The organism is Brevibacterium sp. (assembly GCF_052105255.1).
In the GTDB taxonomy this organism is placed as follows: domain Bacteria; phylum Actinomycetota; class Actinomycetes; order Actinomycetales; family Brevibacteriaceae; genus Brevibacterium; species Brevibacterium linens_B.
This window is the reverse complement of sequence record NZ_JBQDYQ010000023.1, coordinates 1-48,363: the sequence shown is the minus strand read 5'-3', so window position 1 is coordinate 48,363 and position 48,363 is coordinate 1. Positions and strand designations below refer to the sequence as shown.

General features: G+C 65.4%; 36 protein-coding genes and 1 pseudogene. 14 read left to right on the top strand and 23 right to left on the bottom strand.

The annotated features are described in order from the left end of the window. Nucleotides 1-306: 306 nt before the first annotated feature. The gene (locus tag ACTIIH_RS08510; protein WP_441451424.1) at nt 307-1,668 is read left to right on the top strand and encodes an MFS transporter; all 1,362 of its coding nucleotides are present in this window, start codon (nt 307-309) and stop codon (nt 1,666-1,668) included. A gap of 74 nt (nt 1,669-1,742) precedes the next feature. Next, nucleotides 1,743-3,179, top strand: a complete 1,437-nt coding sequence (locus tag ACTIIH_RS08505; protein WP_441451423.1) for an FAD-binding oxidoreductase — start codon at nt 1,743-1,745, stop codon at nt 3,177-3,179. Between the two features lie 54 nt (nt 3,180-3,233). Here ACTIIH_RS08505 and ACTIIH_RS08500 read toward each other — a convergent pair whose 3' ends face one another. Further along, a complete protein-coding gene (locus tag ACTIIH_RS08500; protein WP_441451422.1) occupies nt 3,234-4,247 on the bottom strand; it encodes a siderophore-interacting protein in 1,014 nt (337 codons plus the stop codon). Between the two features lie 249 nt (nt 4,248-4,496). Between ACTIIH_RS08500 and ACTIIH_RS08495 the strand changes: the two genes are divergently transcribed. Beyond that, nucleotides 4,497-5,852, top strand: coding sequence for a D-serine ammonia-lyase (locus ACTIIH_RS08495; protein ID WP_441451421.1), 1,356 nt, complete (start codon nt 4,497-4,499; stop codon nt 5,850-5,852). Nucleotides 5,853-5,886: 34 nt separating this feature from the next. On the opposite strand, the gene ACTIIH_RS08490 is transcribed toward ACTIIH_RS08495, so the two are convergent. After that, a complete protein-coding gene (locus ACTIIH_RS08490) occupies nt 5,887-8,976 on the bottom strand; it encodes a hypothetical protein (protein ID WP_441451420.1) in 3,090 nt (1,029 codons plus the stop codon). Between the two features lie 173 nt (nt 8,977-9,149). On the opposite strand from ACTIIH_RS08490, the gene ACTIIH_RS08485 reads away from it, so the two are divergent. Beyond that, entirely contained in the window at nt 9,150-10,157 is a 1,008-nt protein-coding gene (locus tag ACTIIH_RS08485) for a hypothetical protein (RefSeq protein ID WP_441451419.1), read from the top strand. Between the two features lie 89 nt (nt 10,158-10,246). Here ACTIIH_RS08485 and ACTIIH_RS08480 read toward each other — a convergent pair whose 3' ends face one another. Beyond that, a complete protein-coding gene (locus ACTIIH_RS08480; protein WP_441451418.1) occupies nt 10,247-11,656 on the bottom strand; it encodes an APC family permease in 1,410 nt (469 codons plus the stop codon). A 109-nt stretch (nt 11,657-11,765) separates the two neighbouring features. On the opposite strand from ACTIIH_RS08480, the gene ACTIIH_RS08475 reads away from it, so the two are divergent. Then, nucleotides 11,766-12,158, top strand: coding sequence for a hypothetical protein (locus ACTIIH_RS08475; protein ID WP_441451417.1), 393 nt, complete (start codon nt 11,766-11,768; stop codon nt 12,156-12,158). On the opposite strand, the gene ACTIIH_RS08470 is transcribed toward ACTIIH_RS08475, so the two are convergent. Next, the gene (locus ACTIIH_RS08470; RefSeq protein ID WP_441451416.1) at nt 12,094-13,020 is read right to left on the bottom strand and encodes a LysR family transcriptional regulator; all 927 of its coding nucleotides are present in this window, start codon (nt 13,018-13,020) and stop codon (nt 12,094-12,096) included. The two genes, ACTIIH_RS08475 and ACTIIH_RS08470, sit on opposite strands and share 65 nt — an antisense overlap. 140 nt (nt 13,021-13,160) lie before the next feature. On the opposite strand from ACTIIH_RS08470, the gene ACTIIH_RS08465 reads away from it, so the two are divergent. Both ACTIIH_RS08465 and ACTIIH_RS08460 read left to right on the top strand, forming a co-directional pair. Beyond that, nucleotides 13,161-14,549: an aromatic ring-hydroxylating oxygenase subunit alpha gene (locus ACTIIH_RS08465; RefSeq protein ID WP_441451415.1), complete on the top strand. Its 1,389-nt coding sequence runs from the start codon at nt 13,161-13,163 to the stop codon at nt 14,547-14,549. A gap of 113 nt (nt 14,550-14,662) precedes the next feature. Next, on the top strand, nt 14,663-15,892 hold the full coding sequence (locus ACTIIH_RS08460) for an FAD-binding oxidoreductase (protein WP_441451414.1): 1,230 nt from the start codon (nt 14,663-14,665) through the stop codon (nt 15,890-15,892). Between the two features lie 22 nt (nt 15,893-15,914). Here ACTIIH_RS08460 and ACTIIH_RS08455 read toward each other — a convergent pair whose 3' ends face one another. After that, nucleotides 15,915-16,988, bottom strand: coding sequence for a proline racemase family protein (locus tag ACTIIH_RS08455; protein WP_441451413.1), 1,074 nt, complete (start codon nt 16,986-16,988; stop codon nt 15,915-15,917). Next, on the bottom strand, nt 16,985-19,105 hold the full coding sequence (locus ACTIIH_RS08450; protein ID WP_441451412.1) for an oxidoreductase: 2,121 nt from the start codon (nt 19,103-19,105) through the stop codon (nt 16,985-16,987). The genes ACTIIH_RS08455 and ACTIIH_RS08450 overlap by 4 nt, the downstream gene beginning before the upstream one ends. Nucleotides 19,106-19,257: 152 nt before the next feature. Here ACTIIH_RS08450 and ACTIIH_RS08445 point away from each other — a divergent pair, with 152 nt between their 5' ends. Further along, nucleotides 19,258-19,998 (top strand): GntR family transcriptional regulator, encoded by a 741-nt coding sequence (locus ACTIIH_RS08445; protein ID WP_441451411.1) that lies wholly within the window; start codon nt 19,258-19,260, stop codon nt 19,996-19,998. Between the two features lie 120 nt (nt 19,999-20,118). Here ACTIIH_RS08445 and ACTIIH_RS08440 read toward each other — a convergent pair whose 3' ends face one another. After that, on the bottom strand, nt 20,119-21,663 hold the full coding sequence (locus ACTIIH_RS08440; protein WP_441451410.1) for an aminotransferase class I/II-fold pyridoxal phosphate-dependent enzyme: 1,545 nt from the start codon (nt 21,661-21,663) through the stop codon (nt 20,119-20,121). A gap of 91 nt (nt 21,664-21,754) precedes the next feature. Here ACTIIH_RS08440 and ACTIIH_RS08435 point away from each other — a divergent pair, with 91 nt between their 5' ends. After that, the gene (locus tag ACTIIH_RS08435; RefSeq protein WP_441451409.1) at nt 21,755-22,759 is read left to right on the top strand and encodes a LysR family transcriptional regulator; all 1,005 of its coding nucleotides are present in this window, start codon (nt 21,755-21,757) and stop codon (nt 22,757-22,759) included. A gap of 9 nt (nt 22,760-22,768) precedes the next feature. On the opposite strand, the gene ACTIIH_RS08430 is transcribed toward ACTIIH_RS08435, so the two are convergent. The 6 genes from ACTIIH_RS08430 to ACTIIH_RS08405 form a co-directional block, all read right to left on the bottom strand. Beyond that, on the bottom strand, nt 22,769-24,154 hold the full coding sequence (locus ACTIIH_RS08430) for a tripartite tricarboxylate transporter permease (RefSeq protein WP_441451408.1): 1,386 nt from the start codon (nt 24,152-24,154) through the stop codon (nt 22,769-22,771). Beyond that, on the bottom strand, nt 24,151-24,573 hold the full coding sequence (locus ACTIIH_RS08425; protein WP_145997949.1) for a CTL/SLC44 family protein: 423 nt from the start codon (nt 24,571-24,573) through the stop codon (nt 24,151-24,153). Before ACTIIH_RS08425 ends, ACTIIH_RS08430 begins: the two co-directional genes overlap by 4 nt. 48 nt (nt 24,574-24,621) lie before the next feature. After that, nucleotides 24,622-25,557, bottom strand: a complete 936-nt coding sequence (locus ACTIIH_RS08420; RefSeq protein ID WP_101594017.1) for a hydroxymethylglutaryl-CoA lyase — start codon at nt 25,555-25,557, stop codon at nt 24,622-24,624. Continuing rightward, nucleotides 25,554-26,828: a hydroxymethylglutaryl-CoA reductase, degradative gene (locus ACTIIH_RS08415; RefSeq protein WP_441451407.1), complete on the bottom strand. Its 1,275-nt coding sequence runs from the start codon at nt 26,826-26,828 to the stop codon at nt 25,554-25,556. The genes ACTIIH_RS08420 and ACTIIH_RS08415 overlap by 4 nt, the downstream gene beginning before the upstream one ends. 150 nt (nt 26,829-26,978) lie before the next feature. Next, nucleotides 26,979-28,877: a helix-turn-helix domain-containing protein gene (locus ACTIIH_RS08410; RefSeq protein ID WP_441451406.1), complete on the bottom strand. Its 1,899-nt coding sequence runs from the start codon at nt 28,875-28,877 to the stop codon at nt 26,979-26,981. Nucleotides 28,878-28,955: 78 nt separating this feature from the next. After that, nucleotides 28,956-30,236 carry a pyridoxal phosphate-dependent aminotransferase gene (locus ACTIIH_RS08405; RefSeq protein WP_441451405.1) on the bottom strand — a complete coding sequence of 427 codons (1,281 nt, stop codon included), beginning with the start codon at nt 30,234-30,236 and terminating at the stop codon, nt 28,956-28,958. Nucleotides 30,237-30,455: 219 nt separating this feature from the next. Between ACTIIH_RS08405 and ACTIIH_RS08400 the strand changes: the two genes are divergently transcribed. Together ACTIIH_RS08400 and ACTIIH_RS08395 are read left to right on the top strand one after the other, a co-directional pair. After that, nucleotides 30,456-30,755, top strand: coding sequence for a TetR/AcrR family transcriptional regulator (locus tag ACTIIH_RS08400; protein WP_441451404.1), 300 nt, complete (start codon nt 30,456-30,458; stop codon nt 30,753-30,755). A gap of 103 nt (nt 30,756-30,858) precedes the next feature. After that, nucleotides 30,859-31,089 carry a hypothetical protein gene (locus ACTIIH_RS08395; protein ID WP_441451403.1) on the top strand — a complete coding sequence of 77 codons (231 nt, stop codon included), beginning with the start codon at nt 30,859-30,861 and terminating at the stop codon, nt 31,087-31,089. 69 nt (nt 31,090-31,158) lie between these two features. Here ACTIIH_RS08395 and ACTIIH_RS08390 read toward each other — a convergent pair whose 3' ends face one another. The 6 genes and pseudogenes from ACTIIH_RS08390 to ACTIIH_RS08365 form a co-directional block, all read right to left on the bottom strand. Then, nucleotides 31,159-32,631: an amino acid permease gene (locus ACTIIH_RS08390; protein WP_441451402.1), complete on the bottom strand. Its 1,473-nt coding sequence runs from the start codon at nt 32,629-32,631 to the stop codon at nt 31,159-31,161. A 294-nt stretch (nt 32,632-32,925) separates the two neighbouring features. Next, nucleotides 32,926-33,501, bottom strand: a complete 576-nt coding sequence (locus tag ACTIIH_RS08385; protein WP_441451401.1) for a GNAT family N-acetyltransferase — start codon at nt 33,499-33,501, stop codon at nt 32,926-32,928. Nucleotides 33,502-33,594: 93 nt separating this feature from the next. Beyond that, on the bottom strand, nt 33,595-34,857 hold the full coding sequence (locus tag ACTIIH_RS08380) for an alkaline phosphatase (protein ID WP_441451425.1): 1,263 nt from the start codon (nt 34,855-34,857) through the stop codon (nt 33,595-33,597). A 36-nt stretch (nt 34,858-34,893) separates the two neighbouring features. Continuing rightward, nucleotides 34,894-35,020, bottom strand: a pseudogene (locus ACTIIH_RS08375) (alkaline phosphatase); the annotation flags it as partial. 226 nt (nt 35,021-35,246) lie between these two features. Beyond that, complete coding sequence (locus ACTIIH_RS08370; RefSeq protein ID WP_441451400.1) at nt 35,247-36,389, bottom strand: ABC transporter permease; 1,143 nt, start codon at nt 36,387-36,389, stop codon at nt 35,247-35,249. Then, nucleotides 36,386-37,273 carry an ABC transporter ATP-binding protein gene (locus tag ACTIIH_RS08365; protein WP_441451399.1) on the bottom strand — a complete coding sequence of 296 codons (888 nt, stop codon included), beginning with the start codon at nt 37,271-37,273 and terminating at the stop codon, nt 36,386-36,388. The genes ACTIIH_RS08370 and ACTIIH_RS08365 overlap by 4 nt, the downstream gene beginning before the upstream one ends. Nucleotides 37,274-38,052: 779 nt before the next feature. Between ACTIIH_RS08365 and ACTIIH_RS08360 the strand changes: the two genes are divergently transcribed. From ACTIIH_RS08360 to ACTIIH_RS08350, 3 genes are read left to right on the top strand one after another with little or no spacing between them, the layout of a single operon-like run. Further along, nucleotides 38,053-40,008, top strand: coding sequence for a SpaA isopeptide-forming pilin-related protein (locus tag ACTIIH_RS08360; protein ID WP_441451398.1), 1,956 nt, complete (start codon nt 38,053-38,055; stop codon nt 40,006-40,008). A 9-nt stretch (nt 40,009-40,017) separates the two neighbouring features. Beyond that, the gene (locus tag ACTIIH_RS08355) at nt 40,018-41,409 is read left to right on the top strand and encodes a SpaH/EbpB family LPXTG-anchored major pilin (RefSeq protein WP_441451397.1); all 1,392 of its coding nucleotides are present in this window, start codon (nt 40,018-40,020) and stop codon (nt 41,407-41,409) included. Beyond that, nucleotides 41,406-42,425 carry a class C sortase gene (locus ACTIIH_RS08350; RefSeq protein ID WP_441451396.1) on the top strand — a complete coding sequence of 340 codons (1,020 nt, stop codon included), beginning with the start codon at nt 41,406-41,408 and terminating at the stop codon, nt 42,423-42,425. Before ACTIIH_RS08355 ends, ACTIIH_RS08350 begins: the two co-directional genes overlap by 4 nt. Here the strand turns inward: ACTIIH_RS08350 and ACTIIH_RS08345 are convergent. From ACTIIH_RS08345 to ACTIIH_RS08330, 4 genes are all read right to left on the bottom strand, one after another. Next, nucleotides 42,397-45,075: a helix-turn-helix transcriptional regulator gene (locus ACTIIH_RS08345; protein ID WP_441451395.1), complete on the bottom strand. Its 2,679-nt coding sequence runs from the start codon at nt 45,073-45,075 to the stop codon at nt 42,397-42,399. The two genes, ACTIIH_RS08350 and ACTIIH_RS08345, sit on opposite strands and share 29 nt — an antisense overlap. Before the next feature lie 263 nt (nt 45,076-45,338). Then, nucleotides 45,339-45,995: a response regulator gene (locus ACTIIH_RS08340; RefSeq protein ID WP_441451394.1), complete on the bottom strand. Its 657-nt coding sequence runs from the start codon at nt 45,993-45,995 to the stop codon at nt 45,339-45,341. Next, entirely contained in the window at nt 45,992-47,380 is a 1,389-nt protein-coding gene (locus ACTIIH_RS08335; protein WP_441451393.1) for a histidine kinase, read from the bottom strand. Before ACTIIH_RS08335 ends, ACTIIH_RS08340 begins: the two co-directional genes overlap by 4 nt. 132 nt (nt 47,381-47,512) lie before the next feature. Beyond that, nucleotides 47,513-48,363 (bottom strand): anti-sigma factor domain-containing protein (locus ACTIIH_RS08330; protein ID WP_441451392.1); only part of this gene is annotated, 851 nt, incomplete at its 5' end.

Here is a 48,363-nt window from a genome sequence, read left to right as displayed (position 1 = left end):
AGTGTTCCTCTCAGTGTCAGACTGAGTGACTCACAACCAGCCTGACAGAGAGGGGCGCCTGCACGTTGAACCAGCTGGCGTGCACGTGGGCGCTGATTTGGCGCGGCGTCCCGCTATTCGGCACTTCGTGTCCGATTGCTAGGCGAAGCAGGAGCGCTGTCGTAATGTGTTTCCGTAATGCACTGGCTGCCGCGCCCGTGCACCCGCAGCGAACCGCTGTCGCACGTCCGCGGCACGAGTCCGCTGTCGCCGACGCGGCACGAGTCCGCGCCACCACCGTGGCCCGACCTGATCGAAGGAGATCCCATGTCATCCGAGGTGAGCCCGTCCGTGAGCGCACAGACCCCCGCCGATTCGGCACTGGAGAAGAGGACCCTGCGCAAGGTCCTCATCCGTCTCATCCCGTTCGTCATCGCGATGTACTTCATCAACTACCTCGATCGGACGAACATCGGCATCGCCGGACCGGGTGGAATGAACGAAGACCTCGCGATGAACGCGACCCAGTTCGGGTTCGCCGCCGGCATCTTCTTCTTCGGCTACCTCATCCTCGAAGTGCCCTCGAACCTCGCACTGCACAGGTTCGGCGCCCGCATCTGGCTCGCCCGTATCCTCATCAGCTGGGGCATCGTCGCCGCGGCCATGGCATTCGTGCCCAACCACGGCTGGCTCTACGTGCTGCGGTTCCTCCTCGGCGTCGCCGAGGCCGGATTCTTCCCGGGCATCATCCTCTATCTCACGTACTGGTTCCCGACCTCGATGCGCGCGCGGGCCACGGCCCTGTTCATGCTCGCCATCCCACTCTCCAGCGTCGTCGGCTCGCCCCTGTCGTCGTGGCTGATCTCCAGCGGCAATGCCATCTTCGAGAACTTCGCCGGTTGGCGCTTCATGTTCGTCATCGAAGGCGTGCCCGCCGTCCTCCTGGGCATTATGTGCATCTTCTACCTCACCGACCGCCCGCGGGACGCGAAGTGGCTGAGCGCCGAGGAGCGCAACTGGCTGCAGTCGACGATGGACGCCGAGGAGAAGAGCAAGGAAGAGACCTTCCACTACCCGGTCCGCCGGTCCCTGCTCCAGCCGCGCGTGTGGGCCCTGTCCTTCGTCTACTTCGGCATGGTCTACGGCCTCTACGCCATGAGCTTCTTCCTCCCGACGATCATCGCCGGCTTCCAGGAGTCCTTCGGCGTCGAGTACTCGATCGTTAAGATCGGCCTCATCACGGCCATCCCCTACATCTTCGGTGCCCTGGCCATGTACTTCTGGTCCCGGCACGGCGACCGCACGGGCGAGCGTGTGTGGCACGTGGCCATCCCGCTGTTCGTCGGGGGAGTGGCGATCCCCATCGCCCTCTACCTGGCCTCACCGTTCACCACGATGATCGCGGTGACGATCACCTGCATGGCGATCTGCGCCGCCCTGCCGACGTTCTGGCCGCTGCCGCAGACCTTCCTCGCCGGTGCCGGGGCCGCCGCGGGACTCGCGCTCATCAACTCGCTCGGCAACTCTGCGGGCTTCTTCGCCCCCTACATCACCGGCTGGCTGGCCGACCTCACCGGAACCCAGAACGCCGGCATGTGGGTCGTCGGTGCGGCCATGGTCGCCGCCGGAATCGTCACCCTCATCCTCCGGGCCGCTCCCGCCCCCGATAACCTGGACGTGATGAAGTAACGGCCCTCGCGGTCGCTACACCTCGCCGAGGCGGTCCAACGTCCGCCTTCGACCCACCGATCCGAGGAGCAGAATTGACGACCCCGACGTCCACCGCGCCCGACTTCCCCGCCCTCGACCCGTCGGCACTCGATGAGCTTGCCGCACGACTGAGCCCGGGTGCACTGACGACGGACCCCGACGTCATCGACGCGCACTCGAGCGACGAAGCCCTGTTCTGCCCTCGCGAGGGGGCGATCGCCCTGGTCAGGGCCGCCTCGGCGGAAGACGTCCAAGAGGTCATGGCCTTCGCCAGCGCACATCGCGTGCCAGTCGTCCCGCAGGGGGCGAGGTCCGGGATCTCGGGAGGCGCGAACGCCTCACCGGGAGCGATCCTGCTCAACGTGTCGAAGATGAAGGACGTCGTGGCCGTCAACGAGGCCGAACGTCTCGTCACCGTCCAACCGGGCATCATCAACCAGGACCTCAAGGACCACCTCGCCCCGTTCGGACTGTCCTACCCGCCGGATCCCGGATCGGTGGCACTGTCATCGATCGGTGGAAACATCGCAACGAACGCCGGCGGACTGTGCTGCGTGAAATACGGTGTGACCAGGGACTACGTGCGCTCACTCAAAGTCGTCCTCGCCGACGGGACCATCACCACGCTCGGCCCGCAGACGGCCAAGGGCGTGGCCGGACTCGATATGCGTCACCTCTTCATCGGCTCCGAAGGAACCCTGGGCATCGTCGTCGAAGCGACGCTGCGCCTCGTGCCCGCCCTGCCCGAGCCGTTCACCGCGATCGCGACCTTCCCGGATGAGCGCAGCGGACTGCAGACCGTCGCCGACTTCATGGCCGGCGGCGGAGTGCCGAGCCTGTTCGAATTCCTCGACGGGGCAAGCCTGCGCATGCTCAACGACTTTGGCGACTTCGGCCTCGACGGCGACGCCGGGTCGATGCTCATCATGCAGGTCGACGACAACCCGACCGATGCGGAGGCCGCGATGTCGACCTTCACCGAGGTGGCCCAGCGCTGCGGTGCCCTCGACGTCGCGTACTCCGACGACCCGAGCGACTCCGCGGCACTCATCACCGCACGACGAATGATCCAGCCGGCCTACGAGAAATTCGCCAACGCCCACGGCGGCGGTCAGCTGCTCGACGATGTATGCCTGCCGCGCACCGCCGTGCCCGAGTTCTGTGACCGTCTGGCCGAGCTGCGGTCATCATCCGGACTCGAGATCGCCCTCGTCGCGCACGCCGGCGACGGAAATATGCACCCATCGGTGTTCTTCGACTCCGGCGATGCGGCCGAGACGGCGAAGGCCGAAGGGGTGTTCGCTGAGATCATGCGCGTCGGCCTCGAACTCGGCGGCACGATCACCGGCGAACACGGGGTCGGGTTCCTCAAGCGCGCTTGGCTGCCGAATGAACTCGACGAAGGATCGCGACGGATCCAGCTGGCCGTGAAGAACGCGCTCGACCCGCTGGGCATCCTCAACCCCGGAAAGATGCTCGCCGAGATCTGAGCGCAGTCGGGCCGTCGGGAAAAGGCAGAAACCGACTCGACCGGGTCTGAGGACTCAGCCCTCGGCTTTGCCCTGACGCCAGTAGCCCATGAATGCGATCTGCTTGCGGTCGACCCCGACTTCCTGGACGAGGTAGCGGCGCAGACGCTTGACCGGTCCGGCCTCTCCGGCGATCCAGGCATAGAAGGGGCGGTCGTCCTTGTTCGTGGCACTCGAACTGCCTTGAGCCGCTTCGGTGAGGGCTGCGGGAACATCCCAGAGGATCTCTTCGTCGATGTTGACATCGTCGAGTTCCCGGACCTGACCACTCAGACCGCCGGTCGACTCCGCCGCTCCGGCCCCGACGGGGGTCCGGGTCTCCGCACGCACCGCCTCGCGGACGGCGGGTTCGAGCAGCTGACCGAAGTCGGCCTTCCCGCGCGGCAGCCATTCGATCTCGAAGCCGGTGGGCGCGGCGATGTCGATGATGTCCTCGGCGCTCGGGACTTCGAGAACGGCCTTGCCCTGCGCCTGGTTGTCCTCGAGTGAATCGAGGATCGACGCGATGGCGGGCACAGCCGTCTCGTCGCCGGCGAGCAGGATCTGGTGGGCATCTCCCGGGGCGAACTCGATCCCGGCGCACGGAGTCTCCGAGGCACGGGAGGGGCCGATGATATGGAGGCGGTGGCCCACCTCGGCGGCTTCGGCCCACTCGGCGGCCGGGCCCGAGTGGCCGTGCTCATCGGTGTGGAGGACCATGTCGATGACGAGTCTGCGCTCGGCATCGTCCCATTCGCGCACGGTGTAGGTGCGCATCGCGCCGCGCACCTCGGGGCTGACCTGCAGCCAGGCCTGGTACCAGGACACTCCAGCGGCTTCCTGCTCGGTGAGGAATGCCGGCAGATCGAACTGCGGCGAGGCGGCACGCTGAGGAGGGATGACGAGTTTGATCCGCAGATCACGAGGGTGGGTGTTCGGGCCGAATTCCCCGAGTCCCGTACCCCCGAAAGTCACCCGGCGGAAGGACGGGCTGAGGTCTTCGACGGCGAGGACCTCTGCTTCGAAGGCACCGATGGGGGCTCGTGACACTGATTCTCCTTCGCATCCTCAGGACCATGTGGCCGTGAGGGCGTCCCCGCGGGGACGCGTTGTGTTCGTATGTGCAGCCGTCGTGGATATGTCAACATCGGCAACGCTACCCTATCCTAATTGAGTAAGGCTAGCCTTCCCAAATAATGTCACGACGATTTCGCCGTCATCACAGGCACACCAATTCCGTCCCCACGAGGACGATCGTCAACAGCTGAGGCCCGCACCCCGCCGGGCTACGATCGGTGCATGACCGACCTGCCTGACGAACTCGGCACCGACGAGATCATCCGATCCCTGGCATCGGGCGCCCCGACCACGTGGCTCCGCTCCACCGGCACCGAGGCGGCCCTGCCCGACCTCGGGGACGTGATGGATTCCGCGGCGGCCCGGTTTGACCGCTTCGCCCCCTGGTTCGCCGAGACCTTCCCGGAGACGGCGACCGTTCCGGCCGAGCTCGCATCAGCGTTCCCAGAGGCAGGCGGCGGGTTGATCGAATCGGCGCTGGTTTCGGCACCTGCGGCGCAGCACAGCCTCGACGGTCTGTTCGGATCCGAGCTGGGCGGACGGCTGTGGCTCAAACGCGACGACTCCCTGCCGGTGAGCGGGTCGATCAAGGCCCGCGGCGGCTTCCACGAGGTGCTCGAATTCGCCGAGGCGGTCGCCGCCGAGCACGGACTCGACGCTCTTGATCCCGCCACCTATTCGACCCATGAGTTTCGTGAGATCGCCGCGAACCACCGCATCGTCGTCGGTTCGACGGGCAACCTCGGCCTGTCGATCGGGATCCTGAGCGCTCGCCTCGGCTTCGCCGCCTCGGTGCATATGTCAGCCGACGCCCGGGAATGGAAGAAGACGAAGCTGCGCGACCACGGGGTCGACGTCATCGAACACGCCGGCGACTTCGTCGAAGCCGTCGAAGCCGGCCGTGCCTCGGCGGAAGCTGCCGAGAACACGCACTTCGTCGACGACGAGGACTCCGTGAGCCTCTTCGCCGGATACTCGGTGGCTGCCCTGCGGCTGGAGCGCCAGTTCACGGCCGCCGGAGTGACCATCGACGAGCATAATCCGCTCACCGTCTACCTGCCGTGCGGAATCGGAGGCGGACCCGGGGGAGTGACCTTCGGACTCAAGCGAGTCTTCGGCACTGCGGTGCGCTGCGTCTTCGTCGAACCGAGCCAGGCACCGGCGATGTTCCTCCGCGTGCGCACCGGTCGACACAGCGGCATCTCCGTTCAGGACATCGGGCTGTCCGGAGGCACCGCCGCCGACGGACTCGCAGTCGCCCGCCCCTCACGCTTCATAGGACCGACGATCGGGCCGCTCATCTCCGGGTTCGCCGCGGTCCCCGATGAAGTCATCCGCGCGGGAGTCGGCGTGCTCCATGAGACCGAAGGCATCGATGTCGAACCCTCCGCGACCGCCGGGCTGACCATTCCGTGGCGGATGGGCGAGGCGGCGGATCAGTCCCCGACCGGCGTCCACCTCGTATGGCTCACCGGCGGGGCGATGGTCCCCGCCGACGAACGCGCCGCCTACGTCGACGAAGGACTGGGACTCGTCGAACGGATCAGCAGCCCCGCCTCAGCGATCTTTGTCGACTGACCGGCGTGCCCCGAGCGGGGTCACGCGGCCTCGGTCACCAGTCCCAGGGGTCGTCGCTGACGGTGATGACGATCTTGCCGTCGACGATCTCGGCCGTGCCGCCTACGTCGAAGGTCACGGTGTCATCGAAGGGTTCGGACTCGTCGAACATGTCGTAGCTGCCGGTCACGAGGGCCTCACCGGACGTGTTCGAGGAGATCAGCCACGCCGGACCGCCGTTCGGACCGGTCGCGTCCTCCGGGTTCGAATACTGGTCGGCACCCAAGGAGTCATCGGCGACGGTCACCGTCGGATACGACGAGATCGACCAGGTGAGTCCGGTGGCGTCATAGCTTTCGGCCAGTGAGGATCCGAACGGGCACCCGTCGGGCTGGGCGACGGACTTCTTCGCGCAGCTGTCGATGAGGGTCTTGACCTGTTTGTCGACCTCGGTGCGGAACGCGTCCGAGGGGTGGGCTGAGAGTACCGGCGTCTCCTCGCCCTCCATGTTCGCGTCATCGCCGAGGAACGCCCGCACCTCGACCGCGTCGGCGGTGATGAGATCGGACTTCTCGGCCAGGTCGATCGTGTAGAGACCGGGGAAGGCCGGCAGGGACAGGGTCGACCCGTCGCTGTCGACGTCGATTCCGTTGACCTTGACCTTCTTGAGGCCGGGAGTGTCGACGGTGAGAGTGAGCAGGTCCGGGCTCTTGAGCGCCCAGTCGTCGAAGAACAGCGCCTTCTTCCCCGCTTTGTGCAGGGTCAGGGTGCTGTTGCCCTTGGAACCGCCGACATCGTAGGTGACTGCGACCGTCGCCGTGTCTCCGGAGACCTCGGCATCCTCGACGGTGACATCGTCGGGCAGTGCCTTGGAGCCGCCCAGGACATCATTGGTCAACAGGGTCCGTGACTCCTGCGGAACGTCGACGTCGGCAACCTCGAGGGCACCCTCGGCGTCACCGTCGGACAGCTCCGAGAAGTACTTCTCCACCGTCGCCTCGGGACCGAACATGTGCCCGTTGAGCTGGGTGACGACGATGAGAGCGGCCACGAGAACGAGGACGGCACCACCGGCGACGACCGATACGAGCGTCGTCTTCTTCTTGTCGAAGGGTTTGGCCGGGCCCGCGTACGGCTGCCCGGCCGAACCCTGCGGCGTCGAATAGGTCGGCTGACCGGGGGCACTCTGCGGGTAGGCATAAGGCTGCTGGTCGGACGGAGTCGGATGCTGCTGCGGACCGACCGGATCAGAGAACTGCTGCGGGCCCTGCGGCGCACCGGCCGGTTGGCCGCCAGGCCGGCCCTCCGGCTGTCCCTGCGAGCCGAACGCATTCGGCGATGCGGGCGGGCCCTGATAGCCGGCAGGTCCCTGTGGTCCGAACCCGCCCGCCCTGTATGGCCCGACTTGGCCGGGACCGGGAGCAACGGGCGGCGGTGTGGGCGCCGCGGACTGAGCCAGATCGGGGTGGACGAACGCGAACTGCGGTTCGCTCATGCCCAAGTGCGGACCCCAATACGGGTGCACGGTCCGTCCGGCGGCGATCCGTGCCACGGCCGGGAAGGTGAGGGCCAGACGTGGGCCGAGGGTGCGTGAAAGCACCTCGATGATCCCGCCCCAGAGGGCGAAGATGAGGAACGTCCAGGCCAGGGGGCCGATCCCCGCACGGGCCGCACCGGAACCGCCGAAGAACATGGCCGCCTCGGCGGATCCGGACATCGACAGGTGCGCGGGGATGGCCAGCAGCGACAGCAGACCCCAGACGAGACAGAACGCCACCGGCAGCTTCCACGCACTCGACCACTGCTGCTTGTCCTGCTCGATCACGGTCCAGGCCGGACGCCGGGTGACGGTGGCGACGATCGTCGCGATCAGTACCGCGGCCGCGACGACGAGCAGACCCAGCCACAGCGGCCCGGGAGCCTCGCGGCTGAACAGGGTGAGGCTCTCGGAGAAGGTGTCAGAATAGGCGCCTAGGTCGCCCTGGGCGGTGGCGCTGATTCCGCCGAGGTGGGTCAGGGACGTGAGGATGAGGGCCACGTTGACGAACGTCAGCGGCACCAGCTGGCCGGGCATCTCGACGGACAGCGGCAGGACGAAGAGCGCGACGATCGAGAACACGGCCACGCAGACGGCGAGGTGGATCCAGGTCACCAGCAGAGGCGGAACAGCCCAGCGCAGGAATGGTGCACCGATCGCCTCGGTGCCCTTGAAATGCCCGGCGACACGACCGGCGATGCTCGTGATGAGGATGACGAGCAGGGGCAGGAAGAACGATCGGACGGTGACCGCCGAGAAAATGAAGGTGAACGATCCTTCCTCTTCGAAGGCGGAGGCGCGGGCGGCGAAGATGACCTGGAGGAGGAAGAGGACGAGCGTCATCGCCAGGGTCGCGACCCCGATGCGGATCCACGTGGACACCCGGTTGGGCGCGGGGGAGCGGCGTTCGCTCAATTTCGTCATCCACCACAGCAGACCCACGGTGACGATGGTGACCACCAGGGGTGCGCCGGTCGTGAAGATGGCCAGTTGGGCGTTGAAGCTGTCAGGGGCGTTGATGTCCAGGCGCAGCGCCGCCGAACCGAACAGCGACAGAGCCATGAGGATGAATGGCAGGGCGTAGTTGAGGCTGTCGAGGTTGAGGCCGGTCTCCTCGGTCAGTGAGCTGAACTCCGACATCGACGTGAGGATGACGGTGAGGATGATGGAGACGATGATGCCGCCGAGGAGGGCGATCCCCGGCGGGATCAGGGCCGTCTTCCAGGTCGCTCCCTTTGCCAGCGCCGAGGCGAACTTCGACTTCGGGGCATTCGCCGGGTAGCCCGGTGGCGCAGGGTAGGGCACGAGACCGGATTGGTAGGGGCTCTGCTGGTGAGGGGCTTGATGGTCGGGGGCGTGCTGATAGGGCACCTGCTGGTAGGGGTCTTGTTGGTACGGGTCGACGGTCTGATCGGTGGTGGGCGTGCCGCCTTCCGGCGGTGCCCAGCGAGCGGTTTCGTCGGTGGCCTCATCATCCTGAGCTGCAGGATCATCCGAGGTCTCGGCGGCGTCCGGAACCTCGTCTTCGGGGCTCTCCTGGTCCTCGGCGGTCTGATCCTTCGGATCCTCGGCGGCGGTCGGTGTCGTCTCGTCGGATTCGTCGTGCATACCCAATCCTCAAGTGCAGTTGCCCGACAGCTCCGCAATGTCATTCAAATCGAAACAATCAACCGAGCAGATCAAGCATGTGTAGTTCACAACTTATATTAGGCTGTTAATGCAAGAGAAGTTCTCTATTAGGACTTTTTCTGAGATACGGCGTGATCGATCTGGAGTTGCGGATGAGTACGAACCCTCCCGGGCGCGGGGATGAGAACGAATGGGACGTCAACGACCGGTCGGGAAGCCAATGGTCCTCGCAGCCCGGATCCCAGCCGGGTCCGCAGCCAGGTCCGCAGTCGGGACCTCAGGCGGGCAGCGGGTGGGGCGCACCTCCGCCGCCTCCACAGTCACCTCAGCCGCAGCGCCCGTATATCCAGACCCCGCACTCGCAGAGCGGCCCGCCTCATCGCAACGGTCAGCCTCCTCATCAGCAGTGCGGGCCCTCCCCGGCTCAGGGCGCCCAGCCTTTCCCCGGCGGCGGCTACGCGGCCGCCCATGGAATGCCTCCACAGTCCGGCCAAGCTGCATACCACCAACAGCCCTACGGCTACGGTCCGGGCCCGTATCAGCAGGCCGGACCGCCGGCACAGAAGAAGCGCGGCGGAATGATTGCCCTCTTCGCCGTCATCGTGATCGTTCTTGGTGTGGGCATCGGATGGGGCGCGGCGAAATTCTTCTCGAAGGATCCCGAGGACCCCGCCACCGTCGCCTCCACCGACGAACCGACGAACGCTGCCAGCGATGACGGTTCGGCTGCGGCCAGCAGTTCACCCGAACCCACGGAGACCGAATCAGCGCTGCCCGACGACCCGAAGGAGGCACTCAAACAGCTCGCCGACTCCGACGGACAGACAGCGAAGAGCGAACTCAACGGCAAATGGGTGCCGCAGCTGAGTTCGAAGAAGGTCGGCCTCGAAGCCGAGGGAAAGACCTGGGACGAAGAAGCGATTCTCGAAGAATTCGAAGGGCTGCGCGAAGAGTTCCCCCGCGTGAAGCTCATCTGGTCAGGCGATTTCAGCAGCTTCAAGGAAGACAACTTCTGGGTCACCGTCGTCGGCATCGGCTACGACGACCCCGATGACGCTCTGTCCTGGTGCTCATCGCATGGCCTCGGCCCCGACAGCTGCTACGCCAAACAGCTCAACACCTCCGGCGGCTACGACGGAACGACCCGCCTGCAGGACTGAGGTCCCGCCAGTATGACCGATGACTCCATCGCCGAGGCGGCCCGCCATTCTCATGCCTGGATGGATAGACGAAGGGCCACCTGAGCGGCTCATCCGTGGATTCGCCGCCGGTTGTTCACCGCGAACACCGCAATGCCGGTGACGAGCCAGATCGCGCCGATGACCAAGGCCAGAGGATTTGCGCTGACGAGCACTGCGATGAGCAGTCCGGCGCCGATGACCGGAATGACGCCGTGGTTGAACCAGTTGGGAGTCTCGCTGCCCTGCTTCTTCACGAGGAAGTATCCGACCACCGAGGCCTGAAGGAAGATGAACGCCGTCAGCGCCCCGACGTTGACGATCGAGGTCAGCTGGTCGAGACCGTCGGCACGGGTCGCCGCCCACCCGGCCACGATGACGTTGCCGCCGGCGGCCACGAGGATTCCCTTCCACGGCACACCGGTCTTCGGGGCCACCTCGGCGAGGAATTTCGGCACCTGACGGGACCGTCCCATGTCCATGAGGATGCGGGAGCCGGCAGCCTGACCGATCATCGCGGAGAACGCTGCGCCCACGGCCTTCGCCAGGGCGAGCAGCCAATGCAGCCACGATCCCAGCGTCGAATCGACGGCACTGTAGTAGGCGGCTCCCTCGAGCGAAGGATCTGCCTGCAGCTCCGCCGGAGTCAACGGTGAGAGCAGACTGCCCACCCAGGTCTGCGCGACGAAGAAGACACCTGCGAGCACGAGGCAGATCAGCGTGGCACGGCCGACGATCCGCGGCCCGCCCGTGGCCTCCTCGGAGAACGTCGCAAGCGAATCGAAGCCGAGATACGACAGGACGGCCACGGACACGGCCGCGAGCACCGCGGTCACGGAGAACGCATCGACCCCGGTCAGCGGGGTCAGCCATCCCCGCGTCGGGCCGTGCTGGACGAGGTAGGCGATGCCGAGGACGAGGACCAGGGCGAGGACGGCCACCTCGGCGAGGACGACCCCGGTGATCACCCGGGAGGCGACCTTGACCCCGGCGAGGTTGAGCCCGGTGGTCAGCACGACGGCGACGGCCACGAACACCCAGACGGGCAGGGCCGGGAAGATCGAGTTCAGCGCGATCCCGGTGAACAGATAGGCGACCGAGGGGATGAAGAGATAGTCGAGGAGGATCATCCAGCCGGCGACGAAGCCGGCCGGTTTTCCGATTCCCGCCGAGGCATAGGCGAAGACCGTGCCCGCGCGGGGGACCTCCCGTGACATGCGCATATAGCTGACTGCGGTGAAGGCCATGACGATCGTCGCGACGATGTAGACGAGTGCCACGGCCCCGCCCGAGCGGGCATCGAGGGTGCCGAACACGCCGACCGCGGCCGCGGGACCGATGAAGACGAGTCCGAAGAAGACGAGCTCGCTCAGGCCGATCGTCCGTTTGAGCGTCCCACCTCGCGCCGAGGCGGCCGTGTCCTCGGGTGCGGAAGTCTGAGTTTCGTTGTCGACCTGGTTGGACCGATCATCGGCGGTCATATCGTCCATCGTGGTGCCCGTCTTTCGAAGTGTGTGCTTCAACTCTACGCGCAGGTCATGGCGCGGTTTCGAGACCCCGATAGGATCGGGGGAGAGGAAGGAGACCCGAATGACGTATCACCCGCAGATGATCCAGCCCGGTGGGTTCCCGCCGGGAGGCGTGCCTGCGAAAAAACCGTCCGTGGTGCCGGGAATCCTCCTCATCATCGCCGGAGTTCTCGGCCTCGGGGTGGGGCTGTGCATCCTCGTCATCCCGATGTTCCTGTTCCTCCTCGGAGGCGGTGGCAACGTCGACGCCTTCGATGATTTCGCCTCCGGTTTCTACACCACCGGATTCGCTGTGGCCGTCATCTCCGTTCTGGTTTTGATCGCCGGGATCGTCCTCACAACCGTCGTCGCGAGGAAGCGGCGCCGAATGCGACCGCAGGTCCGGATGGTCAGGTCCCCTGGCGGGCCGCCGTTTCAGCAGACTCCCGGAGGACCTCCAATGCCGAGGCGATGATCGGCTGAGCGCCCGAACCGCGGCGGATACCCGAGAGGATCTTCCGCGACGGCACCGGATCACCACGCAGCGGCACACGCACCACATCGAAGCCGTCCGGCAGGCGTGCCAGGCGAGGAATGAGCGCAACTCCGAGTCCCGCGGAGACCAACGATGCCCCCGTCTCCCACTCGCGTGACTGGTGTGCCTGTTCCGGCTGGAAGCCGGCCGCCGCGCACGCCGTGCGCACCAGACGGTGATACGGCGAACCCGCCCGGTCGAGGATCCAGGACTCTTCGGCGGCTTCGCTCAACGCCACATCTGACTTCTCTGCCAGACGGTGTCCGACGGGAACCAGCAGATCGAGGCGATCGCTGAACAGCGCCGACTGTTCGAAACGAGGATCGCTGCGCGGCGGCAGCGGGTCGGTGGCCACGACCACGGCGACATCGGCATGGTCGGAGATGAGAAGGTCGAAGCACTCCTCGGGGTCGGCTTCGATGATCGTGACTTCCGAGCCCGGGAACCGCTCCATCACCGTCAGGGCCGTCGGTGGCAGCAGAGCGGCTGCGGCAGTGGAGAATCCGCACAGACGCAGCCGTCTGGTGCGCGTATCTCGGCTGGTGCCGAGGCCGTCGAGCTCGCCTCGGATCTCCTCCCACCTGGTGAAGAGCTCCTGAGAGCGTTCGAGGAGGAGCTGACCGGCGCGAGTGAGGACGAGTCCGCGACCGCGCGGTTCGACGACACGCACGCCGAGATCCTTTGATAAGCCTCTGAGCTGGTGCGATACAGCCGAAGGGGTGTATCCGAGGCGGTGTGCCGCCTCGGTGAGAGTTCCGACTTCGGCAAGGACCCGAAGGACGTGGAGACGCGGATCGATCATGCAATAGTATTGCACGTTTCGGATGAAGAGGATTCGCTTTTCTTCAGCAAACCCCTGGCGGACACTGGGGGCAGGAGCACGAACTCCACGGTCGCGGTCGGCGAAGGGGCCGACAGCAGGCGCGGCCGAGACACGACGAGGTGGTGGACGAATTGACTCTGGCGCCAGAGCAGAAGCGGACCGATTCCAGCACGAGCGGACCCGCTGGGTCGGGTGCGGCTGCCAGATCGGGCGGGCACGGCAGGACCGATATCGACCGACTCATCGACGAACGTGTGCCCGGCTATTCGCTCGCGGCGCCGTTCTACATCAGCCCGGAGTTCTTCTTCCGCGATATCGAGGCGATCTTCGCCTCGACGTGGATCTTCGTCGCCTCTGCTGCCGAAGTGCCCGAGCCCGGTGACTACCTCACGGTCGACATCGGCGCCTACTCCGTCATCGTCATCCGCGATGACGACGGTGCGATCCGGGCGCACCACAATGTCTGCCGTCACCGGGGGACTCGGCTGCTCAATGATCTGTCCGGCTCGGTGGGCAACATCGTGTGCGGCTATCACCAGTGGACCTACACCCCTGCCGGAGAGCTCATCTCTGCAGGCGTTCAAGCTCCCGGCTTCGACCGGAGCTGCTTCTCCCTGCGTTCGGTGAACCTCCGCGTCATCGGCGGGCTCATCTTCATCTGTCTCAGCCCGACTCCGCCCGACGATATCGATGAGGTGGCCGAGGTCATCGAGCCCTACCTGACCGGGCATGACATTGCCGGGACGAAGGTGGCTGCGCAGAGTGACCTCATCGAGGACTCGAACTGGAAGCTCGTCATGGAGAACAACCGTGAGTGCTACCACTGCGAAGCCGGCCACCCGGAGCTGACGTGCACGTTCTTCCCTACCTACGGCTACGAACCCGACGAGATTCCCAAACGCCTGCAGCCGGCGTACCAGCGCTACCTCGACGCCGAGGACCAGCTGCATGCCGACTGCGACCGCAACGGCCTGCCCTACGGACTCGTCGAGGAGCTGAGCGGTCGGCCCACCGGATTCCGGATCGAACGGGCAGCTCTCGACGGGAAGGGCGAGTCGTACACGATGGACGGATCGGCCGCCTCGGCGAAATTATTGGGCAACCTCGACACCTTCGTTCTGGGCCGGGCCTCGCTGCACGTGCAGCCGAATATGTGGTTCCACGCGATGGGCGACCACGTGGTGACGTTCAGCCTGCTGCCGTTGGCCGAAGACAAGACGCTGGTGCGCACGACCTGGCTCGTCCACGCCGATGCGGAAGAAGGAGTCGACTACGACCTCGACAACCTCACGACGGTGTGGCTCAAGACGAACGAACAGGACGCGACCTTCTGCGAACGCGGGCACCTGGGAATCTCGTCGCCGGCATATGTGCCGGGCCCGTATGCTCCCACCGAATCGCAGGTCGATGACTTCGTCACCTGGTACATCGAACGTCTCAAGGCCCATCGAGAGCAGCGGACCGTGCAGTTGGGCAATGGGCAGTTGGAAGGAGCTGAGCGACGATGAGGTACCGCCATTCGACATTGGCATCCAGGCTCACTGATGCGGTGGCGGCAGTGACGTCCACCGCGGCAGGGCACTCTGCAGCTCAGGCGCCGGCAGGCAAGGGGACCTTCCGTGTGCCCACCAAGACCGGACGCACACTGCCCGCGCAGACTCCGCCGGCCGCCTGGGCCGCTCACACATCTATGGTCGCCCCGTCCGCTCATCCGGCCGCGACCGCCTCGGTCGAACCACCTGCTCAAACTGGCCAGTTGGCCGTCGTGGCGGATCCTCCGCTCGACCCGGAACTGCTCACCGGCCCCGTCGAGGTCACCGGCATCACCCAGGTGACCCACGACGTGATGACCTTCGAGCTGCGGGCGGGATGGATGACAGCCGTTGACTTCGCGCCGGGTCAGTACGTGACGATGCGCATCCCCGAGCTCGGTCTCGAGCGCTGCTACTCGATCTCCTCGGCGCCCTTCGGCACGAACATCTTCACCATCACGGTCAAGCGTGTGCCCGGGGGAGCGGTGTCGACCCATCTGCACGACAACGTGCGCGTCGGCGATCGGCTGCACGTGGACGGGCCGTACGGGCTGTTCAGCACGAGCTTTCATCAGGCCGAACGGCACCTCTTCCTGTCCGCCGGCTCCGGAATCACCCCGATTGTGTCGATGGTCCGCAGCCTGTTGGCCCGACAGGGAGGGTTCGGCACCGACATCGCCTTCGTCCACAGTGCCTCGACGCCGGAAGACATCATCTTCCGCGCCGAGCTCGAACAGCTCGCCGAGGTCGCTCGAGTCAACGTCACCATTCTGTGCTCCCGGGATTCCGAGACCGAGGCCTGGGCTGGTCGGCGGGGTCGGATCGATGCGTCCACCCTCGCCGAGGTGGTCCCCGACGCGGCCGACCGCGAAACCTTCGTGTGCGGGCCTGGTCCGTATATGGAGGCGGTACGGCCCCTGCTCGCCGAGGCGGGGGTGGCATCGGCGCGAATGCATGAGGAGTCGTTCGTCTTCGCCACCTCACCCGCCGACCGTGTGGCTCGAGCTGGGGCGAGGGCCCGTGCCGCCGGGGCTGGGTCCGGCGGAGTCACCGGTGCGAGGCATACCGTCGAGTTCACGGTCTCCGGGCACGTGGTCGACTGCGATGAGTCCACGACCGTGCTCGACTCTGCGCTGGATGCCGGCCTGTCGGTACCCTCATCCTGCTCGGAAGGCGCGTGCGGAACCTGCAAATCCGTGCTCATCAGCGGCGAGGTCGAAATGAAGCACGCCGGAGGCATCCGGCCGAAGGAGATCGCGGCGGGCAAGTTCCTGCCCTGCTGCTCGACCCCGCTGACCGACCTCGTCGTCGAGAGGTGAGCGGCTGCCGGTGGGCCGAACCTCACCGCAGTACGAACCCGGGCACGAGGTCATCGAGCGGGTCGAGCTCGAACGTCGCAGTGGCCACGCGGTGGGCGCTGCCGGTGACGACCGGGATGACGCCGTCGGCGGTCTCTTCGAGCACTCGCGCCCGGAACGTCGTGCCGACGATCGACTCATGGACGAGTGTCTGCTCCGCGCCGAGCTCACCGGCGGCGTGGAGGGCGGCGACTCGAGCCGCCGTTCCCGACCCGCACGGCGAGCGGTCGACCTGACCGTCGGCGAAGACTGTGACATTGCGCTGATGCAGTTCGCCGCCGGGCAGCGTGCCGAACCGGTCGACGAAGACCGTGCCGTAGACACCGGAGAGCCTGTCATCCTCGGGGTGGACGGTGTCGGGATGATCGGCGAGACCCGCCTTGACCTCCCGGCCCAAGGCGATGAGCGCGGTGAGATTCTCGGGCACGACTTCGCAACTCACTTCACCGAGGCGGCCCACCTCGTCGGCCTGAGAGGAACCGGCGGCGGCACCCAACTGAGCGACGTCGACGAGCGCGTAGACCGCCCCGCCCCACGCGAGATCGACAGTGACCGGCCCCAGGCTCGTATCCACTGTGATCCCCGAGGCGACGAGCCGGCTGGGCACGTTGACGAAGTCCACCCAGGCGGCCCGTCCCTCGGAGTCCGTGTGCACCTGCGCGCGAACTCGACCCGAGGGCACGTCGATCGTGACCTGCGTGGTCCCGGACGGGTCGACGGCGACGATCCCGGCTGACACTGCCCACGCGCCGAGCGCCATCGTCCCGTGGCCGCAGGCCGTGGAGAAGCCGTCCTTGTGCCAGAACAGGACCCCGAAGTCAGCCTCATCGTCATCGGGTTCGGTGATGAAACCGCCGTACATGTCCGCATGCCCGCGCGGTTCGAAGCACAGCAGCCTGCGCAGATCATCGGCCGGCGAACCGGGTACGGCCAGTTCCCGACGCTGCGCCACACTGCGACCGGGGATCTCGACCGGGGGTTCGGCGACGATCCGGAAGGGTTCGCCGCCGGTGTGGAAGTCGACACTCGTGCAGACCGTCGTCACCCCTGTGCTCACAGCCCCATTCCCATTCTCAGCCCTTCCAGTACCGCCGCATGCACATTGCGGGAGGCGACGGCATCACCGATCCGGTACAGCGCGAACGGGTGCCCCGCCTCGGTGCCGGTGGCCTCGGGATCCGGGCCGGATTCCGGCTGCGGCCGTCCGTGGACCCACGCCTCGAGATCCGTGGCCCCGTGGTTCGACGACTGCGACTTGAGCTCGAAATAGACCTCATCGTTGGGCGTCGTCCCGAAGTCGACGACCACGGCATCGGTGACGACCTCCGTCTCCCGATCCGAATAGTCGTTGCGCAGCATCGCCACGATCTCCTTGCCCTCGATCCGCGGCTTCCGGCTCAGACGCTCGCCGAGGCGGACCTCGACTCCGAATTCGGAGAACACCCGCAGATACGCGGGGGAGTTCATCGACCCCACGTCGATGCCGATCGTGCGTTCGGGACTGACGTAGGTGACCTGCTGACCGGCCCGAGCCAGGCGTTCGACGGCGTCGAGCGCCGGGTAGAACCCGTGGTCGTCGAAGACGAGCACCCGCTGCTTCGACTTCAGCCGGTCGTCCATGACATCCCAGACGTCGAAGCTCGGACCCTGCTCACGGAAGGGATACCCGGCATCGGGAACCCCTCCGGTGGCGACGATGACGACGTCGGGGTCGAGTGCGAGGATGTCGGCCGCCTCGGCGACGGTGTTCAGGCGCAGGTCGACACCGTGCTTCTTACACTGCTGGACGCGCCAGTCGATGATGCCGATGAGGTCGCGGCGCCGCTGCGAGCGGGCGGCGATGCGGACCTGCCCGCCGGGAGCGTCCTCAGCCTCGAGCAGGGTCACCCGGTGCCCGCGCACGGCCGCGACACGAGCGGCTTCGAGTCCGGCGGGACCGGCGCCGATGATGACGACATGCTTGGGCCCGGTCGTGACGTCGTGGGGAACCTCCTGCGGCAGATCAGCCTCTCGGCCGGTAGCGGGATTGTGGATGCAGGTGGCCGAACCGGAGGTGTAGATGGAGTCGAGGCACATGTTGGCGCCGACGCAGGGACGGATATCGTCCTCACGTCCTTCGGCCACCTTGCGCGCCAAGTACGGGTCGGCCAGCTGCGCGCGGGTCATCCCGACCAGGTCGAGGCAGCCGTCGGTGATCGCGAACCGGGCGGTCGCGGCATCGGAGATGCGCGCGGCGTGGAGGACAGGGATGTCGATGGCCTCGCGGATGCGACGGCACGTCTCGAGCCAGGGTGCCGAGGGCGTGCCCATGCCGGGGATCGCCTCGGCGAGCTGACGGTCCGAGTTGATCATCCCGACATTGAGGTTGAGGAAGTCGATGCCGTGATCGGTGTAGGTCCGCAGGATCTCGGTGGCTCTCGCCTCGTCCATTCCGTCCTCGCGGCGCTCGTCGACGGCCATGCGGATGCCGAGGACGAAATCATCCGGGACGACCGCGCGCACGGCATCGATGATGCGCATCGGGAACGTGATGAGATTGTCCAGTTCGCCGGAGAATTCGTCGTCGCGGTCATTGAGCCACGGGGCGAGGAAGGAATCGAGCAGGTGACCGGCGTGCATGACCTCGAGTCCGTCGAATCCGGCGGCGGCCACGCGTTCGGCGGCGGATGCGAAGTCTGCGACGATGCGATCCATGTCGAAGTCCTCGAGCGCCTTCGTGAAGGACCGGTGCGCGGCCTCGCGGGTCCGAGAGGCCGAGACCAACGGCAGCCAGTCGCCGGCGAAGTTCGAGGACCTGTGGCCCAGGTGGGTCGCCTGGATCATGATGGCCGTACCCTCGTCGTGACAGTCGCCAGCGATCGCGGACAGCCACGGAACCACCTCGTCGGTGGACAGGTCGATATTGCCGAACGCGGCGGGGGAGTCCTTGGACACGATGGCCGAACCGCCGATCATCGTCAGACCGACACCGCCGCGGGCCTTCTCCCGGTGATAGAGGCGGTAGCGGTCTTTCGGCATGCCGAGCTCGGTGTACGCGGGCTCATGCGAGGTCGAGACGATGCGGTTGCGCAGTGTGAGGCTGCCGAGCTCGAAGGGCTGAAGCAGCGGATCGGCGGACGCGTCCGCCGCAGACGTGGTCGGTGCGGGTGTGCCGGTTGCGGGGTCGGCGGTCATGGGTTCCTCCTTCATTGCAGGAACGTCATTGTGGGTACGACTCCGTGGCGGAGTCCGGGTGGGTAATCGATTACCGACTACTTAGTTCAATGGTGCGATCTCGCGGTTATGCTGTCAATAGTTGCCGACCGCGATTCGAAGGGGAGTGTGCGATGGAGCGAGTGAGACCGCAGGCCGAATCTCTGCGCGAGCAGGCATTGGGCATCATCCGCGATGCCATCACCTCAGGTGAGCTCGCCGAGGATCGCATCTATTCGGCAGCGGGCCTTGCCAAGCAGCTCGGCATCTCACTCAGCCCGGTGCGCGAGGCGATGATGGCGCTCGTGACCGAGGGGACCGTCGAGGCCGTGCCCAATCGCGGCTTCCGTCTGGTCACCATCACCGAGGCGGACCTCGAGGAGATCATCGCCATCCGCGTTCTCCTCGCGGTCCCCGCCGCCCGCAGTCTGGCCGAGGCCGGCAGCGATGACATCGTCGGTCGCGGCCTGAATGCTGACGGCGTGCAGGCGGTGACGGCCGGGTCGGTGACCGAGACCGGCGAGGCAACGACCAAATCCGAGGCGATCGTCCGACTGCGCGAACTCGCCGAGGCGACCGTGGACGCGGCAGAGGCCGGCGACTTCGCCGAGTTCTACACGCAGGACCGCAGGTTCCATGAGGCTCTGCTCGAGCGCGGCCTCGGCGGGCGAGCCGCCGCGATCAGCCTCCGCCTGCGCGATCAGTCACGCCTCTACCGACACCAGGATCAGATCGGGGCCATCGCGGTCGATTCCGCTCGCGAGCTGCCGAGGATCGTCGACCTCATCGAGTCCGGGGACGCCGCCGAGGTGGCCGACCTCGTCACGTCGAACCTCTACTTCTTCAAGCGCGTCCCGGCTGACGCCGACGGCTGAAGCCCGCTGTGGCGAATCGGTACACCTTCTTCTCAACTGCACAGGGAGGAACGTGAGCAGTTCAGAGTAGACAGTGCCAAAAGACTGCCTGGGCCTGCCGAGACGGTGATTGCGCGCCGCTCAGTTCCTGACGACCCGATAGGTCTCGAGCCCGGGATCGGCGGCGCCGCGGACGTGCCCGGACGGGCTCGCCGCCACGGCTTGGAGGAAGTCGACGGTGTCGGCGGTGATCTCCTCGCCGGGCAGGACATTGGGGATGCCGGGCGGGTACGCGGCCAGCGAGCTCACGCTGACCCGTCCGACCGCCTCGGCGGCGGTGACGAGTTCGGAACCTGCGAAGTACGCCTCACGCGGGGTCATCGCCAATCGACCGGCCGTGGGCAGCGGTGGGAGGCCGGCGGCCGGGCTCGTTGCCGTGGCGGAGTCCGCGGTCTCGAGGCGCATGGTCTCCAAAGCGTCGATGAGGCGGCCGATGTCCGGGGACTTTCCGATGCCGATGAGGGCGACGAGGGTGGTCGCGGTCGACATCTCGGGGAAGATGTCGAAGTCCTCGGCCAGACGTTTGCGCACCGTGTGGCCATCGAGTCCGGTGGCGGTGATGTCGATGGGCAGGCGGAACGGGTCGATATCGACGACGTCGGCATGACCGAGGAACTCGCCGGACAGCAGGTGATAGCGGTCGGTGGCCTCGATCTGCGCACGGATATGGCGGATGTTCCCCAGCGAATCCGTGATCGCCTCTTTCGAGGTCATGAGTTCGCGGCGGGCCAGGTCGATCGAGGCCATGAGGTGGGCGTTCTCGCTCGTCGAGGCGGTCATCATGAACGCGCGTGCCAGCGCCGGTTCGAGGCGATCGGCGAACTCGGTGTCACCGAGGTGAAGCAACGCGGACTGAGTGAGCGAACCGGCGAGCTTGTGCGTGCTCATGATGACGATGTCCGCGCCCTGGGTGACGGGGGAGGCCGGCAGGTCAGGGTGGAAGCCGAAGTGGGCACCCCAGGCGGCGTCGATGATCAGTGCCGCACCTGCTTCGTGGGCCACCTCGGCGAGGGATTCGACGTCGGCGACGGCGCCGAAGTAGCTCGGGGTCACGAGGTAGACGGCGGTCACCGGCTCGGGGTGATTGCGGATGGCCCGGCGCAGTGCGTCGGGGGTGACGCCGTGGGCGATGCCGTTGACCTCGTCGACGTTGGGGTAGACGAAGCCGGGGTTGAGCCCAGCCAGCACGATGCCGTCGATGAAGCTCGAATGCGCGCTGCGCTGGGCGATGACGCCGGACCCGAGGGTGCCGACGGCCAGGGCGGCCATGCGGTTGCCCTGAGAGGAGCCGTTGGTGAGGAACCAGGTGCGGCGGGCGCCCCAGGCCTCGGCGGCCAGGCGCAGAGCTTCGTCCTTCGGGGTATCGACGCCGAGGTCGATTCCGTCGAAGAGCGGGGGGATGTCCAGGGAGAGGGTGTGCTCGCCGAAGAATTCGGCCTGACCTGCGGAGATGCCCTCGGTCGTGCCGCCGTGTCCGGGGGTGGACAGGAACAGCGAATTGCGGTCGGCCGCGTACGCCAGAGCGTCGGCATAGGGTGCGCGGGACTGCGTGAAGGCAGGATGCGTCGCCGACCCCGAGGAGGAGTGTGGGGCCGGGGGCGTGGGGGAGTCCTGGTGCACGGTCATGCGTCCAGGTTAAAGACGTGAGCGGGTATGTGAGAATAGCAACTTTCCTCCTTTGCTCTATAGTCAGTATTGAACTCGATGGAGGAGAGCAATGGAACCTCTGGACACTCGCGGACTCGTCGCCCTGCGTGCCGTCGCCGAGGCCGGATCCGTGGCCGCCGCGGCGACGGCGCTGTCGTGGAGCCAGCCGACGGTCAATCATCATCTGCGCAATCTCGAGCGGGCCCTCGGCGCGACTCTGCTCGATCGCACTCCGCGCGGATCACAGCCGACGACAGTGGGCAGCCTCGTCGTCGCACGGGCCGCGGAGATCCTGGGACTGTGCCAGCGCCTCGGCGCCGAGGTGGCGCTGTGGCGGGAATCCCAGGCTGTGCCGGTGCGCATCGGGGCCGTGCCCACCGTCGGTGCACGCGTCATCCCGCGCCTGCACGATCAGCTGCAGGCTCGCCCCAGATGGCAGACCCGTGACGAGGCGGTCGCGGGCGAGCGGACCGACGTGCTCACCGCGGCCCTGGACGTGACGATGGATGAGCACGCGAAGCTCGTCTCCCGGCTCGAGTCCGGGGACCTTGATCTCGCGCTGCTCGTGTCGACCGATCTCGATCGGACGTGGATTCCGTCGACGCTGACCGCTGCTCACCTGTATTCGGAGCGGCTGTTTCTGTGCGTGCCGAAGACCATCGGGTCGATCGGCCTCGACGATCATGGCCGACCCGATCTCACAGCGCTGGTGTCCCAGACCTGGGCGTTCAGCATCGACCCCGGTGACGCCATCGACGAGGTGGTCCGCTCCTTCTGTCTGGCAGCTGGATTCGAGCCCCGCGTGGGGATGCGGATGGACGACTATGCGGCCATCAACCGGATGATCTCGGCCGGTCTGGCGGTGGCGATGATCCCTGAGTCATCGCTGTCGGCCGACCCGGACATCACCGTCATCCCGATGCCGCTCAGCGACTGCCGCCGTGACGTGCTGCTCGTCTCCCGGTCCTCGCGGCCGCAGGGGCGCCCTCGTCATGACCCGATCGTCGATGCGCACAATTCTGCCATCGCCGAGGTGGTCGCCGACGTCCGTACCGTCACGGCGCAGTGGCGGTGAGCCGCCCGTTCAGAGCGCGAGGATCGCGGGCACCGTGAGCACCGCGACGTAGTAGCCCATGAACTGGACGCCGGCGTGCATGCCGATGAACCGGTTGAACAGGCCGCCGACGAGTCCGACGGTGAGCGTCACTCCGAGCCCCAGCAGTCCGCCTTCATAGAGGCAGATGACGCAGATGAGCGCGGCGAAGCCGGCGATGATCGCTTCGTGGGAGACCGACTTCATCACCCAGGTCGCCGCCCGGTAAGCGTTCGTCATCACGAAGGGGTAGGCAATGGCGACGGCGATGATCGCCGCGATGACGGAGAAGAGAGCGAACTGACCAGTCGTGAGCAGGTCGTGGAGATTGTTCGTCGTTCCCGCTTCGGCATCGAGGGTGTAGACGGGGGGAGCGTTGAACAGCGGCCCTGCAGGACCGGCCGCCATCGGTGACAGGGGCAAGCCGATCGCGATGAGCGGGATGAGAGTCTCGGCGATATAGGTCGACTCTGTGGTTCCGTTGCGGACTGTGATGACGGTGGTGAGTCGTTCATACCCGTTCTTGACCCGGCTTCCGACGATCTCGCCCATGAGCACCGCCATGGCCACGGGGGAGAAGACGAAGGTCGCGCTGGTGATCGCCGCAGAACCGCTGGTATACGCCAGTTGCTTTCCGGTCAGCACTTTGAAGGGGTTCGGCATCCTCGATGCCCCTGCGGGCCGGACGTCGGGAGCAAGATTGAACTCCCGTTTGCCCGACTGCTGCATCGAGTGGCGTCCGGCGGGGGAGAGCGCAGCGAACAGGTCGAAGATGAGCGGCCCGGTGGCGATGCCGAGGAAGAACGAAGTGGTGAAGGTCGCTTCCTTCTGCTCCATGATGAAGGCCTGCAGGCCGACGATGAGCAGGACGAACGGGACGAGCCCCGCAACCGCAGCGAGTCTGCCCTTCGAGGTGTAGGCGACGAGGACGGCCGCGGCGATGAAGATCCAGGGAGCGGCAGCGCCGATCGCCTCGGCGAAAGGAGTGAGTACGAGGGCGAACACGATCGACAGCGGAATGGCAATGGCAACTGAGACGACTCCACCGGAGATCGCCTTCTGCAGTGCGATATGCGGGATTCCGAGCGACCTCAGCAGCTGCGCCTCACGCAGCATCGGCACCGCTGTGGTGTCACCGGGGATTCCGAGGAGAGTCGTCGGTACGGCGTGGGAGATGTGTTTGGCAATGATCGCGGCGAGGAAGAACGCGAGCACCCCGGCAGGAGGCACCCCGATGAGGATGACAAGCAACGCCAGCGGTGCCACGATCGCCGTCTCGTCCGTGCCCGAGATCAGTCCGATTCCGGTGAAGAGCACCCCGGAGAGAAGCGCCATCCCGACGGCCCACAGGACTGGTTCGATGAGTTCCGCGGTCACTGGTGCCCACCCTTCTCTTGGGCGCGTGCCTCATGGTTGTCGACGAGGGCGTCGAAGAGACCGAGGGCTCGGACTTCTGCCTGAACCGCCGGGCCGAGGTCGCGGGGGTCGCCGAGATCCCCGTATTCCTCGACGACCTCGTCGATGATCTCCTGCCGGTTGCGCGTGTCGGCCGCCGAGGTGGTGATCACTCTCTTGGGTTTGAACAGAAACCCGGAGATCACGGCCCCGACGATGCAGCCGACGATGCCGACGAGTAGAGCATAGGAGTGACCCAGCGCTTCATCGCCTCCGGCGGCGAAGAGATGATCGGCGATGAGGTAGGCCGGGACTGCTGTCCCGACGGCTATGGCGATACCGCCGATGAGATGTCTGGGGTCGACGGTGTCATTCCACACCTCGAGCAATTGCGGCATCATTGCCTGCCTTCTGTCGGCCGACGGCTGTCGGGAACGTGAACGATGGAACTACCGGCCGAGGACGGCCGATGATGTTGCGGATGGAAGCGGAATGCCGAGCTGCTTGCCCAGCCACTGGCTGACCGTCGCCACGGCGTCGATGTCGACGCCGGTGGAGATGCCCAGACCCTGGAGCATCCAGAGGAGATCTTCGGTGGCCAGGTTTCCGGACGCTGTGCGGGCGAAGGGGCAGCCACCGATCCCTCCTGCCGATGCGTCGAACTGACTGACACCTGCTTGAAGCGCGGAGTAGACATTCGCAAGCGCCTGGCCATAGGTGTTGTGGGTGTGCAGGGCGATCCGATCGATCGGAATCCCGGCGCCGACCAGGCTATCAAGAACAGCGGTCACATGACCGGGAGTCGCGGTTCCGATGGTATCGCCGAGCGAGATCGTCAGGCAGCCGGCATCGACGAGGCGACGCGCAGCCGTGGCGACGTGCTCAGGATCGACCGCGCCTTCCCAGGGGTCCCCGAAGACCATCGACAGATAGCCCCGCACCCGCATCCCCGCCGCGGTTGCTGCGCGTGCCACCTCGATGCTGCGGTCTGTGGTGTGTTTGAGGGAACCGCCGAGGTTGGCCTGGGCGAACGATTCGGTGACGCTGATGAAGACCGAGGCGTCTTTCGTTCCCGCTGCAACGGCATCATCGAGACCCCTTCGATTCGGGACGAGGACGGGGAACGCGATTTCGGAGTTCAGGTCGAGGCCTGCGAGCACCGATCGTGTGTCGGCCATCTGGGGAACGGCCCGCGGAGAGACGAAGCTTCCGGCTTCGATGGTCTTCAGGCCGGCATCGGAGAGCCGCCGGATCAGTTCGAGCCGGGTTGAGACAGGAAGCGTGCGTGCTTGCGACTGCAGACCATCTCGAGCGCTGACCTCGCAGACACTGACCTCGGTCGGCAGATTCGATGCCGCGAACCGCTGTGGAAGCTGTACCGTCATCGCGCCACACCGGAGCGGAGTTCGTCGAGGATTGACTGGACCCTGTCGAACCGAAATGCCTTCTCTTCGACCAGGCGGTCCACGATGATCGCGGTCTCCTGGGCGTTCGCTCCGGCAGAGGCCGCGAGGTTCTTCGCATGCAGTGACATGTGTCCGCGCTGCACACCCTCGGTGGCGAGAACTCGCAGTGCCGCGAGGTTCTGCGCCAAGCCGGCCGCGACGATCATCTCGGCGAGATCCTGTGCGGTCGCCACCTCGGCGATCTGCAGTGCTGTGCGCGCGGCGGGATGGACCTTGGTGGCGCCCCCGACGAGACCGACCGGCATGGGCATCTCGAGGGTGCCGACGAGGTCGCCGTCGGCATTCCTCTCAAACGTCGAGAGGGAAGAATAGCGGCCGTCGACGAGCGCATGGGAGTGCGCTCCGGCCTCGACCGCACGCGTATCGTTCCCGGTGGCGAGGACCACCGCGGAGATGCCGTTCATGATGCCCTTGTTGTGAGTGGCCGCTCGATAGGGATCGGCTGCGGCGAGTTCGTAGGCATGGAGGATGTTGTCGATGACCTGGTCTCCGCCGAGCAGCTCCCTGTCGAAGACGGCCCGAGCCCGAGACAGTCGACGGTCCGCCTTGTTGGTGAGGATGCGCAGCAGTGCGTCTCCTCCGGCGATGGCTGCCACGGTTCCGGAGACTGCCTCAGCCATCGTGTTGACCGCGTTCGCCCCCATTGCGTCTCGGACATCGACGAGCAGGTGGACGAGAACATACGTCGTCGTCCGCGCTTCGACGAGGCGGACCTCGAGGCCCTTGACTCCGCCACCGACCTCGACGAGCTTGGGGTCCTGCGCATTGGCCAGGTCGATGATCTCTGCTTGGCGTTCGAGGACACGTGTGCGCGCGGCCTGCGGGTCCGCCACGTTGATGAGCTGGATCTGTGCCTGCATGACGGGCTCGGTCGAGCTTGTGCAGAAACCGCCGTGCGGACGTGCCATTCGTGCTGCGTTGCTGGCGGCGGCGATGACCGAGGCCTCTTCGGTCGCCATGGGTACGAGCACGTCGGTGCCGTTGATCGTGAAGTTGGTGGCTGCGCCGAGAGGAAGCGAGAACACGCCGAAGATGTTCTCGCTGAGGTTGGCGGCGTCTTCGGGACCGAAGGCATCCGCATCGAGCTGGCTCAACAGTTGGGCGTCGAGCCCGGTCGAGGCTGCGACGGCTTTCCTGCGATCACCGACCGACATGTTTCGGAAGTCGGCAATTCGGCTGTTCACTGCCATCGTGTATCTCCAGTCAGGTCGTCATTGGCCGACATAGGCTGTCGGTCGGAGTTCCTCCGCAGAGATCAGTCAAACAATGCACGCGTGAATCTGCCATGTCTTTTTCGGATGTGAATATCGCTCGCCTTTGGCTGTTCCAGACATAGAGGCTTAGAAGGATGACTTCAACTTTTCGAGGCGGAGCGCGACCTGGAGGCGGAACGCCCGCTCCGGTGTCCTCCACTCCTGACCGAGCACGAGATCGGCCCTCTCCAGTCGTTGCTTGACGGTGTTGACATGCACTGACATCTGAGTCGCGGTTCGACGGATGCTCATGCCGGACTCGAAATACTCCCGCAGAGTCGAGAGCAGCTCGGCTGAATGGGTTCGGTCCCATCGGCGCAGCGGCTCGAGCATCCGGTGCATGAATCTCTCCGTTTGCTCCGGCGCGGTGCCAAACATTGCGGTGTAAGGCGCGAAATCCTCCGGGGGAAAGATTCCTTCGCTGATGCCGAGGGAATTGAGGATGCGGATGCACGACCACATTTCGTCCTCGGCGGTGCGCAGCTGCTTCCTGTCGTAATCGGTGTCGGAGATGATCACCAGCGAACTTTCGAGGGCGCCCGACTCTTCGAACAGGGTGTCCAGGGTGGGCCTGTCGCGGATCACGGCGCTGGGCAGGAGCACCGTGATCCCGGGGGATCGCTGCGTCATGAGAATGCGCGGCTCGACGCGGACCAGGCGAGCGGCGATGCGGTCATCGTTTTCGATGTCGCCCTGAATCGTCATGAGTCTCCAGGGCCCGGAGAGGCTGAAGCTGCCGGTTCGGGAACGGGCTTCGAGCTCACTGAGATCACGAGTGCCGGCAATGATGTCGACTGCGAGTTCGCCACGGACTCGGTTCTCGGCATCAGCCCGGGCTTGTTCGTTCATTCGGATGAGCGCGAGCGTCTGCGCCGCCTGGGCGACGATGTTCGCGTCGCCGTCCGCCGGTTCGTCGTTGAAACGCACGAAGAGTGCGCTGTGCTGTCGGCGGTGGGACGCCACCGAGGCGACGTATAGGTGCTGGGCACCGGCGACCTGTGCGCTTCGGCCTGTCGCCCGGCTGTGACTCAGCGCCGTTCGGACGTCGGCATTGTCCACAGTGATGCCGTCGAAGAGCAACTCATCTGCGGGAAAGTTCGGAGAGTCGAGGCGTCCGCTGTCGACGACGCTCACGTCGGCCTCGAGCAGTTCGGAGATGGCGTCGAGAACTGCGGGGACCCCCTGACCCTGTAGGACGAGCTGCGTCAGCTGCTCCTCGACCTCGACGAGCCGTTGGAGGGTGCTGGCCTGCGCGGCTGCCGTCTCTTCGGCTTCCGCGGAGGCTTGGGCCGCCTCTGCGAGGTCTCCCATCAGCTGCGCTGTCTTCAGCACTACGGAAGCGTGGTCTGCGAGAGCCGACAGCAGGGTGATCTCGTCGGTGGTGAAGTCATGTGGGTAGCGGTTGGCCGCGAAAAGGGCGCCGAGGACTTCGCCGTCGACGACCATCGGCACTCCGAGGAGTGATTCCATGCGCTCGGCCTTCACCGCGGAGTCGACGCGTCTTTCGTGAGGCAGTCGGGTCAGATCGTAGTTCGACGTCCACTGTGCGGCGCGATCGCGCACGACCTGTCCCGCCAGTCCGACGCCCGGAGGCACTCGCAGTTCTTTGAGATTCGCCGAGATCGCTCCGCGACTTGCCTGAACACGCAGGTCGTCGGTCTCCGGATAGTACTGCGAGAGGTAGGCGATATCGCATCCGATGAGTGTTCGGGCACGGTCGACGAGCTTCTGCAGCAGCTTCTCGGTGTCGCGCACGCGGATGAGCTCCGAGGCGCTTTCCAGGAGGGCCGAACGCTCGCGATCTTTCTGCTTCCACCGGGTCATGGTCGCCGAGAGATCTGAGAAGGAGTCGATGAGGTCGGGGTGGTGCTCAAAACAGCGGGCCAAGGCAGCGCGGTCCAGATCTATCCCGCGGGAGAGAGTTCCGACGATCTCGGCCACGGCGGTGCCGGACACGGTCCCCGGCTCATCATCGATCTCTGTCATGAGACCAGTGTCGCAGGGGCTCGGTGCCTCCGCCGCACCCGGCATCGGATGGGTGTTTCGCCCGAGCGCTCGCCGCCGTCAGCCGGCAGCGGCTGTTCCTGCGTGCTCGGTTTCGCGCACGACGGGCAGCTCGCACGTCGTCGAAGCGACCTGCCGGTAGCCGGAGAGGAACGTGCCGAGGCGTTCGATCGCCTCGGTGAGCACTTCGACCGACGGCAGGGTGACGAGTCGGAAATGGTCGGGCTTCGGCCAGTTGAAGGCCGTGCCGTGGGAGACGAGGATCTTCTGTTCGCGCAGCAGATCGAGGGCGAACTGCTCGTCGTCGGTGATGCCGAACTTCTCGACATCGAGCTTCGCGAACATGTACAGCGCACCGTCGGCCCGGTGGGCCGAGACGCCGTCGATCGCGTTGAGCCCCTCGTGGGCGACCTGCATCTGCGCGCCGAGGCGGCCCGTCGGCAGAACGAGATCATCGATCGACTGCTTCCCGCCCAGGGCCGCTTGGATCGCGTGCTGGGCCGGAACGTTCGAGCACATGCGCATATTCGCGAGCAGCTTGATGCCCTCGAGGTAGCTGTGAGCTTCGTCCAGCGGTCCGGTGATCGCCAGCCAGCCGGAACGGTAGCCTGCGACCCGGTAGGCCTTCGACAACCCGGAGAAGGTCAGGCACAGAACATCGTCGCCGGTGAGCGTGGCCATGTTGACCAGTTCGACGCCGTTGTAGGTGATCTTCTCGTAGATCTCGTCGGAGAAGACGATGAGGCCGTGGCGGCGGGCGAAGTCGGCGATCTTCTGCAGCGTCTCCTGCGAGTACACCGCACCGGTCGGGTTGTTCGGGTTGATGACGACGATTCCGCGGGTGCGTTCGGTGATCCGGGATTCGAGGTCGTCGAGGTCCGGCTGCCAGGCGTCCTCTTCCGCGCAGCGGTAGTGGACCGGGGTGCCGCCGGACAACGCCACCGAGGCGGTCCACAGCGGATAGTCCGGGCCGGGCACGAGGATTTCGTCATCCGGGTTGCACAGGGCCTGCAGGCTCAAGGTGATGAGTTCGCTGACTCCGTTGCCGAGGTAGACCTCGTCGGTGCCGAGATTGTGGATGCCGCGGGTCTCGTAGTACTGGACGACGGCACGGCGGGCCGACAGGATCCCCCGCGAGTCCGAATACCCCTGCGTCACGGGAAGGTTCGCGGCGATGTCCTGGACGATTGCCTCGGGGGCTTCGAATCCGAAGGGGGCAGGGTTGCCGATGTTGAGCTTGAGAATCGTGTGCCCGGCGGCTTCCATCGCCTGGGCCTCTTCGAGGACGGGTCCTCGAATGTCATAGAGGACATTGGCCAACTTCGACGACTGCCTGAACATGTGAACCGGAAAACCTTTCATACGACTGCTGCTACCTCCACGCTAGGACCCCCGCCGAGGTGGTTCTGACCAAACAGAGGCCCGTTTCCCAGACCTTTGCTCGGTTCGGAGGACCGTTGTGCAGACCTTTTGCAACCGGGCCTCACGATACTCTGGGGAGCATGGCGGGTGTGAAGCCGGGGCCGCGTCGAAGGGGGCGCCCCCGTAAGGAAAGCGGCAGTGACGCTCGCCGGCCTCTTCGCGGAAGTCGTCAAGCTTCCCGTGCGACCGGACCGCATCATCCGCTCGGCTTTGGACGTCCCGGACGACCGCCTCGGCGAATCACTCGTGCACACGGTGCTGAGTGTCTGGGAGCGGACAAGCGTGAAATCGATCGGGGTGACCGTTCTGCGTTCCGCTGTGAGCGATTCGGCCGCCGGCCGTCTGATCAGACAATTTCCCCTGCGCGAACGTCGCAGCGGCACCTTGGAGCGGCTGTTGTCGATGCCGTTGGGACGCGGCGACTTCATCCTCGGATAGACCCCGGCATTCGGTCTCCTCGCCGCGGTGCAGACGGCCGTGGCCGTCGGTTACGCCACCCTGGTGTGCGGCCTCAAGATCGAAGGCTCGGTCGTCCTGCTCTTTGTCATCGCATCTGCTCGGCGGAATCTTCCTGCCCCGCGATCGGCTGCCCGATGTGCTCGAGGTGATCGGTGACTGGCTGCCGCGCTCACATGCGATCGACGCCCTCAAAGCGGTGTCGGCGGGTGCCGAAGATGACGGCTATATCTGGCTGCGGGTGCTGTTCATCGGCTGCTGGATCGTCGGAGCGATCATCGTCGGGTCGCTGACTCTGCGCCGTCGTACGCCGTAGGAAAAGGTCGCTGGACATCGGTGAGGTTCGGCGGCGGCCTCAGGCGGTCGGTCACGTCGAAACTGGGTGTCAGTTCTTTCCGGACTCGATCGGTTCCGTGCGGTCGATGAGGTCGAAGGGCTTGCGGCCCTGCCCGCGGACGAACGCGATGTAGCACAGCCACAGTGCCGCCACCCACAGCAGACCGACCCACAGGGCCGGGCGGGAATCGGGGACGACCCCGATCATGACGACGATGAAGACGATGAACGCGAGCGTCACCCACGACCCCACCGGCCACAGCGGAACAGGGAATTCGCTGGGAAGGCGGGCCTCCTCGGCGATCACCTTCTTCATCCGGATATGGGCGACGAGGATGATCAGCCAGACGAGGACCGTGGCGAAGGTCGCGAGCGCGCCGAGGAGGAACAGCGCCTGATCGGGGTAGAGGTAATTGAGGACGACGCCGGCCAGGAGGGCGATGATCATCGTGATCACGGTCATCACCGGCACGCCATTGCGGGAGGTGCGGGCGAAGGACCGTGGAGCTTGCCCCTGTTCGGCAAGGCCGTGGAGCATCCGTCCGGCGCCGAAGATATCGGCGTTCATGGCGGACAGGGCAGCGGTGATGAGGACGACCTGGAGGATGGCGGCGGCCGCGGTGAAGCCGACGGAGTCGAAGATCGCCACGAAGGGACTGATCTCGGAGGTGATCTGATTCCACGGCAGGATGCACATGATGACGCCGAGGGTGAGGACGTAGAAGAGGAGGATGCGCACCGGCACCGAGTTGATCGCGGCCGGGATCACCTGCTTCGGATTCTTTGCCTCACCAGCGGTGACGCCGATGATCTCGACGCCGCCGAAGGCGAACATGACGATGGTGAACGACGAGAGCAGACCCCAGAACCCGTTGGGGAAGAAGCCGCCGTTGTGGAACAGCGCCTGCGGCCCCATCTGGTCGTGGTCGGCGATGCCGAAGCCGACGATGATGATGGCGACGCCGGCGACGATGAGGATGATGATCGCGGCGATCTTGATGAGCGCGAACCAGAATTCCAGCTCACCGAAGACCTTGACGCCGAGCATGTTGATCGCGGCGATGAAGAATACGACGGCGAGCACCCAGATCCAGCGGGGCACGTCCGGGAACCAGAAGCCCATGTAGACACCGATCGCTGTGGCATCGAAGACGGCGACGAGGACCATTTCGAAGACGAACGTCCAGCCGACGAGGAAGCCGGCGAAGGGGTGGATGTAGCGGGAGGCATACTGGCCGAAGGACCCGGAGACGGGGTGGCGGACGACGAGTTCCCCGAGGGCGCGCATGACCATGAAAACGGCGGCGCCGCCGATGATATAGGCGAGCAGAACTGCCGGTCCTGCGGCTTGGATCGACTCGGAGGAGCCCATGAAGAGGCCGGTGCCGATGGCCGATCCGAGGGCCATGAAGCGGATGTGGCGGGCGGTCAGGCCTCTTTTGAGGCCGGCGTTCTCTTCATGTTCGTTCGCGGTTTCGTCTCTGGGGAACGCCTCGTTGCGGTCGCTGCCGGCTGGAGCCATCGGTGTCTGCTGTCCTCTTCTCTCTGCTGCCCATGGCCATGCTGGCCCACGTGATCGACGGACCCGGCTCCACGGCCATCTCAGATTCTCACACCGCCAGGGCGAGCGAATACGGAAGCTGGCGCAAAGAGTCCGAGATCTCACAGAATCGGGTCGGGCCGGGGTCTGACGGGCGGTCGCAAGGGCGACAACGCAGGTTCCAAACGTGTATTAGATGTGGTTCCAGATGTATAGTAGCGCCGGTTTTCTCCCCGAGTTTCAGCGTTTCACGATGTCATAGATGAGGCGGAGCAGTCAGGCTGTCTGCCGATCACTGGAGAGCATTCCGAAGATGAGGGTGTCGGTCCATTCGCCCTTCGACCACCAGTCCTTGCGCAGGTGCGCTTCCTCCCGCATCCCGATCCTGCGAGCCAATTTCGCCGAGGCGGTGTTCCGAGCATCCATCTGCGCAAACACTCGGTGAAGTCCGTAATGGTCGAACGCGACGTTGAGCACGGCGATGGCCGCCTCGGTGGCGAAGCCGTGACCGCCGGCTGCGGGATCGAGGATCCACCCGATCTCCGCCTTCTCATCACTTCCCGCTTCGAGCCAGATCGCGATATCGCCGATGACGCGTGACCCCTCGATGTCTTCGAGCCCGTCGGCGGTCTCGATGACCAGGGCCAGGCCACGGGATTCGGTTTCGAGCCCCGTGCGATGCATCCGTTCGGCGACCTGTGCCCGGGCCACCTCGGCGGTCCAGGGATCCTCGAGGAGGAATCGGGAGACGTCATCGCGGGAATAGATGGGAAGGTGCGTCTCGGCGTCGGACTCGCGATATGTGCGCAGCCGCAGTCGATCGGTGGTCAGCGGGAGTTCGAGTGGTTCCATGAGCCTAGACTGCCAGGTCGACCTGTGGAGACGACGAACGATGCCGGACGCTTCGCTGGGAAGCGTCCGGCACCGTTCGCAGTCGGGCTGGTGTCAGGCGGGGAGGATTCTGCGGCGCTTAGCCATGCGGATCAGGGCCGATCCGCCGATGATTGCGGCCACTCCGAAAAAGATCGCGGCACCGATCTCGACGCCGGTGCGCGGCAGGGTTCCGCCGCCACCGCCGGCCAGACCGGGACCTTCGTCACCGCCGCCGGTCGAGGCATTGCCTTCGCCGCCTTCGGAACCGCCGTTGCCGCCGGCACCGCCTCCGGCGGAATCAGACGACCCGTTGGCGTCCTCGGATGCGTTCGAGTCATCGGTCCCTGCCGCACCGTCATTGCCGCCGGCAGCGGACGAGCCCGCGGCATCGTCGGAGCCGTTCGCATCATCGGATCCGGCCGAGTCGTCATTGCCGTTCGCGTCATCGCCCGGGTCGCCGGGCACTTGGGCGTCGGGGTCGAGTCCCAGACCGTCCGCGATCGTGAAGTGCATGTCGGTCTGGTCGGTCAGCCCGACGACATTGGCCGCGCCCGGACCGTAGGCCGCGATGCGCAGCTGCGTTCCGGTGTGGCCCTGCGACTCCTCTTCGTCAGCGGTCGCGTAGTTCATCGTCATTTCGCTGCCGTCGGCGGTGGTCAGGGTCCGGGTGAGACCCGGGGTGTCCGTACCGGCGCTGACGATCTGGCTGGTGTGAGCGTGATCGGCGGTGGTGATGACGAGGGTTTCGCCGTCCTCCTTCGCGAAGTCGAGGGCGGCCTTGACCGCCTCGTCGAGGTCGACGGTCTCACCGATCTGACCGCACGGGTTGGCCGCGTGGTCCTGCTTGTCGATGCTCGCCCCCTCGACCTGGAGGAAGAAGCCCTTGTCATTGTCGAGCAGATCGACAGCCTTGCTCGTCAGCTGGTCGAGCTTCGGCACCTCTGAGGTGCGCTCTGGGTTGTTCTTGCACTTCACAGCCGGTTCGGTGCCGCCTCCGTGCGTGGCCTTCGGTCCCTCCCAGCGAACGGGGAAATTGCCCTCTGTGAAGAGACCGAGCACCGGAGCATCTTGGTTCGCCTCGGTGATGGAGTCGAGTGAGCCGGAGTCGTTGACGAGCTGGTAGCCGCGTTCCTCCGCCTGCTCACGCAGCGTCTTGTCCTTCCAATCGCCGGCGGTGGCCTTCTGTTCGAAGGACGCTGAACCGCCGCCGAGGGTGACATCGGCGCGAGCGTTGAGGATCTGCTCGCTGATCGAGCCGAGTCCGCCGTTCTCCAGTGCCTCGTCCGCGCAGTCCTTGGCCGTTTCCTCGGGGCCGTAGCAGCCACGCTGGCTGATGTGGGCGAGCTGCGCGGCCGGAGTCCTTGTTCACCGCGTAGGTCGTGTACTGCCCGGTCAGCGGCAGTTCGTCGAGGCCGTCGAAGCGACCATGGGCGCCCTTCGCATAGTTGCGGGCGGCGGTGATCTCCGAATCGCCCATGCCGTCGCCGATGAGGAGGATGACGTTCTTTGCGCCGGAGTCCTCGACCGCGTCGCGGATGGCGTCGGTGTTGTCGCCGTCGAGTTGGCGGGCTCCGCCGGGTTCGTCGATTCCCGAAGCCTGGGCGGGGCTTGCGAATCCGAAGAGTGCGAGGCTGAGAGCGTACTCATTCGGGACCGGCGCATGAACCGATGAAGAATGGCACCTGTGAATCGGTGACAGATGGCATCGGAGCAGGCATGGCCCGTCACCGCTTCAGCGCCTGCCCCCATGACAGTTTCGGTCCCGACTTGAGGATCGAGCGCTCGAAGATCCTCGTCGCCAGCAGCAGTGCCAACAGAGTGGTGACAGCGAGGATGAGCAGCGACACCAAGGGCTCCCACCATTCGATCGTGCCGAGGAAAACGCGCATCGGCACCGCCACCGCTGCCGAGAACGGAATGTAGGACAGCACCGCCATGACCGTTTCGTTCGACGAGAAGATGATGACGCCCAAGTAGGGCAGGAAGATGAGCATCATGATCGGCGTGCTCGTCGAGGGCAGGTCCTCGGTGCGCGAGACCATCGACGCGGCTGCCGCATAGAGGGCGGCGACCATGACGAAGCCGATGACGAAGAGTGGGACGAACCAGGCGATCGGTTCGGCGACCTTGCCCAGCACCAGATCGTTTCCGCTGATGGCGGCCCCGGCGAGGACCGCGATCGCGGTGAGTCCGATCTGTGCGAAGGCGAGGATCGTGCACGCGATGACCTTGCCGAACATGAGCACCCGCGCCGAGGTGGATGCGAGCAGGATCTCCACGATCCGCGACTGCTTCTCCTCCACCACGGACGAGGCGATCGTGTTCCCGAATGTCATCGCGGCCATGAAGAACACCAGACCGAGCCCGAGCCCGATGAAATAGGTGAGCGCCGGGTCCGGGGCGTCGGGGTCGAGGAGTTCGACCTCGGGGGTGAGGCTGAGTGCCCCGATGAGCGACTCCGGTGCCGAACGCAGCGAGTAGACGGCGACCCCGGTCGGCGAATCCTGCGATTCAACGACGGCCGCGTCGACCTCCTCGGAGGTGACCAGGGACTTCGCCTCATCCGTGTTATCGACGGCGACCGTGTCGATGTCATCGATCCCCTCGACTGCCTTCGCCCCCGCCGAGGTGACGGCCACCTTGTCCGGGGAGGAGAAGAGCGAGGGCAGCGAACCGGACACACCGACGAGGACTCCGAAGAGGACAATGCTCAGGATCGTCGAGACCATGAAGGCCTTCGACTTGAGACGGACCACGATCTCGCGTTCGATGACGAGTCCCATGGCGGTGGTGAAGCCGGCACGGCTCGTGGCAGTGCGGGCTGTGGGGGTGCTGTCGGCTGCGGTGGTCGTCTCGGTGCTGCTCATGACTGCGTGACCTCCTGGAAGAGACGGTTGAGGGCAACGTCGTGCGGGCCGAATGACGTCACCGAGGACACGGTCAGCGCTTGGCGCAGAACCGTCTCGGCGGCATCGGCAGTCGGGGCCATGAACCGGACCCAACTGCCGTCGAGTTCGACGACGGAGATATCGGGCAGGCCGCGCACCCACCCGAGGTCGGCATCGGTCTGCAGTGTCCACTCGGGCAGGCTGCGCTGACGGCGCAGTTCCGTGGTGGTTCCGGCTGCGACGAGGCGGCCGTCGTTGATGATGACGAGATCGTCGACGAGGCGTTCGACGAGGTCGAGCTGGTGACTGGAGAAGAGGACCGGGGCGCCGGAGGAGGCGAACGAGGTGAGGACGCCGAGGGTGCGCTCGACGGCGGCGGGGTCGAGACCGGAGAACGGTTCATCGAGGACGAGGGCCTGCGGGTCGTGGATGAGGGCCGCGGCGATCTGGACCTTCTGCTGATTGCCGAGGCTGACTGATTCGAGGGTCTCGGTGGGTTCGCCCTTGAGGTCGAGCTGCTCGAGTAGATCGAGACCGCGCTTCTTCGCTTCCTGTCGAGTGAGCCCGTGGAAGCGGGCCAAGTAGATGAGCTGGTCGATGATGGGCATCTTGGGGTAGAGGCCGCGTTCTTCGGGCATGTAGCCGATTGCACTGCGGTGGCTTGCGGTGATCGGGGTGCCGTCGACGAGGATGCGCCCGGAATCGGCGGCAAGGACGCCGAGGATGATCCGCATGGTCGTGGTCTTGCCGGACCCGTTCGAGCCGACGAAGCCGGTCATTCGGCCGTCGCCGATGTCGAAGCTGAGGTCGTGCAGCACCTGCTTGCCGCCGAAGCTGCGGTTGATGTTCTCCAGAGTGATCATGTCTCAATGCTATGTGGGGACCGGTGCGAGCGGATCAGCCGAACGGGTGAATTTGCGGCCCTGCCTGCGGGGGAGAAGCACTCGACAGATGGTTCAGTGATTGAAAGTCGAACTACTGACTAGTCGAAACCGAAACTACTCAGGTGGGTCCCGACTACGTGACTATTGCTGAAGAGCGGGGTCTGAGCAATGTAGTTAAGCACGCAATTCCATAGGTTGATGGAGTTCGAGCAGCTCCTCTCTCCCCATCCCCGAAATCGATCGCACTCTGTCATGCGCGGTCAGGGATTCGAAGCGAGCTGAATCACTATGTTCGACTTCGAAATGAGGAATGTATGACCCGGGTAGGTCTGCGCGTGCGCGCCTGGTGGGCTGCACTCACTGCTGTGCTCATGGTCGCCGCTGGCGGCGCCATCGTGCTGCCGGCCGCTCCGGTCCAGGCAGCCCCAGTGTCGATCAGCTGTGAGCCAGGCCTCGTATATTCGGCGTCATCGAACGGACAGTTGCGAAAGGTGACGGCTGCTGGCTCGACAGATGTCGGCGACAACGCCACGAAACAAGAAAGGTACTGGACCTTTCTCGGCTGGCGGTATCGAGAGGTTGACGTTGCGTCGTTCAACGGCCTTGGAATCGGCAAGAACGGGTCCCCAATCTATGCATACGAGCGGACATATTCTGCACAGACAGTAGAGATCTATCAGTTCGATTCATCGTCGGGTTCATGGGCGACGACGGGGGCAGCGCACACGAAGAAAGGTGTCCAGTTCATCGGCGGTGCAGTGAGCCTGTCGACAGGCATCTATCACTTCGGTGGATTCAATTCCGGAGGAACGGCATTCAGCCTCTATTCCTACGATCCTTCGAACAACCGCATCTCATTCAAGGGCACCGTCAATACCAGTGCTGACTCAGGCGGAGTTGCTAACGGGGACATCGCGTTCGATACAGACGGGAACTTATTCATCATTCGCGGTTCGGGATCAACCACAACAGTCTTTTCGGTAACCGCAGCAAACCTCGCAAATGCGTCGGGCGGAGCGATCCCCGCAGCAAAATCTGCTGGATTCATCACAAACCCGAACGTCAACGGAGTCGCGTTCGACGCTGCGGGTAAGGCCTACCTCGGCACTGGTGACACCATCACCAGCTACGACATGCCCAACTGGTCGAACAAACAGTCGTTCGCCAGTGGCACATTGTCGAGCACCGACCTAGCATCATGCTCGTCCCCAGCGACCATTACGCTCCAGAAGGATGTTCAGGGCGGACGCGCGAAGGCGGACGACCAGTTCGGACTCTCTCTCAAGCAGGGCGGCACCGAACTCGGAACTGCGACAACCACCGGGTCGGCAACGGGAATCCAGGAAGAGATCGTTGGTCCTCTCCCGGCTAAGCGCGGCGCGGTCATCAGCTTCTCCGAAACGGCCGAGAACGGGGCCGTGTTGGGCGACTATGCCAGCAGCTTTGCCTGCAGGGTCGACGACAAGCCGATGAGTGGTGTCTCGGGCAAGGGTTCGTCCGGCACCGTCACCATTCCGAACACAGGCGAAGCTGTCGTCTGCACGATCACGAATGCTCCGCTGACCGCCAACGTCTCGATCCACAAGGACGTCGTCGACGAGAACGGTGAGAACAAGAAGCCCGGCAAGGACTGGACAGTTGGCGCGAAAGCGACGGCCACAACCGACTCGGTGACCTCGGCTCCGACGGCAGCCACGCAGAAGACCGACGCGAACGGCAATGCGAAATGGGGACTGAAGTTCTCGAAGACCACCGGTCGGGCCACCGTTGCGATCTCCGAAACCCAGCAGGACGGGTTTGAGTTCAAGGGCGGCAGCTGCGACATCACTCGAATCGACGGGTCCAAGACCACGACGAAGCTCACGAGCGACAAGAGCACCGACCTTACCGGCATCAAGCCCGGCGACAACGTCGACTGCACCTACCTCAACAAGGTCAGCGACACCGCACTGACCCTAGTGAAGAAGGTCGACAACAAAGCCGCCGCCGGCACTGCCAAAGACACCGACTGGACGCTCAAGGCCGCCGGCGATGCCGCCTCGGGCCACAAGACGATCGAAGGCACAACCGGATCGTCCGACGTCACCAAGGCCAAGGTCAAGGCGGGCAAGTACTCGCTCTCCGAAGCCGGAACCCCAAAGGGCTACGAAGCCTCCGACTGGGTGTGCAAGCCGTCCTCCGGCTCCGGAACCGTCACCTCCGACAAGAGCTCTGTGACCTTGAAATCCGGCGACGACGTCACCTGCACCATCACGAACACCGCAAAGACCGGTGCCGTGACCTGGGGCAAGACCGACGAATCCGGCACTGCACTCAAGGGATCGGTGTGGACCCTGACCGGACCGAACGGGTCCGCAGTCGAGGTCGAGGACTGCGTGGCCGCCTCGGCGAGTGAATGCAGGGGCCCGGACAAGAACCCAGCGGCCGGGAAATTCTCGGTCACCGACCTCAAATGGGGTGACTACACGCTGACGGAGAAGAAGGCTCCGGCCGGATACATCCTCGACGAGACACCACACACGTTCACGGTCTCCGGATCCGATCTCGACAAGTCGCTCGGGTCGTACACGAATGAGCAGAAGCCCCAAGTGGCGCTGCCGCTCACGGGTGGAACCGGAAGCCAGATCTACCTCATCGGCGGAGCAGCACTGCTCACCGCCGCCGGTGCCATCGCACTTCTCAAGGGCCTGCGCCGCAGGAACCGGAAACACTGAAAGGGAAAAATGAAAACGAAGAAACTCGGTCTTCTGCGGCGTCTGACCGCGGTGGCTGCGATCGCCTCGCTGAGCGTGCTCGGCATGGCCGGCACGGCGCAGGCCGACAGCAACGTGGGCAACATCGATACCGGCAGGACCGGTTCGATCATCATCCACAAGTACGACGGCGCCTACGGCACCGACGGCGGTGACGGTTCGGTGAAGACCGACACCTCGAACCTCGGCTCCCCGCTCGACGGCGCGGAGTTCACGGTCGAGCAGGTCACGGCCAAGGGCAGCGAGGCCATCGACCTGAAGACCCCCGAGGGCTGGGACCTCATCGACGGTCTCAAAGCCTCTGAGGTCGAAGCCGGTGATTTCGACACCACAGTGGTGGACTCCAAGACCACCGCAAACGGCGGTCTCGCGACCTTCGAGGGACTGCCCCTGGGCCTCTACCTCGTTACCGAAACGAAGGCCCCGGCGAACGCCACGTCGACGACCGATCCGTTCCTCGTCACCCTGCCGCTGTCGCAGTCGGGCGGCAAGTGGCTCTACGACGTCAACGTCTATCCGAAGAACTCGGTGAACAACACCGAGCCGACCAAGGAGGTCTCGAACCCCTCGGCACCCATCCTCGGCTCGACCGTCGACTGGACGATCACCGCACCGGTTCCGGCCGCGAACAACGGCATCAAGAAGTTCTCGATCATCGACCAGCTCGACCCGCGGTTGAGCTATGTGTCGGCCAAGGTCGCCGGTTTCACCGAAGGCACCGACTACACGATCGACGACAACGGTCAGACAATCACCATCAACTTCACCGCGACCGGAATCGGCAAGCTCGAGACCGGGCAGAAGGTCGTCGCGACGATCACCACGAAGGTCTCGACGACGGTCGACCAGGGCGACGGCACCATCGAGAACACCGCCCTGGTCAACACCAACGATTCGAAGGTCGAGACCCCGGCAGTGAGCACGAACTGGGGCTCGCTGCAGATCATCAAGCACGTCGCCGGGGACCCGGCGCATACCCTCGGCGGAGCCGAGTTCGACATCTTCTCCGACAAGGACGGGCAGAACAAGGTCGCGTCGGTGAAGACCGAAGCTGACGGCACTGTTTCGACCACACTGTGGGTCGGCAACAACGATGCCACCGAGAAGAACTACTGGGTCAAGGAGACGAAGGCTCCGACCGGTTACATCCTCGATGACTCGCTCAACGAGGTCACCGTGAAGGCCGGTGAGACCGCTGCCGCCGTCAAGTACGAGTTCGCCAACACCCAGCAGGGGCATCCCGACCTGCCGTTGACCGGTGCTGACGGCAAGCTGCTGGCCATGATTGCCGGTATCGGCCTCATGCTCATCGCCGGTGGTGCAGGAATCGTTGTGGCGAACCGCCGCAAGAACCAGGTGTGACCCACTCACCTGACGGCAGGCAGTCCGCTGAGACTGCCGTGCCGGGCACGACCACGCGGCGTCCGTCCACCGACGGGCGCCGCTGGCGCGCGCCCATCCTCTCGCTCATCATCGCGCTCATTGCGCTGACAGGTTTAAGCATCTGGACGTATCCGAGTGCGGCGGCGTGGTTCTCCCAGCTCGACCAGTCGAAGATCATCGACAATGCGGCCGGCGTGACCGAAGGCGGCAAGGCAGACAACGCTCGGCAGATCGCGCTTGCCCACAAGTACAACGACGCTCTCGAATCCGGTGCTCAGCTCGAGTCGAATCATCGGTTGCCTTCAGGCAGCGGCACCTCGGCCGCCGGCGCCCCGGCGTACGAGGATGTGCTTGTTGACGGCGGACCCGGAGTGATGACCCGGCTGCGGATTCCCTCCATCGAGGTCGACCTGCCCGTCTACCACGGCACCGACGACGCGACCCTGCTCAAAGGGCTCGGCCACCTCGAAGGCACCAGCCTGCCCGTGGGCGGAAAAGGCACCCATTCGGTCATCACCGGCCACCGCGGACTCGCCGATGCGACCATGTTCACGAACCTCGACAAGGTCGGCAAGGGCGACCGATTCACACTCACGACCTTCGGGCAGGTGCTCAGCTATCAGGTCATCAAGACTCAAGTCGTCGACCCCGACGAAACCGAATCCCTGGGCACGATCTCCGACCGTGACCTCGTCACCCTCGTGACCTGCACGCCCTTGGGCATCAACTCCCAGCGGATTCTCGTCACCGCCGAACGTGTCTACCCGACCCCCGCCGCCGACCAGGAATCAGGGCTCGCGGAATCCGATCTGCCCGGGTTCCCCTGGTGGATCGTGATCATGGCCGCAGGCCTCGCAGCCGCCGGAATCTACGTCTGGTGGTCAGGTCGACCCGTGCGACCGAAAGGCGGGGAGCCGGTGACCGATACCCCCGCCGAGGCGGCAGGTCAGTTCGGGACGAAGAGGGCTAAGCCCCCGTCCGGCCCACGTCACTGAGTCTGCCGGTATCGCGAAGTGCGAGCATAAGCTTCGGGATGTCCCGGCGCCGTTCGGCACCGAGCTTCGCTCGAGCCTGCAGCACATGCGATTCGACCGTACGCACCGACAGGACGAGGCGCTGACTGATCTGGACATTCGTCAGTCCCTCAGCGACGAGCCGGCATACCTCGAGCTCTCGTTCGGTCAAGGTGACGGTCGGAGCCGCTGTGTCGGAGATCGCCGTGTCCTCGCGCGATTGCGGATCCTCTGGCGGCGTGGCCGCTCGCTGACGCAGCGCGTCGAGCGCTGCGCCGGCCACGCGTGCGCGGGAACTGAGACGCTGAGCGAGGAACAGCGCTCTGGCCTCGGCGAATGCTTGGCGGGCTGCACCTATGTAACCGACGGACCGCAGGCTCCGACCGGCGGCCAGGAGCGCCTCGGCGTCCTCATCGGCCAAGGCATCGAGATGCCGGCGTGCGGCCCGGGGGCCCGGCAGGCTCAGGTCAGCGGCTTCGTCCGGAAGGGTCTCACGCGCCTCGGCGGCGGTGATGGTGCCGTCGAGGACGCGCGCATGAGCGAACACGGTGTGCATCCATGCAGGCATCGGTCCGGGATTCGTCGCCCCGGGGCCCAACAAGAAGGCGGCCAGCCCATCATGGAAGCGATAACCCCGCGCCGGAGTCGAGGCATCGTTCGACGCCGCGCGATAGTAAGGGGCGCTGCTGCGCTGCCACCGTCCGAGGGTGTCGCGCAGTCCCCAACCGACGGTGAGCAGTGCAGGAGTGACCGACACTGCGACGGCCTCGTAGTCCCGAGCTGCCAAGTCGGTCTCCCCATCGAGCAGACGCTGGACGCCGATGCACCATGACGCTGTCGCATCCAGCTGCCAGCCGCTGTGCGTGGAGGCTGCACTGGCGGCTTCCAGGAGTTTGTGAGTGATGAACTCCGACCGTTGAGGTTCGATCCCGGCCAGGAGGCAATTCACCGTCGCTCCGACCAGGAAGTACCAGGCCATGGTGTAGGTGAAGCCGACCGGTTCCCCAGGACGGACGGTTGTGAGTTCGACGCAGAGTTCGTAGCCTTCTTTGGCGGCGGCGCGGAGCGCATCGGCATTGTCGGTTTTGAGGTAGTACTGGCACAGAGCCGCGTATGCGGCGAAGCGCAGGGCATCTGACGACTGCGGGGAGTCCGCGACCGCCCGCGCATCGTCGACTCGGGTCATCCCGCTCCCGGCAAACGAAGTCACGAGGTTCGCGGTGCCTGGGATGAGTGGGTCGACTTTATCCCGCAGGTGATCCGTCCACCACGAGGGCAATTCGGGCTCACCTGCCATCGCCGCGGCCGATGTGAACAGCAGCTCGAGCAGAACCGCCTCCCGATCGCAGCCCAGCGGACCATGCTCGACACCGGTTCTGACGAGTTCGATCGCTCCGGTCCGATCGCCACTCAGGAGTCGGGCTGTGATCGTCTGCAGCTCCCACTCGAGCAGCATCGGCGCATTGTCCTTCGCCGCGTCTTCGACCACATGGAGCAAGATCATCGCCTCCATCGGATCGCCGAGGCGGTTGAGGGTGCGTGCAGCCGTCAGCAGTAGTTCGGCCTGAGAGGAATCGATCTCGCGACCCCCGTTGATGATGTCGCGAGCCAGACTGATCTCTGCGGCCTCGCCGATGGGATAGCCGGCCTTCCACAGAATCGTGAGACGACGAGCGAACTTCTCCTCACCTGCAGCATCGGCCTCCCCGATGAGCTGGTTGGCCATGGCGCCGACGTGCAGCGGCGAGACCGCCACCGATGGCTGACCGCTGACCTCGAACTCCCGAGCGAGACGGAGATCAACGAGCCGGGTGACGACCGCATCCCCGAAGAGCTGTTTTGCTGTGCGCGTGGGCATCGGGCTGAGGTCGCCGAGGCGGCGAGCGGCCAGAAGCGTGGAGGCGCGCATCCGCGGATAGACCGGAGCGAACCGCGAGAGCACGCGTGAACCGAAGAACGGGGTATCCGAACTGGAGTGAGGGTAGTGGCGAGGAACCCGGAGAGGGTCCTCCTCAGCCCAGGCGACGAGGTCGGAAGCCACGAGCGGTCTGCCGGCGCACAGCGCCGCCAGGGTGCGCAGCTGAAGATCATCGAGCGGCGTCATCGGGGACAGGCCTGCCACGAGCGCCATGGACTCGCGGCCCGTGAGCGGAGCCAGGTCGACGCGTCCGATCTCCCCGGCGCTCCAACTTTCGGCGATCTGCTTGGGCACACTGTCGTCGCCCTGATGGACCAGGCGCAGCTGATCACCATCGACAAGGTAGGCGACGGGCACCCGTTTCTCGTGCAGTGCCTGGTCGATGAGGATGTTGGCTTCGGAAGTCAGCAGGTGTGCTCCGCTCATGATCCGAGGGCCTCCGCTCAGCGTGGCGTCGTCGACGAACTCGGCGACCTCCTCGGCGGTGGTGTGGGCACTCACCCGCAGCAGGGTCTGCTCGGGTCGACCGAGCGCGGCTGCGAGGAAGCGGGCGAAGTCCAAGGCTCCGTCCCCGGGGAGACAGACCACGAGGACGGACTGCCCGGAATCGAGGAAGCTGAGGATCTGCGCTGACTCGCGACTGCGTGTCGGGGCCCGGTGTACGAGTCGGTCGTAGGCGGGATCGACGGGCACGAAGCCGTCCACACTGTGCATGGAGACGTAGCCTTTCCGGTCTGCGAAGCGGAGCGGCCGTGAGGAGGCCCGTGATGCCGTTCGCCGGGGCGACCGTGAATGTGGTGGGTGGGGTCGGTGGGGAGGGATGAATAGTATTTCGCTATTTCACTAAGACGTATATCACTCCCGTTGTCGATTTCTCAAATCCTGCGTCCGCTCTCTGACCGTCGGCACCCTCCCCGAGACTGTCGATCCTCTCACCGAGGCAGCTGGTCGGGATCGGGCCGACGCCCGCTCGGCGCTCAGCCGCCGACCTTTGCGACCCCGTTTTCATACGCCCAGATCACGGCGTGGATGCGATCGCGGATGCCGAGCTTCGACAGCAGATTCGACACGTGGGTCTTCACGGTCGCTTCGCCGACGAAGAGGCCGTCGGCGATCTCGGAATTGCTGGCCCCGGTCGCGATCAGCCGCAGCACCTCGAGCTCACGGTCGGTGAGCTGCGCGAGTTCGGGCGCGCTCGGTGCCGCCGGTTCCGGGGTGGACACGGAGCGTTCGATGACTCGGCGGGTGACCTCGGGGGAGAGCAGTCCGTCTCCGACGGCCAGGGCGGTGACTGCGTCGATGAGCTGTTCGGCCTCGGCGGTCTTGAGGAGGAATCCGCTGGCGCCTGCGGCGAGAGCCCGGAATAGGAAGTCGTCTCGGTCGAAGGTGGTGAGCATGAGGACGGCTCCGGCAGCGCCGCGGCGGACGATCTCCTCTGTCGCTTCGAGCCCGTCCAGGACCGGCATCTGCACATCCATACAGATGACATCCGGCGACAGCTCGAGCGCCTGATCGATGGCGATCTTCCCATTCTCGGCCTCGCCGACGACGGCGATGCCGTCCTCGCTTTCGAGGATCGTGCGGAAGCCGGTGCGAACCATGGACTGGTCGTCGACGAGGAGGACTCGGATCATGCGGATGCCTTCGCTGGAGTATCGGGGGACGAGTGATCTGGGGTGCAGCGAGGGTAGGGGATCCGGGCACGCACGATCCAGCCGCCGCGGGATTTCGGCCCTGCCTCGAGGCTGCCGCCGAGAGCATTCATGCGTTCCCTCATGCCGACGATTCCGAGGCCCAGACCTTCGTTCTGGGGTCGTCCCTCGGTGCCGGATCGGGTCTCAGCAGAAGCAGATCGGACGGCGCCGCCGGCTGGGCGAGAATCGCTGACCTCCACCTCGAGATCGGTATTGCTGTAGCGCAGCCGCACGTCCACCTCGGCGCCGGCTCCTGCGTAACGGGAGCAGTTGGTCAGGGATTCCTGAATCACGCGATAGATCGACATCTCGGTGATCGGAGTGAGCGGGCGAGGTTCCCCGATCGTCGCGTACTCGACAGTTTGGTCGAATCGTCGCGCCCATTCGATGAGGTCCGGAAGATCGCCGAGGCTGGGATTGCCTTTCGTCGATGCCGCCGTCGCACTGCCGGCGGGTTCTTCCGCCGCATGGTCGCCGGACGCGGCGATGTCGTCCGTGGCGGCGGTGCCGTCGGTCGACGAATCCGTATCGCGCAGCGTGTAGACGAGGGCGCGGAGTTCGTCGACGGTCTCGCGGGTCGAGGATTCGATGACCTGGAGCGATTCCTTGGCTTTGTCGGGATTCCGATCGAGGCTGCGACGTGCCGCGGCAGCGTGGATGCCGACCCCGGCGATGTGGTGGGCGACTCCATCGTGGAGTTCGCGGGCGATGCGGACTCGTTCGAGATCGAGGGCCTGCCGAGTCAGCCGCTGTTCCTGTTCGCGGACTTCGTCATTGGCGGCTCGAAGGTCGGCCATGAGTCTCCGCTGCTTCCAGGCGCGGTTGCCGAAGATCCACGCTCCGCCGAAGAAGGCGACGTTCGTCAAGAAGGAGACACCGCCGGAGGCGGCGAACTGGAGAATCGTGAAATCGCCGAGAGCCCGATACTGGACGGTCAGGGACACCGCGAAGAGCACCGCCATGCCGATGCACAGCAGCAGGCGCGACCAGAAGGCGACTCTGCGGCTGCGCTGCCACGGACCGATCGAATAGATGCCCATGAACAGGACGATCTGAGAAACACCGATCTCCATGGCACTGTTGACCAAAGCCACTGAGTAGACGAGGCAGATGACGAAAGCGCTCTGGCTCGGATACCTGCGCCGATACAGCAAGGGGACGGTGAGGAGAACGGACGCAAGGCAGCAGACCCACAGAGGAGCCTTGAGAACCTGAATGCTGGAGGCGCTGTAGAGCACCGCGAAGAGCATTGAGGACACAGCCAGGCCGATGACGATGTAGACATCGCCCTTGGTGGTTCTGATGGCTTCCTCGTCCTCCGTCATCCTTCCAGCTTAGACAGCGCCGTGTCCTGCCGGTATCCACCGAAGTGGGGAATTCGCGGGCGACCACTCCCGCTGACGGCGGAGACACCGCGCGGATTCCGATGGCAGCACGAGTCCTCGATGTCGCCGAGGTCAGAGGTCGATGGCGACGATCGGATCCGTGGTCGGCTGCTTCGAGCCGCCCTCGGGTTCGACGGTGATTCCGAAGACGCTGCCGGCGGAGAACTTCTCGTCGGCGATGGTCACCGGCTCGCCCGACATCAGACCGGCGCTTTCCGGACCGTCGGCACCGATGACCCACATCTGCATCGACTTTCCGGCCGGTGGCCGCCCGATGTCTTTCGGACTGAGCCGGATGAGCTGCTCGCTCTCGGAGGAGAGCACGGTGACGGAGCCGCCCTCCGGCATGTCTGCGGTGCTCGTCTTCAGGTCGCTGGCTTCCATGAGGCGAGCCGAGTCATCGAGCTGCTGCTGGGTCGCGGCCAAGTCTTCTTCCAGCTCGTTCTGCCGCTGGTTCTGCTGCCAGACGGTCGCACCGAGACCTGCGGCGACGACGATCGCCGCCGCGGCCGCCACCCAGGGCATCCAGGAACCGCGGCCGGACCGCAGCTCATCGCTGTCCTCAGCGCGCGCGTCGGGTCGGCGGGCCTCCCGATGCTCGCTGAGCGATGTCGGTGCGGGTGGTGCATCCGATGCGTTCGGTGGGGCCGAAACTTCAGCGGTCGGTGGGGTCTCTGCCGCCGAGGATGACTCCCGGGCCGACTCCTGCTCATGGTTGTCGGGGATGCTGAGAATCGCCTCTCGAGTCGCCGCGCTGAGCTCGACCGGTTCATCGGATTCGGCGGCGTCGGCCATGACGTCGGAATAGGCGGCGACTTCGGCACGGAATTCGGGGTCGGCATCGGCCAGCGCCTGAGCCTCTGCGAGCTCTGAGTCGCTGAGCCCGCCGAGGGCCAGCCCGGCAGCCAGATAGTCACGATCTG

Coding starts and splice junctions, on each gene's coding strand:
- ACTIIH_RS08370 (WP_441451400.1), bottom strand. CDS start 36,389: ATGAGCAGCACCGAGACGACCACCGCAGCCGACAGCACCCCCACAGCC.
- ACTIIH_RS08340 (WP_441451394.1), bottom strand. CDS start 45,995: ATGATCCGAGTCCTCCTCGTCGACGACCAGTCCATGGTTCGCACCGGC.
- ACTIIH_RS08485 (WP_441451419.1), top strand. CDS start 9,150: ATGAGTACGAACCCTCCCGGGCGCGGGGATGAGAACGAATGGGACGTC.
- ACTIIH_RS08420 (WP_101594017.1), bottom strand. CDS start 25,557: ATGACGGTACAGCTTCCACAGCGGTTCGCGGCATCGAATCTGCCGACC.
- ACTIIH_RS08440 (WP_441451410.1), bottom strand. CDS start 21,663: ATGACCGTGCACCAGGACTCCCCCACGCCCCCGGCCCCACACTCCTCC.
- ACTIIH_RS08470 (WP_441451416.1), bottom strand. CDS start 13,020: ATGATCGATCCGCGTCTCCACGTCCTTCGGGTCCTTGCCGAAGTCGGA.
- ACTIIH_RS08405 (WP_441451405.1), bottom strand. CDS start 30,236: ATGTTCAGGCAGTCGTCGAAGTTGGCCAATGTCCTCTATGACATTCGA.
- ACTIIH_RS08410 (WP_441451406.1), bottom strand. CDS start 28,877: ATGACAGAGATCGATGATGAGCCGGGGACCGTGTCCGGCACCGCCGTG.
- ACTIIH_RS08490 (WP_441451420.1), bottom strand. CDS start 8,976: ATGCACGACGAATCCGACGAGACGACACCGACCGCCGCCGAGGATCCG.
- ACTIIH_RS08335 (WP_441451393.1), bottom strand. CDS start 47,380: ATGACGGAGGACGAGGAAGCCATCAGAACCACCAAGGGCGATGTCTAC.
- ACTIIH_RS08480 (WP_441451418.1), bottom strand. CDS start 11,656: ATGACCGCCGATGATCGGTCCAACCAGGTCGACAACGAAACTCAGACT.
- ACTIIH_RS08415 (WP_441451407.1), bottom strand. CDS start 26,828: ATGGCAGTGAACAGCCGAATTGCCGACTTCCGAAACATGTCGGTCGGT.
- ACTIIH_RS08445 (WP_441451411.1), top strand. CDS start 19,258: ATGGAGCGAGTGAGACCGCAGGCCGAATCTCTGCGCGAGCAGGCATTG.
- ACTIIH_RS08355 (WP_441451397.1), top strand. CDS start 40,018: ATGAAAACGAAGAAACTCGGTCTTCTGCGGCGTCTGACCGCGGTGGCT.
- ACTIIH_RS08345 (WP_441451395.1), bottom strand. CDS start 45,075: ATGCACAGTGTGGACGGCTTCGTGCCCGTCGATCCCGCCTACGACCGA.
- ACTIIH_RS08365 (WP_441451399.1), bottom strand. CDS start 37,273: ATGATCACTCTGGAGAACATCAACCGCAGCTTCGGCGGCAAGCAGGTG.
- ACTIIH_RS08390 (WP_441451402.1), bottom strand. CDS start 32,631: ATGGCTCCAGCCGGCAGCGACCGCAACGAGGCGTTCCCCAGAGACGAA.
- ACTIIH_RS08450 (WP_441451412.1), bottom strand. CDS start 19,105: ATGACCGCCGACCCCGCAACCGGCACACCCGCACCGACCACGTCTGCG.
- ACTIIH_RS08435 (WP_441451409.1), top strand. CDS start 21,755: ATGGAACCTCTGGACACTCGCGGACTCGTCGCCCTGCGTGCCGTCGCC.
- ACTIIH_RS08510 (WP_441451424.1), top strand. CDS start 307: ATGTCATCCGAGGTGAGCCCGTCCGTGAGCGCACAGACCCCCGCCGAT.
- ACTIIH_RS08425 (WP_145997949.1), bottom strand. CDS start 24,573: ATGATGCCGCAATTGCTCGAGGTGTGGAATGACACCGTCGACCCCAGA.
- ACTIIH_RS08475 (WP_441451417.1), top strand. CDS start 11,766: ATGACGTATCACCCGCAGATGATCCAGCCCGGTGGGTTCCCGCCGGGA.
- ACTIIH_RS08495 (WP_441451421.1), top strand. CDS start 4,497: ATGACCGACCTGCCTGACGAACTCGGCACCGACGAGATCATCCGATCC.
- ACTIIH_RS08385 (WP_441451401.1), bottom strand. CDS start 33,501: ATGGAACCACTCGAACTCCCGCTGACCACCGATCGACTGCGGCTGCGC.